General features: G+C 60.1%; 52 protein-coding genes and 1 other RNA gene (2 of these 53 running past the window's edge). 20 read left to right on the top strand and 33 right to left on the bottom strand.

Annotated features, from left to right (window positions below):
• From BTE54_RS06705 to BTE54_RS06615, 19 genes are all read right to left on the bottom strand, one after another.
• Window positions 1-441, bottom strand: partial view of a GGDEF domain-containing protein gene (locus tag BTE54_RS06705; protein ID WP_078051959.1) — the 5' portion only. The gene continues 369 nt to the left of window position 1, outside the view; the window shows 441 of its 810 coding nt (coding positions 1-441); the start codon lies at window positions 439-441; its stop codon lies beyond the left edge, outside the window.
• A gap of 182 nt (window positions 442-623) precedes the next feature.
• Complete coding sequence (gene murB / locus BTE54_RS06700; RefSeq protein ID WP_065655815.1) at window positions 624-1,589, bottom strand: UDP-N-acetylmuramate dehydrogenase; 966 nt, start codon at window positions 1,587-1,589, stop codon at window positions 624-626.
• Complete coding sequence (gene murC / locus BTE54_RS06695; RefSeq protein ID WP_065655814.1) at window positions 1,586-3,001, bottom strand: UDP-N-acetylmuramate--L-alanine ligase; 1,416 nt, start codon at window positions 2,999-3,001, stop codon at window positions 1,586-1,588. The genes murB and murC overlap by 4 nt, the downstream gene beginning before the upstream one ends.
• Window positions 2,998-4,134 carry an undecaprenyldiphospho-muramoylpentapeptide beta-N-acetylglucosaminyltransferase gene (gene murG, locus BTE54_RS06690; RefSeq protein ID WP_078051850.1) on the bottom strand — a complete coding sequence of 379 codons (1,137 nt, stop codon included), beginning with the start codon at window positions 4,132-4,134 and terminating at the stop codon, window positions 2,998-3,000. The genes murC and murG overlap by 4 nt, the downstream gene beginning before the upstream one ends.
• A 6-nt stretch (window positions 4,135-4,140) precedes the next feature.
• Window positions 4,141-5,295, bottom strand: a complete 1,155-nt coding sequence (gene ftsW, locus BTE54_RS06685) for a putative lipid II flippase FtsW (protein ID WP_065655812.1) — start codon at window positions 5,293-5,295, stop codon at window positions 4,141-4,143.
• 5 nt (window positions 5,296-5,300) lie between these two features.
• Window positions 5,301-6,710, bottom strand: coding sequence for a UDP-N-acetylmuramoyl-L-alanine--D-glutamate ligase (gene murD / locus BTE54_RS06680; RefSeq protein WP_078051849.1), 1,410 nt, complete (start codon window positions 6,708-6,710; stop codon window positions 5,301-5,303).
• Between the two features lie 3 nt (window positions 6,711-6,713).
• Window positions 6,714-7,814 (bottom strand): phospho-N-acetylmuramoyl-pentapeptide-transferase, encoded by a 1,101-nt coding sequence (gene mraY, locus BTE54_RS06675; RefSeq protein ID WP_003522196.1) that lies wholly within the window; start codon window positions 7,812-7,814, stop codon window positions 6,714-6,716.
• A 23-nt stretch (window positions 7,815-7,837) separates the two neighbouring features.
• Entirely contained in the window at window positions 7,838-9,271 is a 1,434-nt protein-coding gene (locus BTE54_RS06670) for a UDP-N-acetylmuramoylalanyl-D-glutamyl-2,6-diaminopimelate--D-alanyl-D-alanine ligase (protein WP_065655810.1), read from the bottom strand.
• A complete protein-coding gene (locus BTE54_RS06665; RefSeq protein ID WP_078051848.1) occupies window positions 9,268-10,737 on the bottom strand; it encodes a UDP-N-acetylmuramoyl-L-alanyl-D-glutamate--2,6-diaminopimelate ligase in 1,470 nt (489 codons plus the stop codon). The genes BTE54_RS06670 and BTE54_RS06665 overlap by 4 nt, the downstream gene beginning before the upstream one ends.
• Before the next feature lie 57 nt (window positions 10,738-10,794).
• Window positions 10,795-12,537: a penicillin-binding protein 2 gene (locus BTE54_RS06660; protein ID WP_003522193.1), complete on the bottom strand. Its 1,743-nt coding sequence runs from the start codon at window positions 12,535-12,537 to the stop codon at window positions 10,795-10,797.
• Window positions 12,537-13,091, bottom strand: a complete 555-nt coding sequence (locus BTE54_RS06655; protein ID WP_020811527.1) for a hypothetical protein — start codon at window positions 13,089-13,091, stop codon at window positions 12,537-12,539. Before BTE54_RS06655 ends, BTE54_RS06660 begins: the two co-directional genes overlap by 1 nt.
• A 1-nt stretch (window position 13,092) precedes the next feature.
• A complete protein-coding gene (gene rsmH / locus BTE54_RS06650; RefSeq protein WP_003522191.1) occupies window positions 13,093-14,118 on the bottom strand; it encodes a 16S rRNA (cytosine(1402)-N(4))-methyltransferase RsmH in 1,026 nt (341 codons plus the stop codon).
• Window positions 14,119-14,132: 14 nt separating this feature from the next.
• The gene (gene mraZ, locus BTE54_RS06645) at window positions 14,133-14,573 is read right to left on the bottom strand and encodes a division/cell wall cluster transcriptional repressor MraZ (RefSeq protein ID WP_003522190.1); all 441 of its coding nucleotides are present in this window, start codon (window positions 14,571-14,573) and stop codon (window positions 14,133-14,135) included.
• 402 nt (window positions 14,574-14,975) lie between these two features.
• An RNA gene (rnpB, locus tag BTE54_RS06640) (RNase P RNA component class A) lies at window positions 14,976-15,377 on the bottom strand.
• A gap of 56 nt (window positions 15,378-15,433) precedes the next feature.
• A complete protein-coding gene (locus tag BTE54_RS06635) occupies window positions 15,434-16,624 on the bottom strand; it encodes an FAD-dependent oxidoreductase (RefSeq protein ID WP_078051847.1) in 1,191 nt (396 codons plus the stop codon).
• A gap of 59 nt (window positions 16,625-16,683) precedes the next feature.
• Window positions 16,684-17,871, bottom strand: coding sequence for an FAD-dependent oxidoreductase (locus tag BTE54_RS06630; RefSeq protein ID WP_078051958.1), 1,188 nt, complete (start codon window positions 17,869-17,871; stop codon window positions 16,684-16,686).
• Between the two features lie 92 nt (window positions 17,872-17,963).
• Window positions 17,964-18,503: a lytic transglycosylase domain-containing protein gene (locus tag BTE54_RS06625; RefSeq protein WP_078051846.1), complete on the bottom strand. Its 540-nt coding sequence runs from the start codon at window positions 18,501-18,503 to the stop codon at window positions 17,964-17,966.
• A 247-nt stretch (window positions 18,504-18,750) separates the two neighbouring features.
• The gene (locus tag BTE54_RS06620) at window positions 18,751-19,530 is read right to left on the bottom strand and encodes an N-acetylmuramoyl-L-alanine amidase (protein ID WP_078051845.1); all 780 of its coding nucleotides are present in this window, start codon (window positions 19,528-19,530) and stop codon (window positions 18,751-18,753) included.
• Window positions 19,527-20,267 carry a DnaJ family molecular chaperone gene (locus BTE54_RS06615; RefSeq protein WP_003522185.1) on the bottom strand — a complete coding sequence of 247 codons (741 nt, stop codon included), beginning with the start codon at window positions 20,265-20,267 and terminating at the stop codon, window positions 19,527-19,529. Before BTE54_RS06615 ends, BTE54_RS06620 begins: the two co-directional genes overlap by 4 nt.
• Before the next feature lie 319 nt (window positions 20,268-20,586).
• On the opposite strand from BTE54_RS06615, the gene BTE54_RS06610 reads away from it, so the two are divergent.
• From BTE54_RS06610 to BTE54_RS06580, 7 genes are all read left to right on the top strand, one after another.
• A complete protein-coding gene (locus tag BTE54_RS06610) occupies window positions 20,587-21,798 on the top strand; it encodes a pyrophosphate--fructose-6-phosphate 1-phosphotransferase (RefSeq protein WP_065655955.1) in 1,212 nt (403 codons plus the stop codon).
• A gap of 52 nt (window positions 21,799-21,850) precedes the next feature.
• Window positions 21,851-22,486: a LysE family translocator gene (locus tag BTE54_RS06605; protein ID WP_065655804.1), complete on the top strand. Its 636-nt coding sequence runs from the start codon at window positions 21,851-21,853 to the stop codon at window positions 22,484-22,486.
• Window positions 22,487-22,622: 136 nt separating this feature from the next.
• A complete protein-coding gene (locus BTE54_RS06600; protein WP_078051844.1) occupies window positions 22,623-23,708 on the top strand; it encodes a lytic transglycosylase domain-containing protein in 1,086 nt (361 codons plus the stop codon).
• A gap of 199 nt (window positions 23,709-23,907) precedes the next feature.
• On the top strand, window positions 23,908-25,158 hold the full coding sequence (locus BTE54_RS06595; protein ID WP_078051843.1) for a DUF3419 family protein: 1,251 nt from the start codon (window positions 23,908-23,910) through the stop codon (window positions 25,156-25,158).
• Entirely contained in the window at window positions 25,155-25,874 is a 720-nt protein-coding gene (locus BTE54_RS06590) for a class I SAM-dependent methyltransferase (protein ID WP_065655801.1), read from the top strand. Before BTE54_RS06595 ends, BTE54_RS06590 begins: the two co-directional genes overlap by 4 nt.
• 235 nt (window positions 25,875-26,109) lie before the next feature.
• Window positions 26,110-26,889: a GH25 family lysozyme gene (locus BTE54_RS06585; RefSeq protein ID WP_065655954.1), complete on the top strand. Its 780-nt coding sequence runs from the start codon at window positions 26,110-26,112 to the stop codon at window positions 26,887-26,889.
• Window positions 26,890-27,011: 122 nt separating this feature from the next.
• Entirely contained in the window at window positions 27,012-28,238 is a 1,227-nt protein-coding gene (locus BTE54_RS06580) for a lytic murein transglycosylase (protein WP_003522178.1), read from the top strand.
• A 466-nt stretch (window positions 28,239-28,704) separates the two neighbouring features.
• On the opposite strand, the gene metF is transcribed toward BTE54_RS06580, so the two are convergent.
• Both metF and BTE54_RS06570 read right to left on the bottom strand, forming a co-directional pair.
• The gene (metF, locus tag BTE54_RS06575) at window positions 28,705-29,598 is read right to left on the bottom strand and encodes a methylenetetrahydrofolate reductase [NAD(P)H] (protein ID WP_198939091.1); all 894 of its coding nucleotides are present in this window, start codon (window positions 29,596-29,598) and stop codon (window positions 28,705-28,707) included.
• Window position 29,599: 1 nt separating this feature from the next.
• A complete protein-coding gene (locus BTE54_RS06570) occupies window positions 29,600-30,613 on the bottom strand; it encodes a metalloregulator ArsR/SmtB family transcription factor (RefSeq protein ID WP_003522176.1) in 1,014 nt (337 codons plus the stop codon).
• A 190-nt stretch (window positions 30,614-30,803) separates the two neighbouring features.
• Here BTE54_RS06570 and BTE54_RS06565 point away from each other — a divergent pair, with 190 nt between their 5' ends.
• Both BTE54_RS06565 and BTE54_RS06560 read left to right on the top strand, forming a co-directional pair.
• Window positions 30,804-31,448, top strand: a complete 645-nt coding sequence (locus BTE54_RS06565) for an MT-A70 family methyltransferase (protein WP_223215539.1) — start codon at window positions 30,804-30,806, stop codon at window positions 31,446-31,448.
• Window positions 31,445-32,041, top strand: a complete 597-nt coding sequence (locus tag BTE54_RS06560) for a BglII/BstYI family type II restriction endonuclease (RefSeq protein WP_078051841.1) — start codon at window positions 31,445-31,447, stop codon at window positions 32,039-32,041. Before BTE54_RS06565 ends, BTE54_RS06560 begins: the two co-directional genes overlap by 4 nt.
• 41 nt (window positions 32,042-32,082) lie before the next feature.
• Here BTE54_RS06560 and ettA read toward each other — a convergent pair whose 3' ends face one another.
• Window positions 32,083-33,732, bottom strand: coding sequence for an energy-dependent translational throttle protein EttA (gene ettA, locus BTE54_RS06555; protein WP_078051840.1), 1,650 nt, complete (start codon window positions 33,730-33,732; stop codon window positions 32,083-32,085).
• A 148-nt stretch (window positions 33,733-33,880) separates the two neighbouring features.
• On the opposite strand from ettA, the gene BTE54_RS06550 reads away from it, so the two are divergent.
• The 4 genes from BTE54_RS06550 to BTE54_RS06535 all read left to right on the top strand — a co-directional run bounded on the left by BTE54_RS06550 (window position 33,881) and on the right by BTE54_RS06535 (window position 38,811).
• Entirely contained in the window at window positions 33,881-34,861 is a 981-nt protein-coding gene (locus BTE54_RS06550) for an alpha/beta hydrolase (protein ID WP_245316566.1), read from the top strand.
• A 251-nt stretch (window positions 34,862-35,112) separates the two neighbouring features.
• On the top strand, window positions 35,113-36,315 hold the full coding sequence (locus BTE54_RS06545) for a CaiB/BaiF CoA-transferase family protein (RefSeq protein ID WP_065655797.1): 1,203 nt from the start codon (window positions 35,113-35,115) through the stop codon (window positions 36,313-36,315).
• The gene (locus BTE54_RS06540; protein ID WP_198939089.1) at window positions 36,312-37,979 is read left to right on the top strand and encodes a thiamine pyrophosphate-binding protein; all 1,668 of its coding nucleotides are present in this window, start codon (window positions 36,312-36,314) and stop codon (window positions 37,977-37,979) included. The genes BTE54_RS06545 and BTE54_RS06540 overlap by 4 nt, the downstream gene beginning before the upstream one ends.
• Window positions 37,980-38,046: 67 nt before the next feature.
• Window positions 38,047-38,811 (top strand): HugZ family protein, encoded by a 765-nt coding sequence (locus BTE54_RS06535; RefSeq protein ID WP_065655795.1) that lies wholly within the window; start codon window positions 38,047-38,049, stop codon window positions 38,809-38,811.
• Window positions 38,812-39,081: 270 nt separating this feature from the next.
• On the opposite strand, the gene BTE54_RS06530 is transcribed toward BTE54_RS06535, so the two are convergent.
• The 3 genes from BTE54_RS06530 to BTE54_RS06520 all read right to left on the bottom strand — a co-directional run bounded on the left by BTE54_RS06530 (window position 39,082) and on the right by BTE54_RS06520 (window position 40,761).
• On the bottom strand, window positions 39,082-39,423 hold the full coding sequence (locus tag BTE54_RS06530; protein WP_078051839.1) for a RidA family protein: 342 nt from the start codon (window positions 39,421-39,423) through the stop codon (window positions 39,082-39,084).
• A gap of 48 nt (window positions 39,424-39,471) precedes the next feature.
• The gene (locus tag BTE54_RS06525) at window positions 39,472-39,810 is read right to left on the bottom strand and encodes a TIGR01244 family sulfur transferase (RefSeq protein WP_003522797.1); all 339 of its coding nucleotides are present in this window, start codon (window positions 39,808-39,810) and stop codon (window positions 39,472-39,474) included.
• A 117-nt stretch (window positions 39,811-39,927) separates the two neighbouring features.
• Window positions 39,928-40,761 (bottom strand): aldose 1-epimerase family protein, encoded by an 834-nt coding sequence (locus tag BTE54_RS06520; RefSeq protein WP_078051838.1) that lies wholly within the window; start codon window positions 40,759-40,761, stop codon window positions 39,928-39,930.
• 156 nt (window positions 40,762-40,917) lie between these two features.
• On the opposite strand from BTE54_RS06520, the gene BTE54_RS06515 reads away from it, so the two are divergent.
• Window positions 40,918-42,306 (top strand): L,D-transpeptidase family protein, encoded by a 1,389-nt coding sequence (locus BTE54_RS06515; RefSeq protein WP_065655792.1) that lies wholly within the window; start codon window positions 40,918-40,920, stop codon window positions 42,304-42,306.
• Between the two features lie 68 nt (window positions 42,307-42,374).
• On the opposite strand, the gene BTE54_RS06510 is transcribed toward BTE54_RS06515, so the two are convergent.
• The 8 genes from BTE54_RS06510 to BTE54_RS06475 all read right to left on the bottom strand — a co-directional run bounded on the left by BTE54_RS06510 (window position 42,375) and on the right by BTE54_RS06475 (window position 52,017).
• Window positions 42,375-43,580, bottom strand: a complete 1,206-nt coding sequence (locus tag BTE54_RS06510; protein ID WP_198939088.1) for an MFS transporter — start codon at window positions 43,578-43,580, stop codon at window positions 42,375-42,377.
• Between the two features lie 46 nt (window positions 43,581-43,626).
• Entirely contained in the window at window positions 43,627-44,274 is a 648-nt protein-coding gene (locus BTE54_RS06505; RefSeq protein ID WP_078051952.1) for a TetR/AcrR family transcriptional regulator, read from the bottom strand.
• 145 nt (window positions 44,275-44,419) lie between these two features.
• Window positions 44,420-45,136, bottom strand: a complete 717-nt coding sequence (locus BTE54_RS06500; RefSeq protein WP_078051836.1) for a ParA family protein — start codon at window positions 45,134-45,136, stop codon at window positions 44,420-44,422.
• 385 nt (window positions 45,137-45,521) lie between these two features.
• Window positions 45,522-46,667: an iron-containing alcohol dehydrogenase gene (locus BTE54_RS06495; RefSeq protein WP_078051835.1), complete on the bottom strand. Its 1,146-nt coding sequence runs from the start codon at window positions 46,665-46,667 to the stop codon at window positions 45,522-45,524.
• Entirely contained in the window at window positions 46,664-48,052 is a 1,389-nt protein-coding gene (locus BTE54_RS06490) for an aldehyde dehydrogenase family protein (protein ID WP_078051834.1), read from the bottom strand. The genes BTE54_RS06495 and BTE54_RS06490 overlap by 4 nt, the downstream gene beginning before the upstream one ends.
• Before the next feature lie 18 nt (window positions 48,053-48,070).
• On the bottom strand, window positions 48,071-49,438 hold the full coding sequence (locus tag BTE54_RS06485) for a glutamine synthetase family protein (protein ID WP_078051833.1): 1,368 nt from the start codon (window positions 49,436-49,438) through the stop codon (window positions 48,071-48,073).
• 64 nt (window positions 49,439-49,502) lie between these two features.
• The gene (locus tag BTE54_RS06480; protein WP_065655788.1) at window positions 49,503-51,017 is read right to left on the bottom strand and encodes an amino acid permease; all 1,515 of its coding nucleotides are present in this window, start codon (window positions 51,015-51,017) and stop codon (window positions 49,503-49,505) included.
• Between the two features lie 226 nt (window positions 51,018-51,243).
• Window positions 51,244-52,017 (bottom strand): N-formylglutamate amidohydrolase, encoded by a 774-nt coding sequence (locus tag BTE54_RS06475; protein WP_078051832.1) that lies wholly within the window; start codon window positions 52,015-52,017, stop codon window positions 51,244-51,246.
• Between the two features lie 174 nt (window positions 52,018-52,191).
• On the opposite strand from BTE54_RS06475, the gene BTE54_RS06470 reads away from it, so the two are divergent.
• From BTE54_RS06470 to BTE54_RS06440, 6 genes are all read left to right on the top strand, one after another.
• The gene (locus BTE54_RS06470; RefSeq protein WP_078051831.1) at window positions 52,192-53,070 is read left to right on the top strand and encodes a MurR/RpiR family transcriptional regulator; all 879 of its coding nucleotides are present in this window, start codon (window positions 52,192-52,194) and stop codon (window positions 53,068-53,070) included.
• Between the two features lie 291 nt (window positions 53,071-53,361).
• Entirely contained in the window at window positions 53,362-54,468 is a 1,107-nt protein-coding gene (locus tag BTE54_RS06460; protein WP_078051830.1) for an ABC transporter substrate-binding protein, read from the top strand.
• Between the two features lie 99 nt (window positions 54,469-54,567).
• A complete protein-coding gene (locus BTE54_RS06455) occupies window positions 54,568-55,452 on the top strand; it encodes an ABC transporter permease subunit (RefSeq protein ID WP_078051829.1) in 885 nt (294 codons plus the stop codon).
• Complete coding sequence (locus BTE54_RS06450; protein WP_078051828.1) at window positions 55,449-56,231, top strand: ABC transporter permease; 783 nt, start codon at window positions 55,449-55,451, stop codon at window positions 56,229-56,231. Before BTE54_RS06455 ends, BTE54_RS06450 begins: the two co-directional genes overlap by 4 nt.
• Window positions 56,232-56,243: 12 nt before the next feature.
• A complete protein-coding gene (locus tag BTE54_RS06445; RefSeq protein ID WP_078051827.1) occupies window positions 56,244-57,302 on the top strand; it encodes an ABC transporter ATP-binding protein in 1,059 nt (352 codons plus the stop codon).
• A gap of 95 nt (window positions 57,303-57,397) precedes the next feature.
• On the top strand, window positions 57,398-57,671 hold the beginning of the coding sequence (locus BTE54_RS06440; RefSeq protein WP_078051826.1) for a zinc-dependent alcohol dehydrogenase family protein. It continues 770 nt past the right edge of the window; 274 of the gene's 1,044 nt are visible here — the first part of the coding sequence; its start codon is at window positions 57,398-57,400; its stop codon lies off the right edge, out of view.

Genomic DNA, 57,671 nt, shown 5'->3' with positions numbered 1-57,671 from the left:
GTCATTCACCTTCTTGAAATGATCGATATCAAGAAAGGCGACGCAATAGTCGCTGCCCAGTTCAGCGCATGCAGCATAAAGGCCGAGCCGGTTGCTGAGGCCGGTCAGGGCGTCCGTGTGGCTCAGATGCAGGAAGCGCTCGTGGGATTGCACGAGAATTTTCACTTCCCTGGAATTCAGCCAACAGACCAGCAATGTAATCGAAAACGCCACCGTCCCGCCGAGCGTCACACTCAACATGATGCCGTTGAAGAGATCGGTTACCAGCCCGAACCGCGCGAGAAGCGTCAGGCCACCTATGCACATCAGGATGACAATGATCGTCACGAGACAAGCGATACGAAGGGAGAACTCCAGTGGCTCGAGCCGCCTGCGGCCGTCCGACGTGGCGACCGAAAAACTTATCATTTCGATCGGTTTTTTCCAAAGACCCAACATCATGCTCAAAAGCGCCTAGATCACGTAATGCCGTTGGTATTTCCTGATAAAAAGTAATTTAATAGAAGGACGAGACGCCGCTTCGCCCCGATAATATGGCAAAAACTGTTGATTGACCGTTACGATACATGAAACGGCCAGATCAACAGCAGGTTTTTCTTGCAATTGGCAGCATTCGCCGAGGCTTAAGCCCCCAGGAACGGCTCCACTTCCCGGCCCGGCATGAACAGGCCAAGGCGCTTGATTTCCCATTCCAGCCGGATGCCCGACTTCTCGAACACCCGCTTGCGGATGGTCTCACCCAGATATTCCAGATCGTAACCGGTCGCATGGCCGGTATTGATCATGAAATTGCAATGCAGCGACGACATCTGCGCGCCGCCGATGACCAGACCGCGACCGCCCGCCTCGTCGATCAGTTCCCAGGCGGAATGACCTTCGGGATTCTTGAAGGTGGAACCGCCCGTCTGCTCGCGGATTGGCTGCACGGTTTCGCGGTGGTGGCGCACGGCGTCCATATCGGCCCGGATTTTCGCCTTGTCTTCGGGATAACCCTCAAACAGCGCGCCCGTAAAGATCAGACCTGCATCGGCACCGGAATGGCGATAGCTGTAGCCCATATCGGCATTGGAAAGCACATGCTGATTGCCCTGACGGTCGACCGCATAGACCTCCACGACACGCTCGCGCGTCTCGCCGCCATTGGCGCCCGCATTCATGCGCAGCGCACCGCCGATGGAGCCGGGAATGCCGTAATAGAAATGGAACCCGCCAATGCCATTATCCATGGCCATAGCGGCAATATGCTTGTCAGGGCAGATCGCGCCCGCCTTGATGCGGTTTTCACCGGCAAGCTCCACCTGGCCAAAGCCCTTGGCGGACAGACGGACGACAACGCCCGGAATGCCGCCATCGCGCACCAGAAGGTTCGAGCCGACGCCAACCACGGTCAACGGCACGTCTTCCGGCAGAATTTTCAGGAAGGCAATCAGATCGTCGGTATCGTGCGGCTGGAACATGACTTCCGCAAGACCGCCGGCTCTGAACCACGTCACGCGGTCCATGGGCGCATCCGGTGTCAGACGTCCCCGCAATTCATTTACCCCGTCGCCGAGCCTCCCCAGCAATTTAACCCCATCGACCTGTCTCATTCAGACTTTCCTGATATGCTCTTCAATTCCGAAGGCAGCGCCGCTGCCCATTGCGTGATATTTCCAGCCCCCAAGAGAACCACGAAATCACCCGGATTCGCAATGCCTGCAACCACTGAGGCGAGATCTTCCCGTTTCTCGAGAAAACGGGCGTCCCGGTGGCCGGCGGCCTTGATGGCCGAAACCAGCGCTTCCGAGCTTGCACCCTCGATCGGATCTTCGCCCGCGGCATAGACCGGAGCAAGGATAATCGTGTCGGCATCGTTAAAACAATGTGCGAAATCGTCGAACAGGCTGGAAAGGCGGCTGTAGCGGTGCGGCTGGTGCACGGCGATGATGCGGCCCTTGCAGGCCTCCCGCGCCGCCTTCAGCACGGCCTTGATCTCCACCGGATGGTGGCCATAGTCATCGAAAACCTGCACCCCATTGGCTTCGCCCGTCAGCGTGAAACGCCGCTTGACGCCGCCGAAGGAGGCAAGGCCCTTCTTGATGTCGGCTTCCGAAATGCCGAGACGATTGGCAACCGCAATCGCCGCCGTCGCATTCGAGACGTTGTGGCGGCCGGGCATCGGCAGGACGAGGTCCTTGAAGGAGAATATCTTGCCGGTGCGGCGACGGCGGATTTCCACGTCGAACACCGAGCGCGTGCCGTCGATGCGCACATTCGAAAAGCGCACATCGGCCTGCGGGTTCTCGCCATAGGTGATGACCTTGCGGTCCTCGATGCGGCCGACCAGTGCCTGCACTTCCGGATGATCGAGGCACATGACGCCGAAACCGTAGAAAGGCACATTCTCCACGAACTGGCGGAATGCGGCGCGGACGGCATCGAAATTTCCGTAGTGATCCAGATGCTCGGGATCGATATTGGTGATGACAGCCACATCGGCCGGCAGCTTCAGGAAGGTGCCGTCGGATTCGTCGGCCTCCACCACCATCCACTCGCCCTCACCCATGCGGGCATTGGTGCCGTAAGCATTGATGATGCCGCCGTTGATGACGGTCGGGTCAAGATTGCCGGCTTCCAGCAGGGTCGCGACCATGGAGGTGGTGGTGGTCTTGCCATGCGTGCCACCAATGGCGATGGCGTTACGGAAACGCATCAGCTCGGCCAGCATTTCGGCCCGGCGAACGATCGGCAGGTGCTTTTCACGCGCCGCGATGAGTTCGGGATTGTTCTTCTTGATGGCGGTGGAAACGACCACGACCTCGGCGTCGCCGATATTATCCGCCGTATGGCCGACAAAAACCTCGATGCCCTTGTCGCGCAGCCGCTGCACATTGGCGCTGTCGGCCTGATCCGACCCCTGAACGCGGTGGCCGAGATTGTGAAGCACTTCGGCAATGCCGCTCATGCCGATCCCGCCTATGCCGATGAAATGCACAAGGCCTATGGCTTTCGGCATCTTCATGCCCCAACTCCTTCATTCTTCTTCTTGAATTCCTGCACGGACCGGCCGGAGGCAATCGCCTCCACCAGATCGGCCAGCACATCCGCCGCATGCGGTTTGCCCGTCGCCTTTGCTGCCGCCGCCGTTGCCGAAAGACGATCCGGCTCCGAAAGCGCTGAGGACAGCAGGCCGGAAAGCTTCTGCGGCGACAGTTCCGCCTGCTTGATGACGCTTGCCCCGCCCGCCGCCGAAAGCGCTGCCGCATTGGCGGCCTGATCGTGATCGAGCGCATGCGGATACGGAACGAGGATAGATGGGCGGCCGATCACCGAAAGCTCCGATACGGTCGATGCGCCCGAGCGGCTGATGACCAGATCGGCTTCACCGATGCGCGAGGCCATGTCGCCAAAGAAGGGCGAAACATCCGCCTTCACGCCGAGCTTCTGATAGGAGGCGACCACGCTGTCCTTGTCTTCCGGCCGCGCCTGCTGGGTGACGACGATGCGCTTGCGCTGTTCATCCTTCAGCAGGCAGATCGCCGCAGGCACCGCGCTCGAGAAGAACTGCGCGCCCTGGCTGCCGCCGAAAACGACAAGCTGGAATGTCTCACCCGTCTGCGAGGGCGTATAGGGTATCTCCGACGCCGCCAGCACCGCCGGGCGCACGGGATTGCCGGTCGCCACCGTCTTGTCGGAGTATTGGCCGTTGGCGGGCGGCAGGAAACCGCCGGCAATCGCTTTCACCCGGCCTGCCAGCGCCTTGTTGGCGCGGCCCATCACCGCATTCTGCTCATGAATGATGGAGGGAACGCCAAGTCCGGTCGATGCCAGCAGCGGCGGCACAGTGGGATAACCGCCGAAACCGACAACTGCGACCGGCTTCAGCTTCGCCACCAGCCGGCGCGCGGCGCGCAGACCAACCCACAGCTTCCAGAGCGAACGCGCCACGGAAATCGGGTTTTTCGAGCCGATGGTGGCGGACGGCACGACATGAATTTCATCCGCCGGGAACTTGCCAGCATAACGCTCGGCGCGGCTGTCGGTAACGAGGTGCACCTGATAACCGCGCGCTTTCAGCGTGTGCGCGAGCGCTTCTGCCGGAAACACATGGCCGCCGGTTCCACCGGCGGCAAGAAGAACAATACCCTTGCTCATGATCGTTTACTCCGCGGGAACGCCGGAACCGACGCGGAAGAAACTCCGCTCCTGCGCCCGCTTTTCGGGTCTGTGACGTGTCAGCGCCAGAAGGAAGCCGGCGGTCACGCATATCGCCATCATTGACGAACCGCCATAGGAGATCAGCGGCAGCGTCATGCCCTTGGCGGGCATCAGCTCCAGATTGACGCCGATATTGATCATCGACTGCATGCCGATTTGAAGAACGAGACCCGCCACGGCAAAACGGCAGAAATCGTCCTTCTCCTTGAAGGCGTGCGACAGGCCGCGCAGCACGATGAAGGCGAAGATGGCAACAAGAAACATGCAGAAAACGATGCCGAATTCTTCCGCCGCCACCGAGAAGATGAAGTCGGTATGGCTATCGGGAATGATGCGCTTGACGATGCCCTCACCCGGTCCGCGACCGAACCAGTCACCGCGAATGATCGCTTCGCGCGCCGTATCCACCTGGAACGTATCGCCTTCGCCCGTCCAGAACCGGTCGATACGACCGGCCACATGCGGCAGCATCAGATAGGCGGAGATGATGCCGCCGACGCCGACGCCGCCGAGCATGATGATCCAGAACCACGGCACGCCGGCCATGAAGAACATGCCACCCCAGACCACGGAGGTCAGGATCGTCTGGCCGAAGTCCGGCTGGGCGATCAGGAGCGCCGCCACAATGCCGAAGGTGATGATGGCGAAGAGATTGCCGGGAATTTCAGGATGGCGCGCCCGTTCGGCAAACAGCCAGGCGCAGACGATGACGAAGGCGGGCTTCATGAATTCCGACGGCTGGATCGAGAAGGTGCCGATGGAAATCCAGCGCCGCGCACCCTTGACCTCGATGCCGAAAAACAGCGCGAAGATCATCATCAGCAGCGAAACGATAAGCATGATGACCGCTACGCGCCGCACTTGACGCGGCGACAGGAAGGACAGGCCGACCATGATCGCGAGCGACGGCACCATGAACATCGCCTGACGCTCGACGAAGAAGAAACTGTTGAGGCCGATGCGCTCGGCAACCGCAGGCGAGGCCGCAAAGGACAGCATCAGGCCGATGCCCATCAGCGCGATGAACGCCGCTAGAAAGAAACGGTCGATGGTCCAGAACCACTCTGCGACCGGACCGCGATCAACTCGGCTTACCATGGCCTTCAGCCCCCTTTTCCAGAGTCAACCAGCATCGTCATGCCATCGAGCGCCGCGACCTGCGCGACGAACGAATCACCTCTGATCTCAAAGTTCTTATATTGATCGAAGCTTGCGCAAGCCGGGGATAACATCACGATATTGCCGGCCGTCGCATCTTTTTCCGCATCCGCCGCCGCATGTTGCACGGCCTTGTCCAGCGTGCCGGATATTTCATAAGGCACGGCCTCGCCAAGTGTCGCCGCAAATTCGGCTGCCGCCTCGCCGATCAGATAGGCCTTGGCGATGCGGGGAAAAAGCGGCGAGAGGCTGGTGATGCCGCCCGCTTTCGGCAGACCGCCGGCGATCCAGTAGATACGGTCGAAACTTGAAAGCGCCGGTGCTGCAGCATCGGCATTGGTGGCCTTGCTGTCGTTGACGAAGGTGACATTGCCACGTCGGCCGACCGGCTGCATACGATGCTTGAGGCCGGGAAAAGACTTCAGGCCTGCGCGAACTTCCTCTTCGGAAACCCCGACCGCAAGGCAGGCGGCGATTGCCGCCGCCGCATTCTGCGCATTGTGGCTGCCGCGCAGGGTCTGGATACCGTCGAGATCGGTGAGCAGCGAAGAAGTGCCGTCATGCGCACGGAAAATGCGGCTGCCTTCGGCATAAAGACCTTCGGAAACCACATTGCGCTTGGAAATGCGCTCCACCTTGACACCGGCGCGTTCGATACGGTCGGCAATCAGCGTCGAATGGCTGTCATCGACACCGACGATTGCCGTTTGACTGCCCGCCACCAGCCGTTCCTTCACGTCGGCATAGTGCTGCATCGTGCCGTGCCGGTCGAGATGATCGGGCGTCAGGTTGAGAAGAATGCCAGCGGTCGGATTGATCGTCGGTGCGAGATCGATCTGGTAGGACGAGCACTCGACAACGTAGAAGCGTTGCGCCTTCGGCGGATCGAGGCTCAGCACCGCCGTACCGATATTGCCGCCAAGCTGCGTATCGCGACCCGAAGCCATGAGAATATGCGCGATCAGCGCCGTCGTTGTCGACTTGCCGTTGGTCCCGGTAATCGCGATGAAGGGGCAATCCGGCGCATGAGCGCGACGCTCGCGGATGAAAAGCTCGATATCGCCGATGATCTCGACGCCCGCCGCCTTCGCAAGGTCGACCGACCAATGCGGTTTCGGATGCGTCAGCGGCACGCCGGGCGCCAGAACGAAGGAAGAAAAGCTCGACCAGTCTATCGTTCGAAGGTCCGCCGTCTTGATGCCCTCGGCCTCAGCCTTCGCGACACTGTCGGTATTGTCGTCGAAAGCCACGACATCCGCCCCGCCAGCCACCAGCGCCCGGGCCGTGACGAGACCCGAACCGCCAAGCCCGAAAAGCGCGACCTTCTTGCCTTTGAACGACGTGACCGGGATCATCGCTCACCTCAGCTTCAGGGTGGCGAGGCCAAGCAGCGCGAGGCCAACGGAGATGATCCAGAAACGGATGACCACCTGGCTTTCCGTCCAGCCCTTTTTCTCAAAATGGTGATGGATCGGCGCCATCAGGAAGACGCGCCTGCCGGTGCGCTTGAACCAGAAGACCTGGATGATGACAGACAGTGTTTCCATGACGAACAGACCGCCGACGATGACCATGACGATCTCGTGCTTGGTCGCGACAGCGATGGAGCCGATCAGGCCTCCGAGCGCCAGCGAACCCGTATCGCCCATGAAGATGGCGGCGGGCGGCGCGTTGAACCACAGGAAGCCGAGGCCCGCGCCGATGACCGCGCCGACGATGACGGCAAGCTCACCCGTGCCGGGCACGAAGTTGATCTGCAGGTAATTGGCGAAAACCGCGTTACCGGCGAGATAGGCGATCACGCCGAAAGTGGCGGCGGCGATCATCACAGGCACGATGGCGAGACCATCGAGACCATCCGTCAGGTTCACGGCATTGCCCGCGCCAACGATGACGAAAGCACCGAACAGCACGAAGAAGTAGCCGAGATTGATCACGAATTCCTTGAAGAAGGGAAAGGCGATGGAGCTGCCGAGCGTGCCGCCATGCGGTGCGGAAGCGAGCGCCATCTTCATCATGAAGAACACGGCAATCGCCGCAATCAGGAATTCAATGCCGAGACGGGCCTTGCCGGAAAACCCCTTGTCGCTCTGTTTCGTGACCTTGAGATAATCGTCGTAGAAGCCGATGGCTCCGAAACCGAGCGTCACCATCAAAACGGCGACGACATAGACGTTCGACAGATCGCCCCAGAGCAGCGAACCGCCGAGAATGCCGGCAAGGATCATCAGGCCGCCCATGGTCGGCGTGCCGGCCTTCTTGAAATGCGTCTGCGGACCATCCGCGCGGATGGGCTGGCCCTTGCCCTGGCGCACGCGCAGCGAATTGATGATCGCCGGTCCGAACAGGAAGACGATCAACGCAGAGGTGAACATCGCAGCACCCGCCCGGAAGGTGATGTACCGGAACAGGTTGAAGATTTGAATTTTATCCGACAGTTCGACGAGCCAGATCAGCATAATTGCCCTTTCAAAAGGCTATTTCAGACTTGGCGTTCCGTCTCGGGGAATGCCGGATACTTGTCAAGCAGGGCGGCGACAATCTTGCCGAAACCGAGGCCAAGTGACGATTTTACCATCAGCGCGTCTCCCGGTTGCACCCATTGCAGGGCGAAATCGGTCAGTTCCGCCGTCGTCGGGAACCAGATGACGGTAACGCTGTCCGGCAACGCATCACGCAGCGCCGCCATCGCCTCACCCGCCAGCCAGACATGTTCGATACCGGCCGCAAGCAGTGGGCCGGCCAATTCTTCATGCAACTGCGCGGAAAACTCGCCCATCTCCAGCATGTCGCCGAGGACTGCGACGCGCCTTCCGTGACCCTGCGTCGGCGTTTCCGCCAGCACGGCGATCGCCGCGCGCATGGAGGCCGGATTGGCATTGTAGCTTTCATCGATCAGCAGGAAGGTGCCGCCGTTGATTGCCAGCTGATGGCGCTGGCCGCGCCCCTTTACCGCCTCAAGCGTTCCCAGCGCCTCGAAGGCGCGGTCGAGATTGGCGCCGGTGACGGCAACGGCGCCCAGCACGGCCATGGCGTTATCGGCAATGTGCCGGCCGGGAATATTGATGTGCAACTCGCTGGTTTCACCGTTCAGGATCGCCCAGATCGTCGAGCCCGTCGTCGTGCTCTCGAAATCCGCGAGGCGGAAATCCGCCTTGGCATGCTGCCCGAAGGTGAGGATATGTTCGATGCCCTGTTCCTGGGCCGCTTCTTCAAGCTGTTCGAATTGGGCGTTATCGCGGTTGAGGATGACGGAACCGCCCTCCTCCAGACCCTCGAAAATCTCCGCCTTGGCGCTAGCGATCTCTTCGATGTTCTTGAAATTGCCAAGATGGGCCGGCGCGATGGTCGTGATGATCGCCACATGCGGGCGCACCAGCTTCACCAGCGGCCGAATTTCGCCGGAATGGTTCATGCCGATTTCGAAAACACCGAATTCCGTGTCGGCAGGCATGCGCGCCAGCGTCAGCGGCACGCCCCAATGGTTGTTGAAGGAGGCTACCGCCGCATGCACCCGCCCTGAAGGGGCGAGCGCCTGCCGCAGCATTTCCTTGGTCGTGGTCTTGCCGACCGAACCGGTCACCGCAATGATGCGCGCCGACGTTCTTTCACGCGCCGCGATGGCGAGCTTGCCGAGTGCGGCAAGCACATCTTCCACCACGATCATCGGCACGGTCAGGCGGCCGAGCGCCGGCAGCTTGGCCTCGGCAACGACCAGAAGCCCCGCCCCGTTCGCAACGGCGAAGCTGGTGTAATCATGACCGTCCACCCGGTCGCCCTTGATGGCGAAGAACGCTTCGCCCGGCTTGACCGTCCGGCTGTCGATGGAAATGCCGGTGATTCCGGTCGGCAGGTTGCCCACGGGGCGTCCTGCCGTGATGGCGATCATGTCGGCGACTGTCCATAACCAGCTCAAATCTTCGATCCTTCCAGCCCTGCCAGTGCAGCGCGCACCTGTTCATGATCGGAAAACGGCAGCGTTACCGAACCGACGATCTGCCCCTCTTCATGCCCCTTGCCTGCAACGATCAGCGTATCGCCATGCGAAAGCAGCGACACCGCATGGCGGATAGCGTCCGCCCTGTCGCCGATTTCCAAAGCGCCGGGCGCTGCCGCCATGACTTCGGAACGGATCGTTGCAGCATCTTCCGAACGCGGATTGTCGTCGGTGACGATAACGATGTCGGAAAGCCGCGTCGCAACCTCGCCCATGATCGGGCGCTTGCCCTTGTCGCGGTCGCCGCCGCAGCCGAAGACGGTGATGATGCGGCCTGAGGTGAAGGGCCGGACCGAGGTGAGCACATTTTCCAGCGCATCCGGCTTGTGGGCATAATCCACATAGGCAAGCGCGCCGTTTTTCGTCTGGCCTACCAGTTCCAGACGGCCGGTAGCGCCGATCAGCTTTTCGAGCGCCTTCAGCGCGGTTGCTGCGGGAACGCCGGTGGACATGGCAAGACCGGCCGCGACGAGAGCGTTCGCAACCTGAAAATCACCCGCCAAGGGGATGTCGACTTCATAAATCTCGCCGCCATGATGCACTTCGATCATCTGCTTGTGACGGAAGTGCTCGACACGCTTCAGGGCCAGATATTCGCCTTTGCGACCGACCGTGCGCACATCGAGACCGGCTTCGCGCGCCGCCCGGATCGCCTTTTCCGACCACGGGTCGTCGGCGAAGATCACGGCGGGAGCGCCCTTTTCCATCAGCGTATCGAAGAGCCGCATCTTCGCGGCCATATAGTCCTCGACGGTCGGATGATAATCCATGTGGTCGCGGCCAAGATTGGTGAAGCCGGCGGCAGAAAGGTGGACGCCATCGAGGCGGCGCTGGTCAAGACCGTGGCTGGACGCCTCCATCGCCGCATGCGTCACGCCTTCAGCCGCAAGTTCGGCCAGAAGCGCATGCAGCGTCACCGGATCGGGCGTGGTGAGCGCGCCGTAATCCTCGCGGCCGGGTGCAATCACACCTGTCGTGCCGATCTGTGCAGCGGCATGGCCGGCGAAAGCCCAGATTTGCCGCACGAAGGAAGCAACGGACGTCTTTCCCGCAGTACCGGTGACGGCGACCATGGTTTCCGGCTGTTTTCCGTAAAAACGGGAAGCGGCAAGGGAGAGATAAAGGCGTGGATCGGTGACCGAAAGCACCGGCACATCGGCATCCAGCGCGTGTCCGGAAACGATGGCGACCGCGCCCTTGGCAACCGCGTCCTTCACATAGGCCGCGCCATCCGCCCTGGTGCCCGCAACCGCCACGAACAGGCTGCCCGGCGCAGCCTTGCGGCTGTCTGCGGTGATCCCCCCGATTTCGATCGCCCCGATCTCAGACAGGAGCAATTCTTTCAATTCCGGAAACGCATCTCCGGATATATCTCGCAAATTCATCGACTGTGTCCGTCTTGTCCCCCCGGCGCGAATCGCCGGAACATCATAAGCTAACAATCAATAAGACACGAGCAAGGCCGAGCCATCCTTGCCGAACTTCGGCTTCACGCCCAGCACCGCCGCCGTGCGGGTGATGATATCGCGCACCATCGGCGCTGCGGATGTGCCGGCGAGTGCCGCGCCATTGCCCTTGTCCGTCTTCGGCTCGTCGATGAAGGACAGCACGACATATTGCGGATCGTCCATTGGGAAGGCCGAGAGGAAGGCGTTGAAGTTCTTGTCGTGCACATAACGTCCGTTGACGACCTTGTCGGCCGTGCCGGTCTTGCCGCCGACGTTGAAGCCATCGACGCGCGCGTTGCGGCCGGAACCGTTGACACCGTTCCACTCGAACAGGAAACGCATGTCCTTGCTGGCGCCCGGTTTCAGAACCTGCTTGGCCACCTGATCGGCCTGTTCGCGCGTGCGCGGCAGGAAAGTCGGTTCGATCAGTTTGCCGCCATTGACGAGTGCAGCGCCGGCAACCGCCGTCTGCAACGGTGTCGTGGAAACGCCGTGGCCGAAGGAAATGGTAATCGAGTTGATCTTCTTCCATTCGCGCGGCTGCGACGGCAGCGCCACTTCCGGCAATTCGGTCTGCATGCGGGTCAAAAGGCCAAGCCGGGTGAGGAATTCCTTGTGGCCTTCCGTTCCCACCGTGTCGGCAATCTTGGCTGTACCGATATTGGAGGAATACTGGAAGATTTCCGGCACCGAAAGCATCCGGCCCTTGCCGTGGAAGTCCTTGATGGTGAAACCGCCGATGCGGATCGGATAACGCGCATCGAAGGTATCGCCGAGACGGACGCGGCCCGAATCGAGACCCATGGCGATGGTGAAGGACTTGAAGGTGGACCCCATTTCGAACGTGCCGTTCGACATGCGGTTGAGCCAGCCTTCCTTGGCGCCTTCGGCCGGATTGTTAGGATCGTAATCCGGCACGGAGGCCATGGCGAGGACTTCGCCGGTATGCACATCCAGAACCACCGCGCCGGCGCCGATTGCCTGGAACTTGGTGATGGCCGAGGTCACGACTTCGCGGACAATGGACTGTACGCGCAGATCGATGGAAAGCTTCACCGGCTCCAGCGGCTGGTCGCTGGTCATGCCGAGCGCGGTCAGATCGGCAAGGCCCTGGCTGTCGACGTAACGTTCCATGCCGGCAACGCCGCGATTGTCGATATTGACGTGACCGACGACATGCGCAGCGGTCGGCCCGCCGGGATAAAAGCGGCGCTTTTCCGGGCGGAAGCCGACGCCTGGAATGCCGAGCGCCAGAATCTGGCTCTGCTGCTTCGGCGTCAGCTGGCGGCGCAGCCACTGGAAGCGCGAATTGGAGGAAAGCTTCTGATAGGTGCTGCGCTGGTCGAGATCCGGCAGAACCGTCCGCAGCTTCTCGATAGCCTCATCGATATCGACGATGCGATGCGGTTCGGCGAAAAGCGAGACGGTGCGAATATCGGTGGCCAGAACCTCGCCATTGCGGTCGAGAAGATCGGGGCGCGACGCCATCAAGCGGTCGGCGGGTGCGATGCTCGATACCGTTTCCTGCTCGGCCATGCCATATTGCACGAGACGCCCGCCAACGACGGCGTAAAAGGCGACGAAACCGAAAATGATCAGGCCGACGCGGCTTTTCGCCTGGGCGGCGCGCTTCTTGCGGGCGCCCTCAAAGGCCGCATGATCGGTGTAGACGCCGGTGGTGCTGGCGGAAAAATGAGCCTTGCTCTTCAAAACCATGACGCGGGAGAGAAAAGACATTAGCGGTTCACCGATCCTGTTATCGTGTCATCCATGTCGTCGGTTTCATCGCCCGCGACGGCGGAGACGGCCGGAGCCGCTGTTGGACGGGAAACACGCGCCCGGGGTGTCGGAACCGGAGTGCCGTTGACGGCAATCTGGCCCGCCGGCGGTGATTTCTTTTTGGTGGCCGCACCAAGCGTCGCACCCGGCTTGGAGCCGTTGACGGCGGCGGCAATGACATCCTCGACGCTCATGCCTTCCGGTTCGGGCGGCTGCGGCAGTTGCGAGCGCAGCATGGGCAGCTCGCGCGGCTGCGCCAGCTGCGTCGGCAGCGTCGGCGAAAGGCCAAGCTCGTCCTGATAGGCATTCACGAGACGGTGCAGACGGTTCGGCTGCGTCAGGAGCGCCCAGTCGGCCCTCAAAAGATCGATCGTATCCTTCTCAAGCTTGATCTCGGCCTCCAGCTTGCGGACCTCCTCAAGCTTCAGATCGGCCTTGTGCTTGATCGAATAGGTCACGACGGCCGCGGCGACCATCACACCCATCAAGATGACATCGAAAGTGCGCAGCATATCAGCCTCCCATCTTTTCAAGGCTGGCGAGATCGGGAAGCTCGAAGATCGAATAATCCGCCGCGCGCGCCGGTGCGGTCGTGCGCAGACCGGCCCGCAGTTTGGCGGATCGGGCACGGGGATTGAGCTCCGCCTCTTCATCGCTGGCGGCGATCATCGGCTTGCCGATGTTATCGAAAATGGCGGGCTTGTCCTCCACCATCGGCAGGTGCCGGGAACCGGCGGCCTTGCCCGAACGGTCGGAAAAGAATTTCTTGACGATACGGTCTTCCAGCGAATGGAAGGTGACGACGACCAGCCGGCCGCCGGGTTTCAAAACCTGCTCGGCGGCAAAAAGCGCCTGCGCCAGCTCGCCCAGCTCGTCATTGACGAAAACGCGCAGCGCCTGAAACACCCGCGTTGCGGGATGAATCTTGTCTTTGGCCTTACGCGGCGTGACGATTTCGATGAGGCCGGCCAGATCGCGGGTGGTGCGGAACGGCTCTTCCGCCCTCTTCTTCTCTATGGCGCGGGCGATGCGGCCCGGCTGCTTTTCTTCACCGAGAAAACCGAAGATGCGGATCAGATCGCTGACCTTCGCACGATTGACGACATCGGCCGCCGAAACGCCGGAACCCGACATGCGCATGTCGAGAGGGCCATTTTTCTGGAAGGAAAAACCGCGCTCGGCCTCGTCGATCTGCATGGAGGAAACGCCGATATCCAGCACGACGCCATCGAGCCCGCCTTGCGGGGCATGTTTCGCGAGATCGGAGAATTGCGATTGGATGAGGCTCAACCGGCCGCCATTGGCGGCAACCATCGCCTGACCGCCGGCGATAGCGGTCGGATCGCGGTCGAGCGCGATGACGTCGGCGCCCTGATCGAGAATGGCCTGGGTGTAGCCGCCGGCGCCGAACGTGCCGTCGAGAATGATCTTGCCGGATGATGGCTCCAGCGCGGCAATGACTTCGCGAAGCAGGACCGGGATGTGACGCTGAGGTCCGCCATCGGCATCAGAAGATCGTCCGCCAGAATTCGCCGCCATTCCGTGTCCCCGTCCTAGGCGGGGCGAGCAGCCGAAAAACCGCGCCCCGCTCTTGCTTCCGCCTGCGCCGCCAAAAACGCATTCGGTTGCCAAAGCTGAAAATGATCCGCCCGTCCGACGAAGGTGACTTCGGTGGATATGCCGGTGAATTCCCGCACGAAATCCGTCACCATCAATCGACCTTCCTGGTCGAGCTTCATGAAAACGCCGCCGCCGTGAACCAGCAGCGACATCGCGTTCGCCTCGGGCGAGAAGGCATCCATCGACGCAATCTGCCGCTCGTAGCGCTCCAGCAAATCCGGACCGCCGACACTGATTGCCGGAAAGGCGAAATCCTGAAGACAATAAAGCTCCTGAATGCCGCGCCTGACCAGCACCGAACGAAACGGAGACGGAACCGAAACGCGCCCCTTGGCGTCGATCCTGTTCGTCACGTTCGATAAAAAGCGGTCCATTACTCAACTCGCCAAAACCGCATGCCGCAAAACGATTCATCCGCTCCGCAGCCGACACCGGTACGCACGACACATCGCCAAGCGCTAGGGCGACGTGCCCTGCAGCAGCCCCTCGTAGGCTCCTCACTCGTTTCAGCGATTGCGGGTCAAAAACACGACCCAATGTGGTGTGCATTTGGGATATCATGGGACACTATGGGCGTCAATGGGAGAAGCCGGCACGATACCGACTTCGCATCGGAAATTCATAAGCCGTTAAGTTTAACGAATGGTTTACCGAGCCACGCGACGATGCGCTTTCGCTGCGCGGAAATTCGCCGCAAAACAACCATTTCTCTTTTATGAAGCAACGGGATAACCAAATCCCACATGAGACCCGCAATTCAGGTTCGGAAAGGAAAATTTGCCAGTTGGCCTGTAAGCCGGGTTCTGTATGGCCCCGGTTTGACCCGGAACGTGGCAGCCATTCATCTGGGACGGCATTTGCATGCCGCCTCGCGCAACCCACCCGGATGACGGGCCCGGAAACCGGCTGTGAACGGGCTTTCGCCCGCCCCGTGTCATCCCTATTCGGTCTTGCTCCCGGTGGGGTTTACCTTGCCGCCGCTGTTACCAGAAGCGCGGTGGGCTCTTACCCCACCCTTTCACCCTTACCATGCGGTGCATGGCGGTTTGCTCTCTGTGGCACTTTCCCTGGGGTCGCCCCCGCCGGACGTTATCCGGCACCGTATTTCCGTGGAGCCCGGACTTTCCTCACCTTACCGTCTTTCGACATTGGTAAAGCGCGGCTGCCCGGCCAACTGGCATGGGCTGCATAACCATGTTCCGAGGCGAAAGCCACCGAAAAGCGCAGGCAAGGATCAAAGAAATGCCGGCTTGAAATCCGTCGAAAAGGCGCCATCGGCGATTTCTCCGTCCCGCAGCAGCAGAGCGCCGAGCCGTCCGATCTCATCGGAACTCTTGGCCGCCGTGCCGTTGCCGCCCGTCAGAACCGCAATCTTCGGCGAGGCGGTGAAGCCGATGGCCGGATAACCGCTTTGCGTTTTGGAGACGACGCAGGCGGCCATCGAGACACGCGAGAGATCGATGGAAGGCACCAGCGATCCGACGATCTCAGAGAGATGATCACGCACGCTTTCGCGTCCGCCGGAGCGGAACCATTCCCGGATTTCCGGGTCGCTGCCGAGCCTCTTGTCGTCGGGATCGCCGCCGATCTTCAGATAGAATTTGCCATCGGGATAACGTACCGGCGGCAGAAGATAGATATGTTTCGTCGTGTCGCGCGGCTCATAGATCAGCGACGGCATCTCCGCATATTGATCCAGATCGCCCTCATCTACCTCGAAGAAAGCGACGGTGCGTGCATAGACATCGAGGGCCACCGGCTGCGGCAGCAGATCTTTCGTGATCGAGAAGCCGCCGGCCGCCACCAGCACCCGGTCTGCGGTATAAACCGCGCCAGAGGCCGTCTCCACCCGCACGCGACCATCCTCTTCGCGCGTCGAGACGACGATATCGTCGACAAGCGTAACGCCCGCCATTTCCGCCAAAATGGCCTGCGCCTTCACCAGCCCACGTGGATTGACGTATCCGGCATTGTCCCTTTCGAACACGCCCTCGCAACCCGGCTCGAAGGAGAAATAGGGAAAGCGGCTTTCGAGGCCTTCCCCGTCAAGCAGTTCCGTCGAAACCCCGAGCCGCGCCGCCGCCTTGCGGACATCGTCGACAAAAGGATTATCGCCGCCCCGTTCGGGCCCCACCATGAGGCAACCGACCGGCGCATAAAATTCAACGCCGCTTCTTGCGGCGATATCGGCGTAACGCGCTATCGAGCGGTTGGCGAGCAGCGCCCAGTCGGCATCGCCGTCGATGGTGCGGGTAATCCGCGCCTCGTCATAATGGCTCGCAAAGACTCCCTGATGCGATTTGATGTCGGCAGGTTCGCCGGGGCCGATCAGCGCGACGCCATCCACCGTTTCAGCCAGATGGCGGGCGGCAGCGGCCCCCATCATGCCGCGACCCACAACGATGTATCTGAAATGTCCCGACATGCCGCCCTCTTCACCCGCTCATTTCCGTCGCAACCTTGTAGCTGCTTCGTCCCTGAATGTCAGACGAAAACCGGCGACATTTCGGCGGCGAATTCATCCTCGGTCAACTGGCCGTTCAAAAGCAGCATGGCGCCCAGCCGGCCGATTTCGTCCGAAGACTTGGCGGAGACGAAATTGCCGCCGGTCAGAACCGCGATATTGGAGGATTGCGTATAGCCAATATAGGGATAGCCGCTGCGGGTAATGGAGGCGACACAGGAGCCTGAGGTGACGGGGCAGCCCGCAAGCTCCGGCATCAAGGAGAGCGCCCGCTTTTTCAGAAACTCAACCTCACCCGGCGTGCCGTCCGAATGGAACCAGTCCACTGCGTCGGTGAGCGTTTCAAGCCTGCCCTTTTCGCTCTCGCCGCCGATCTTCAGATAGACCTTGCCATCGGGATAACGCACCGGCGGCAGGATATAGACGATGTCGTCCTCGGTCTCCGCCAGCACGATGGTGGAGGGCATCGCACCGAACAGCGCCTGCCGCGCCTCATCCAGCTCAAAAAAGACGATGGTGCGGCCCGTGGCCGCCATATCGACCGGAGAAGGCAGAAGCTCGGCCATGTTGGTGAAACCGCCGGCCGCTACGATAACCTTTTCAGCCGTATGAACCGCCCCTTCCCGAGTCGAAACCTCGACGCCATGGGAAGTATCGCGAATATACGCCGCCGTCTGGCGCACAAGCCGCGCGCCCTGCGCCATGGCAATCGTGCATTGCGCCTTCACCAGGGCGCGCGGATTGACGTGGCCGGCATATTGCGCCTCGAAATAACCGCTGTGATCGGCCGGCAGGGAGAACATCGGAAACCGATCAGCCAGCGCATCAGTGCCGAGTGTCTCCACACCGAGACCGAGGCGGTCGGCCGAGGCAAACGCGCGCGAGACATAATCTCCCGCAAGCCCCCTGCCGTTTCCGGTGAACAGGCAGCCCGCTTCCGTGAAAAAGCGGATGCCGCTTTTGGCCTCGATCTCCGCATAACGGCGGATGGAGCGCTGCGCGAGTTCCGCCCAGACCGGATCGCCATCAAAACCGCGGGTAATGCGCGCTTCGTCGTAATGGCTCGAAAACACACCCTGATGGGTCTTGCGATCGGTGGGCTCGTCCGGGCCGATCAGCGCCACGCCATCCGTTTGCACTGAGAGATGCCGCGCCGCAGCCGCTCCCATCATCCCGGCCCCGACGACGATATATTTGAAATCCGGCATGTCATGCTCCGTATCAGATTTGCTTCTGACTACAGCATGCCGGACCGAACCGGAATCGCTTTTCGCAATTTCGCAGACGATCAATGGCGGCCTCAGCCGGCCAGCAGCGCCTGCACCTTGCCGCAATAACGCTTGGAGACCGGGTTCATCCGGGTGGCGCCATGGCCTGCATTGTAACGCAGGATCGTGCTGCACACCTGGCCGCCGCCAAGCTGATGCGCCGTCGCCAGATATTGCATGCCCCAGCGAATATTGGTCTCGGGATCGTAGAGCGCCTTAGTCGTGCCGCGATAGCCCATCATCCGCGCCGTCGCCGGCTTGATCTGCATCAGCCCGACCTCGCCTGCGCTGCCGCGAGCCTCCGGATTGAACTTGCTTTCCACCGAAACCACGGCATGCGCCAGATTGGTGGGAACGCCGTAACGCTTGGCATATTTGACGATCAGATCGGAATAGTCGTTCCTGAGCGAGGAAGGCAGGCTCTTTTCGGGAATGGGATAACCGGGCTTGCGGAAGAAGGTCTCCAGCGTCACGGTTTTGGTCTTGACGTCCTCGTCTTTGGCAAAAGCAATCCCCGCCTGCGAAGCGAGCATAACAACGCCCGCCACGACAGCAACAACAACCCTGTTCATATGTAGAAAAAGTCTCCAGATCGGATGACAGAAACAATGAAGCGACACAATTAATCTGCGCCCGGAAAGTCGATCACGACCTTCCGCTGTCCGGTCTCCTTGATTGATATTGACGGCAGGTTCCCCTGAAGAACGACACCGCATGCAGTGACGTTCTTAAACTTCCTCAATGCGGATTAACTGTGGCACGGTAAAAAAAGCGACTTGAGCAGCAAGAAAACCGGGAACGTTTTTCCAGAATCCGCGTTCAGGCGGCCGAAAATCTCGGCAGGCTGGCGATCAGCCGATGCAACGTGTCGATGGTGGAGAAATCCGCGATGCCATCCACCAGAGCGGGACGGAAATGCCGCTGGAAGGCAGCCACGGCGCCTTCGGTTTTCTGGCAATAAGCGCCTGTAATTTCAACGCCATAACCATAGATGGACAGCATCGACTGTAGCGCTTCGACCGGTTGGCCATGATCGCCGCGCTGGAAAAAACGCCCGCCACGGATCGGCGCAGGCTCCACCCAATGGCCGACACCGTGCTGCGACAGGATGTCCCACGGGAATTTTTCACCCGGATCGACCTTGCGGATCGGCGCGACATCCGAGTGCGCCAGCACCCTTTCAGGGGCGATAGACCAGCGCTGGCCGCAATCGCGACACAATTCGATGACGGCTTCCACCTGTTTCTTCGGAAATTCCGGCAGGCCGCCGGGATGGCCCTGATTGGCGATCTCGATGCCGATGGAGCGGGAATTGATGTCCTCATCCCCCGCCCAGATGCTTTTGCCCGCGTGCCAGGCACGGCGGGTTTCAGGAACCATCTGGATGACGCGCCCGTCTTCGAAGACGAAATAATGGCTGGAAACCTGGCTTTCCGGATTGCAGAGCCACGACAGCGCGCCGTCGGCCGTCGTCATGCCGGTATAATGCAGCAGAATAATATCGGGGCCGGCCACACCCAGCCTTTCGCCATGGTTAGGCGAAGGCGCAACGGCTGCGCCCCCGAAATCCGGGGTAAAATCCGGCAGACATTCACTCATGCGACGCGGCGTTCTTTCTCGATGGCCGCATAGGCGGCGTTAAGAGCCGCCATACGCTCATTCGCGGCCGCATGCAATTCCATGGGAACGCCGCGTGCGATGAGCTTGTCAGGATGGTGTTCGGCAACCAGCGAACGATAACGCCGGCGAATATCGGAAAAATCGTCGGAAGGCGAAACGCCGAGCACGCGATAGGGGTCGCGTCCGTCCATATGGACATGCCGCGCCATGATCGTTTCGAAGTGATCTTCGGTGATACGGAAGATTTCCGCTATCCGGCCGAGGAAGGCCAGTTCCCGCTCATGGATCAGCCCATCGGCCTTGGCGATGTGGAACAGGCCGTCGATGACGCTTTCCAGCATCTCGCAATTGGCGTGCCCGGAGCCGCAAAGACCGGCAAGCCGCTCCGCATAGGCCTCGTAACCGGCAACGTCCTGACGGGCGAGATTATAAAGACGGGCAACGTTCTTGGCTTCTTCTTCCGGAAAATCGAAGATTTGCCGAAAGGCGCGCACTTCGGCATCGTTGACGACACCATCGGCCTTCGCCATCTTGGCGGAGAGCGCGATGATGGCCACGGAAAAGGAAACCTTGCGGCGGGTTTCCGGATCGCCCTCGAAAAGGGTGCGGATGGCTTCCACCACGCGCCCGAGCGCACCGCCTGCCGCGTCGCCGATTGCGCCGAGCAGCCGTTCCCACAGGGATGAAATTTGCAGACAGGCGAAATCGAACATCATGCGACAAGCATGACGGGATATTGCCGCGAATGCAATATGTCCAGCAGGCCGGCGGCATTAACTTTTATTCATCTTTGCGACAGTTTTGCTTCAGGAACAAGAGCGCGCCAGACGATGACGCCACAGTTTTCCACAGATGGCGGGAAGCCGGCCACCGGCTATGCCGATTGAAACGATTATATTCCGCCACTTTGCTCAAGCCGCTGAAAAACCGCGAGAAATCGGCGTTTTTCTTTATAAATTCACTTTACACCTACACGCGGCTGTCGCATCCCTTTGCCAGACATGTCTTTGGGTATATGTGAAAAGGAGAGCCATGATGGCCAAACAGAAAGTCGCAATGCTGACCGCGGGTGGCCTTGCGCCCTGTCTCTCTTCGGCCGTGGGCGGCCTGATCGAGCGTTACAGCGACATCGCGCCCGAGATCGACATCATCGCTTACCGCTCGGGTTATCAGGGCGTGCTTCTGGGTGACCGTATCGAGATCACCAGGGATATGCGGGAAAAGGCGCATCTGCTGCACCGATACGGCGGCTCGCCGATCGGCAACAGCCGCGTCAAGCTCACCAACGCAGCCGATTGCGCCAAACGCGGCTTGGTCAAGGAAGGCGACAATCCGCTTCGCGTCGCGGCTGACCGGCTGGCGGCTGACGGCATCACCATTCTCCACACCATCGGCGGTGACGACACCAACACGACGGCTGCGGACCTTGCCGCCTATCTCGGCGCCAACGGCTACAATCTCACCGTTGTCGGCCTGCCGAAGACGGTGGATAACGACGTGGTGCCGATCAAGCAGTCGCTCGGCGCCTGGACGGCCGCCGAAGTCGGCGCCTCATTCTTCGACAATGTCAGCAACGAACAGAGCGCGGCGCCGAAAACTTTCGTTATCCACGAAGTCATGGGCCGCCATTGCGGCTGGCTGACGGCCGCCACCGCCCGCGCCTATATCCAGAAGACCAGCGGCAATGAATATGTCGAAGGCCTGATGATGAACACGCAGATGAAGAACATCGACGGCATCTACCTGCCGGAAATGGCCTTCGACATCGAGGCGGAAGCCGAGCGCCTGAAGGAAATCATGGACAGGAACGGCTATGTCACGCTGTTCGTTTCCGAAGGTGCGGGCCTCGATTCCATCGTCGCCGAACGCGAAGCCTCCGGCGAGGCCGTCAAGCGCGACGCTTTCGGCCATGTGAAGATCGACACCATCAATGTCGGCGGCTGGTTCCAGAAGCAGTTCGCCAGCCTCATCGGTGCGGAACGCTCCATGGTGCAGAAATCGGGCTATTTCGCCCGCTCCGCCGCCGCCAATGGCGACGACCTGCGCCTCATTCAGGGCATGGTCGATCTCGCCGTCGAAAGCGCGCTCAACAAGGTCTCCGGCGTCACCGGCCATGACGAAGACCAGAATGGCAAATTGCGGACCATCGAGTTTCCGCGTATCAAGGGCGGAAAGCATTTCGACCTCTCTGCAAAATGGTTTACCGAAGTGATGGAACACGTCGGTCAGCCGTTCACAGCGGCCTGATTTTACGATAGGCTAAAATAATACGGCGACAGGGAGGGCAAGGAGGAAGAGAATGTCTGGACAGGCCTGGCTGATTTTTTGTGCAGCATGTGCCGTTGTGTTCGCACTCCCCTCTCCCCTTGTATTTTCTGTCGCCTCCTATGCCGCCATTCGGGGCAAAAAGACGGTCTTCGCCTCCGTCATCGGCGGCGCGCTCGGCATTGTCACGGCAATGACGATTTCCGCCATTCCGGTGGCCGGTCTCGCCTGGCTGCCGCAATCCTTCGTGGAAATCGTGCAATGGGCCGGCATCGGCTGGCTGATGCTGTTCCTCCTGTGGACCTTCGCCACGCCTGCCGCCCAGGCCGCCAATGCCGATAATGACAATCTGCCGGGCAAATCCTGGAGCGGTATTTTCCGCGATTGTTACGCCATTGCCGCCCTGCGCCCGCGCTACTTCGCTTTCTTTCTGGCGTTGTTGCCGCAATTCGTGTCCACCTCCGGCAATGCAATTGAAACGCTTGCCATGGCGCAGGCCGCCATCCTGCTTCTGGCGCTGGTGATTCTGACCGCGCAGGCGATGTTTGCCGGACCTACTCTCGCGATGGTGCGCCGCATGTCGGGCGATAAAAAAATCCGGCCGAAATACCGCACCCACTTCATTTCCGGCCGCGCCGTCAGCGCCGGATACAGGCGCATCGCGGCCTGAAAAACCGCCCGAAAGCCGGGGAGGAACGTCCCGGCTTGCCGCTATCCTTACAATAGGTTAATGAAGGCGCGACGGGACACTGCCTGCTTCGCTCGACGCGGGGGTATCGACAGACAGGCATAACGAAGGCGGCAACATGCGAAATTCGGGAAAATTCCGCGGAAGGAGTGCACTTCTTCTGTCTTCCACCGTGGGTCTGGCACTGGCATTGAGCGCATGCACCAGCGTCGAATATACCGCCAAGGAAGGGCCGAACGGCCCGAAGATCGCAACAGTCAATCCCGCGACCACTCCTGCGCAGACATCGGCGCAGCCGGCAACGGCCGAAGCAGCAGCGGGCGCGAACCTGGCAGCAGCAGCAACGGTGCAGACCGCCGAAACCGCAACCCCTTCCCAGCCTGCAGCACTTCCCACCGCAGTCGCCGTCAAGGGCGGACGCGTGGCGCTGCCGCCGGCTTCCGAAATTGCTGCAGCCGCAGCCATCGCCGCCCAGATGCAGCCGCAGCAGAACGAGGTCGCCCAAGCTGGTGTGGCGACATCTGCGCCGACCACGGCCACGGCGCTCGCACCGACAAGCGCCACTCCGGCGGCCGCAGCCATCGAAACGGCTGACGTGGCGGCAAAGCCGGCTGCCCATAATGCCGCCGCCGATCTGCCGCAGGTGGTTGCCGTCAAGGGCAGCTTCCCGCCCGCACCGCCGCCGCCCGGCTCGCCCTCCATCGGCACCGAACTGACGGCGGAACGCAAAGTCATTCCGCTGCCGAAGCCGGACAGCACGGTTCTGGCCTATGCCGCCGGCCCCACCAATGCCGCGCTGGCCGCCATCCGCCAGAACGAATCGATGACGGCGCCGCTCAATTCCGCGCCGGCCGGACGCGAAAAGCTGAGCGGCCTTATTACCAAATACGCCACCATGTATGATGTGCCGGAAGATCTGGTTCACCGCGTCGTGCAGCGCGAGAGCCGATATAATCCCGGCGCCTATAGCAGCGGCAATTTCGGCCTGATGCAGATCCGGCACGCCACGGCACGCTCCATGGGCTTCGATGGCCCCGCCTCCGGCCTTTTCGATGCCGAAACCAACCTCAAATACGCCGTCAAATATCTGCGCGGCGCATGGGTTGTGGCCGGCAACGACCGCGACAACGCGGTTCGGCTTTATGCGCGCGGCTATTATTACGACGCCAAGCGCAAGGGCATGCTGCACGTTTTGCGCAAGTGATGGCCTCAGGCTCCGTTATGCGAATGCAACCGCGCGGCTTTTCTTAAGCCGCCGGGTCTTTCCATTTCGTCATCCTGATTGGGCGGCGCAGGCTGGTTTTCCACCGACACCCCTATTCCCCGCCTTTGCCCACAGCCCCTGTCATCAAATTGTAGTGTCACGGCTGTAGACGCCTCTCAATCGACTGAGAGGTGAACATATGACGAGTGCGGCACCCAAGACCGGCTTCAGCAAGAACACGAAACTGAAGTCCGCATTGCTCCAGCACAAGGCACTCTCCAAAAGCGGTCTGTCCGAGCGCTTCTTCGGCGTCCTCTTTTCCGGCCTCGTCTATCCGCAGATATGGGAAGACCCGGAAATCGACATGGAAGCGATGGAGCTCGGCGAAGGTCACCGCATCGTCACCATCGGCTCGGGCGGCTGCAACATGCTGGCCTATCTCTCCCGCAATCCGGCCAGCATCGATGTCGTGGACCTCAACCCGCACCACATCGCGCTGAACAAGCTCAAGCTCGCCGCCTTCCGCCATCTGCCCGCCCATCAGGACGTGGTGCGCCACTTCGGCCGCGCCAATACGCGCAGCAACAGCCACGGTTACGACCGCTTCATCGCCGAGCATCTCGACGCCACGACCAAGGCTTACTGGTCGAAGCGCACCCTTTCCGGCCGCCGCCGCATCTCTGTCTTCGACAGGAATATCTATCGCACCGGCCTGCTCGGCCGCTTCATCGGCGCCGGCCATCTCATGGCCCGGCTGCACGGCGTAAAGCTCACCGAAATGGCCAAAACCCGAACGCTGGATGAACAGCGCCAGTTTTTCGACAGCAAGGTGGCGCCGTTGTTCGACAAGCCAGTGGTGCGCTGGCTGACGAAGCGCAAAAGCTCACTCTTCGGCCTCGGCATCCCGCCCCGGCAATATGACGAACTGGCCAGCCTTTCCGCCGATGGCACGGTCGCATCCGTGCTGAAGGAGCGGCTGGAAAAGCTCGCCTGCAACTTCCCGCTCAGCGACAATTATTTCGCCTGGCAGGCCTTTGCGCGCCGTTATCCCGAGCCGCATGAGGGTGCGCTGCCCGCCTATCTCAAGCCGGAATATTACGAGACGATCCGCAACAACACGGCCCGCGTCGCGGTTCACCACGCCACCTATACCGAGCTTCTCTCCAGAAAGCCGGCAAGCGCCGTCGACCGTTATATCCTCCTCGATGCGCAGGACTGGATGACGGACACGCAGCTCAACGAATTGTGGTCGCAGATCACCCGCACCGCCGCGCCCGGTGCGCGCGTCATCTTCCGCACCGCGGCCGAAAAGAGCGTCATCGAAGGCCGGCTTTCGCCCGATATCCGCAACCAGTGGGTCTATCTCGAAGAGCGCTCCAGCGAGCTCAACGCCATGGACCGCTCGGCTATCTACGGCGGCTTCCATATCTATCAGAGGGCTATGGCATGAAAACCATCGGCGAGAATGTGGGACTTGCAGATAGCGCGCATGCGAGCCTGATGGACCGCATGTATCGCCACCAGCGGCATATCTACGATATCACCCGCAAATATTACCTTCTCGGCCGTGACCGGACCATTTCCGGCCTCGACGTGCCGAAGGGCGGCACGCTCTTGGAAGTCGGCTGCGGCACCGGCCGCAACCTGCTGCTGGCCAGCCGCAAATTTCCGCAGGCAAGACTGTTCGGCCTAGACATTTCCGCCGAAATGCTTCTGACCGCAGCCGAAAATTTCGCCGGCAAGGCGGAACGCCCCATTCTGCGCGTGGCCGATGCCACTGCTTTTCGCGCCTCCGAATTCGGCCAGCCTGACGGCTTCGACCGCGTCATGATCCCCTATGCCCTGTCGATGATACCGGACTGGGAAAAGGCGATCGAACAGGCGCTCACGGCGCTGAAACCCGGCGGCTCGCTGCATATCGTCGATTTCGGCCAGCAGGAACAATTGCCGAAGTGGTTCCGCACCCTTCTGCAAGTCTGGCTCACCCGTTTCCACGTCACGCCCCGCGCCAATCTCCGCTATGTTCTGGCCAATATGGCCGGCCGTTTTGACGGTAATCTCGAATTCGAGGAAATCGCCCGGGGTTATGCCTGGCGGGCTGTCATCACGCTTCCGGTTGCCGAAGCGCAGCAGCCGAAAATCCACCGCATCCTTGCCGACGCCTGATTCCCGGCGGATTGCGAAACCCGCCTGCGCGCCTGTGGCGTTGCCGTCAAGGTTCCGCCCGGCAAGGTTTCAGCAGTAAAAATCGCAAATCGCTTCAAATCCAGCGGCTTGCGAGATGCAAAAAAGCATCTTGCCCCTTGCCATAACCGCTTGTTTACCATGTTATGCGTAAATCGGGAGATACGGCGCGCCGTTTTGCGGCCGCGGGATGGGCAACACTTTCATCAGGGTTTCAATGCGGCTGCGTTTATCGGCACTATTGTCGGCTTTGCTGTTAATCGGCGGCTGCACCTCCACCAGCTATGACCTGCTGGAAACCGCATCCGTTTCCAGGCCGAAATTTTCCGATACCGATCCGCAGGATTTCGGCGCGAACAACCCGCACCGCCATGAGGTGCACGGCATCGACGTGTCCAAATGGAATGGTGATGTCGACTGGCCGACCGTGCGCAAATCAGGCGTGTCCTTCGTCTTCATCAAGGCGACGGAGGGATCGGACCGTATCGATCCGAAATTCGGCGACCATTGGCGCAGCGCGGCGGCGGCAGATGTTCTGCACGCGCCCTACCACTTCTATTATTTCTGTTCGACAGCAGACGCCCAGGCCGACTGGTTCATTCGCAACGTGCCGAAGGAGGCCGTCACCCTGCCCCCGGTTCTCGACGTTGAATGGAACCCGGCCTCGCCCACCTGCAAGACGCGCCCGGCGCCCGGCATCGTTCGTGCCGAGATGCAGCGTTTCCTCGACCGCATCGAAGCCCACTATGGCAAGCGTCCGATCATCTATACCTCGGTCGACTTCCACCGCGACAACCTCGTCGGCCAGTTCAAGGATTACCATTTCTGGGTCCGCTCCGTCGCCGCCCATCCGGCCAAGATTTACGAAGACCGCAAATGGGCCTTCTGGCAATATACTGCAACCGGCGTCGTGCCCGGCGTGAAGGGTCCGACCGACATCAATGTCTTTGCCGGAACGGAGAAAAACTGGCGGAAATGGATTGCTTCCGCCAAATAACACGGCCAAGAAGCAACACTTTTGAAAAATCGGCGTTGTTCTGCAACGTCAGATCATTCGGTCCGTTTTTTTGTCGCAAACATATGGGTAAAGCGGGCTAACAACCTATCGAGGAAATTCCCATGCCCACGTTCCGGTCGCGCAGCATCGTTTTTGCCGCCGCTTTGTCGCTTCTTTCCACCGGCTCCGCCCTCGCCACACCGCCAGTGGCCGCGCCTGACGATCCCAAGCAGGTTGCCTGCGGCGGCGATCTCGGTGCATTTCTCGAAGGCGTGAAAGCCGACGCACTTGCCAAGGGCATTCCGGCCGATGCGATCCAGAAGGCGCTTGCCGGCGCGCAGATCGACCCGAAGGTGCTCTCGCGTGACCGTGCACAGGGCGTCTTCCGTCAGACCTTCCTGGAATTCTCCCAGCGCACCGTCAGCCAGGCCCGTCTGGATATCGGCCGCAAGAAACTTCAGGAACTCTCCTCCACCTTCGCCCGCGCCGAAAACGAATTCGGTGTTCCGGCCGGCGTCATCGCCGCCTTCTGGGCCATGGAGACGGATTTCGGCGCCGTTCAGGGCGATTTCAACACCCGCAACGCGCTTGTGACCCTCTCGCATGATTGCCGCCGCCCGGAACTCTTCCGCCCGCAACTGCTGGCGCTGATCGAAATGGTCCAGCACGGCGATCTCGATCCCGCCGCCAATACCGGCGCATGGGCCGGTGAAATCGGCCAGGTGCAGATGCTGCCCAAGGACATCATCGCCTTCGGCGTCGACGGCGATGGCGACGGCCACATCAACGTCAAGAGCAGCGCCCCTGATGCGATCCTGACGGCTGCGAAGTTCATCCAGCATCTCGGCTTCAAGAAGGGCGAACCCTGGATTCAGGAAGTCTCGCTGCCGGAAAACCTGCCCTGGGAAAAATCCGGCCTCGGCGGTCCGCTGACCGCGGGTGACTGGTTCGCACTGGGCGTGACCCCGCGCGACGGCAACCGAAACTTCGCCACCCTGCCCGCTGCCCTCATCATGCCGCAGGGACGCAAGGGACCGACCTTCATCACCTATCCGAACTTCAACATCTATCTGGAGTGGAACCAGTCGTTCATCTACACGACCTCGGCCGCCTATTTCGCCACCCGCCTCATGGGCTCTCCCGTCTACAACAAGGGCAACCCGGAGCCCGGTTTCGACGATGCGACCATGAAAGAGCTTCAGACCAAGCTTGAAGCGCGCGGACACAATGTCGGCAAGGTGGATGGCATTCTCGGTTCCGGCACCCGCGTCGCCATCCAGAAGGAGCAGCAGCGTCTCGGACTGCCCGCCGATGGCTGGCCTTCGACCGCACTTCTGCAGGCGCTTTAAGCAATCTTAACGGCGCCTTCCGGCCCTTAATCTGTCGGACGGAATAAAGGCATAAAGCGTTAATCTCGACCTGATGACTGGGGATAACACCCCGGTCATTTACTTTTTTTAAACATATGAAGCACTGCGTGATAAGAAAATAATCTTTTATTTTCAAATAATTACAGAAATTTCTTTTTTATGCCGTCTGAAGACGTGCTGCACTGCATCACAAAAACCGCTTTTCAACTGCCACAAAACGGTCATATTATCGAACCTGTCAACAAGAGGAGGCACCCATGGGACTTACAAAATCTCTCAATGCCTTGGCAGTCGGTTTGGCGTTTTTGTTCGTAGCGATGATGCTTTTCATCTGACGAGACGTGAAGACCAAACGCAGATAAGAACCGTAGATGACACGAGTTTAAAAAGCGCAGGCCCTGAGGGACCTGCGCTTTTTTCATGTCGGTAATCTGCTGTGGTAAAATCAGGCGGCGCTGCGGCGCAGACGCTCCAGCCCGAGATTTTCAAGCACCGCGTCAACCAGCGGCGCGCGGTTCATGGTGTAGAGATGGAATTCATTGACGCCACGCCGCTGCAGATCGGCGATTTGCTCGGCGGCAACCTCCGCGGCCACGCGGGCACGACCTTCCACATCGTCGTCATAACCTTCGAAACGCTCATCCAGAAAACCGGGAATGCTGGTGCCGCAACGGCCGGCGAAACGCTTGAGCTGGGTGAGGTTCTGGATCGGCATGATGCCCGGAACCACCGGAATGGTGATGCCCGCAGCCGTCACCCGCTCCATATAGCGTTCGAACACGTCATTATCGAAGAAGAACTGCGTCAGCGCCCGCGTCGCGCCATTATCCGCCTTGCGCTTCAACATCTCGATATCGACCGCTTCGCTTGCGCTTTCCGGGTGCTTTTCCGGATAGGCCGACACGGAAATCTCGAAATCGGCAATTTCACGCAACCCCTTCACCAGAGCGGCGGCGTTCTCATACCCTTCCGGATGCGGCTTATAGGCCGTGCCGATGCCCGTGGAGGGATCGCCGCGCAGCGCCACGAAATGACGAACGCCGGCGTTGCGAAACTCTTCGATGACCTGATGCACGTCCTCACGGCTGGCATCCACGCAGGTCAGATGCGCAGCGGTCGCCAGATGGCTGTCGCTGATCATGCGGCGCACCGCATCCAGCGTCGGCGCCTTGGTGGAACCGCCGGCGCCATAGGTGACGGACACGAAATCCGGGTTCCATTTCTTCAGCTCGGCAACCGTTTCCCAGAGCTGGGTTTCCATCTCGGGATTCTTGGGCGGGAAAAACTCGAAAGATAACCGGATATCGCCATCACGGCGCGCGGTTTCCGACCTCAACATATCATGCCCTCCCGGCAGCAAGTAAAACGGCCTCTTGCACCACATCGTCTGCCATCAGCAGCCGCTGGTCACGGGCAACCCAAATCGTAACATCCAGAGCTTCGTCGGACGCTTTTTCAGAATGAAGATCGACGGCACGCTCCAGAGAAAGCCCGGCCTTCTTCAGCCATTCTTCCATCAGCGGATGCGAGAAACCGAGCCGCACATGCGCATGCTCGTCGCGCAGATATTCGAAGGAATGCGGCGCAAGATCGATAACGATCAGCCGCCCGCCGGGGCGCAGCATGCGCGCGGCCTCGGAAAGCGCAATCTCCGGCTGGTCGAGAAAATGCAGGACCTGATGGATGACGATCAGATCGAAATCCTGGCCTTCCAGCGGCAGGTTGAGAATATCGCCATGGCGCACGGATGCATTGACCACGCCCGCCTTGTCGAGATTGGCACGCGCCACCGAGAGCATGTCACGGCTGGCATCCACACCGATTGCGCGGCGATAGATACCGCTCAGCAGCTGCAGAATGCGACCGGTGCCCGTACCGAGGTCGAGCAGCGAATCGACCGGCGTGGTGCCCACCAGCTTCAGGAGCGCGCCTTCCACCGCCTCGTCGCTGACATGCAGGCGGCGCAGCTCGTCCCAGGCGGAGGCGTTACGGCTGAAATAATCCTGCGCCCGCTCCGCCCGCACCCGCTTGACGGTGGCAAGCCGTTCGCTGTCGCGCTGAAGAACGGCGTCGGAGGGCGATGCGGCGCCAAGCAGCTGCCGGACGACGCCCGCAGGCTCACCATCCTGCCGCAAACGGAAATAGGCCCAGGCGCCTTCCTGATAACGCTCGATCAGTCCCTCTTCCGTCAAAAGCTTGAGATGACGGGAAATGCGCGGCTGCGACTGGCCGAGAATTTCGGTAAGATCGGTAACCGTCAGATCGCCGGCCGAAAGAAGCGCCAGCAAGCGAAAGCGCGTGGGCTCACCCGCCGCCTTCAGAAGATCCACCAATTTGTCCAGACCGAACGCCACTCTGCCGCGCCTCGCAAGCTAATCAAGATATAAAGATATCTTTATGTCTTCTGCGCGAATATTGCAACATTAATATCGAACTTTGTGGGTGAAGTTTTTCCGTACGAGACATGAGAAAGAGAATCGTGAACAATTGACATTGGAACAATTTGTTCTACTTTTGTTCTGAACTTCATAAAGGAATAAGTCTTTGAATGCTGAGCCGATAGATCCATCAATGGACCTGATGAGCAAGCTTGGAGGGAAGAAATTCCACACGATTCTTGCCGACCCGCCTTGGCGTTTCACTAATCGGACCGGAAAAGTCGCGCCGGAGCATCACCGTCTTTCTCGCTATGAGACGATGACGACCGCTGACATTTGCGCACTACCGGTAGCCTCTCTCGCAGCTGAACCTGCGCATCTTTATATGTGGGTGCCTAACGCCCTGCTCCCGGATGGTCTGAAAGTTCTGGCATCTTGGGGCTTTGAATATAAATCCAATATCGTTTGGCATAAAATACGCAAGGACGGTGGATCAGACGGTCGAGGCGTCGGTTTCTATTTCCGCAATGTTACAGAACTGCTTTTGTTCGGTGTCAGGGGTAAAAATGCCCGCACGCTTGGGCCTGGCCGCAGTCAGGTAAATTATCTCGCTACACGTAAACGCGAACATTCCCGTAAGCCCGATGAGCAATATGACCTCATTGAGGATTGCTCCCGTGGTCCCTATCTCGAGCTGTTTGCACGCGGAACCCGTCCGGGTTGGACCTACTGGGGCAATCAGGCCGATGAAAGTTACAAGCCGACGTGGAGCACCTACGCTTACAATTCGTCTGTGGAAGCTGCTGAATGAGCGCTGGATTACCTAAAATCGATCTGCTTCCAGGATGGGATTGTTATGATTGGCGAAATGCCAAAACAATCTTGCAATATGGTCACCCTCAAGAGTGGGCCGACATTGTCGATGTACTTGGCCATTTTTCGTTGGACAAGGAGGCTTTAGCCGCAAAAGGCGGAAGGAAAAGCCCGATATCTTCAGCCATTGATGGGCAGTTTTATTACAGAGATTGGAAAGAAACAAAGTTTGAGACGGCAGTCCTCGTGGATGGCCAACAGAGTGACTCGCCGACACACAAGGTTGATTGTTTCAAAGGAAAAATCGCCCTTGAAGTGGAGTGGAACAATAAGGACCCCTTTTACGATAGAGACTTAAACAACTTTCGACTTCTCTATGATCTTCGTGTCGCGGACGTCGGCGTTATTGTGACAAGATCGACTGCGTTGGTTAAGTGGATGGCAGCAGGCTACCTCGACTTGGGACGAGAAACTGCGGGCACAGGTTCTTCTACAACACATTTTGAAAAATTGGAGCCCCGAATACTGGGCGGAGGAGCAGGCGGGTGCCCCGTTCTGGTCTTCGCGATGACGCCCGCCCTAATAGTTTAATACGTCAATTGAGCGCTGCTCACGCGACGCTCAATGTTTACTTAGCGCGTCAGGCGCTTGTAGCTCACGCGGCCGGGCTTGATGCTTTCTGGGCCGAGGCGGCGGACCTTGTCCTTTTCGTAGTCTTCGAAGTTGCCTTCGAACCATTCCACATGGCTGTCACCCTCGAAAGCGAGGATGTGCGTGGCCAGACGGTCGAGGAACATGCGGTCGTGGCTGATGATAACGGCGCAACCGGCAAAGGCTTCCAGCGCTTCTTCAAGTGCTGCCAGCGTTTCCGTATCAAGGTCGTTGGTCGGTTCGTCGAGCAGCAGAACGTTGCCGCCGGCCTTCAGCATCTTGGCGAGGTGCACGCGGTTACGCTGACCGCCCGAGAGATTGCCGACCTTCTGCTGCTGATCGCCGCCCTTGAAGTTGAAGGCGCCGCAATAGGCGCGCGAGTTCACTTCGAACTTGCCGAGCTTGATGATGTCGTTGCCGCCGGAGATTTCTTCCCACACGGTCTTGTCACCCGCCAGCGCGTCACGGCTCTGGTCGACGTAACCGAGCTGAACGGTATCACCAACGGTCACGGAGCCACTATCAGGCTTTTCCTGGCCGGTAATCATCTTGAACAGCGTCGTCTTACCGGCGCCGTTCGGGCCGATGACGCCTACAATACCGCCGGGGGGCAGCTTGAAGGACAGGTTTTCGATCAGCACGCGGTCGCCATAGGACTTCGTCAGGTTGTCGGCTTCGATGACGACGCGACCGAGACGCTCGGCAACCGGAATGACGATCTGCGCATCGCCGGGACGGCGGTTTTCCGCTGCTTCCACCAGCTCGTCATAGGCCTTGATACGTGCCTTGGACTTCGTCTGGCGGGCCTTGGGGCTGGAGGCGATCCATTCCTGTTCGCGGCTGATGGCCTTCTGGCGCGAGGCGTCTTCGCGGGCTTCCTGCTGCATGCGCTTGGCTTTCGCCTGCAGGTAAGCGGAGTAATTGCCTTCGTAAGGAATGCCGCGACCCCGGTCGAGCTCGAGAATCCAGCCCGTGACGTTGTCGAGGAAGTAGCGGTCGTGGGTGATCATCATCACGGCGCCGGGATAATCGCGCAGGTGCTTTTCAAGCCACGCAATGGTTTCCGCATCGAGGTGGTTGGTCGGTTCGTCGAGCAGCAGCAGATCCGGCTGCGACAGCAGCAGACGGCAGAGCGCCACACGACGGCGTTCACCACCGGAAAGACCGGTTACAGCCGAGTCGCCGGGCGGGCAACGCAGCGCGTCCATGGCCATCTCGACCTGGTTTTCCAGGTCCCAGAGATTCTGGCTGTCGATGATGTCCTGAAGCTTTGCGCCCTCATCCGCCGTTTCGTCGGAATAGTTCATCATCAATTCGTTGTAGCGGTCGACGATCGCCGTCTTGCTCGCCACGCCTTCCATGACGTTTTCCATGACGGTCTTGTTTTCGTCGAGCTTCGGCTCCTGCTCGAGGTAACCGAGCGTAGCACCTTCGGCGAGCCAGGCTTCACCGGTATATTCCTTGTCTAGGCCGGCCATGATTTTCAGAACAGTCGACTTACCGGCGCCGTTCGGGCCGAGGATACCGATCTTGGCGTCGGGGTAGAAGGAGAGGTGCACATTCTCCAGAACCTTCTTCGCACCGTAGGCCTTGTTCAGCCCGGCCATGTGATAGATGAATTGACGTGCCATTGTAGCGAATGCTCCACATCGGATTTTTAAGAGTACGTATCGGGAAATTTGCCGCTATGTAGGGTAAATAGGGCCTTGGGGCAACCTCTGGCACGATTATGACCCCATGATTATGACAAGGGATGTTATGGCAGGGACAGGCGCGATCATGAATGAAACGACCGACGACTTGGCCTTCAGCCGTATTCAGAGGCTGGAAGCCCCCTCCGGCGCATCTATCGCCTTTCGCCACCAGCCCTCCGCTCTTGCCCCGGCGCGCGGCGTGCTGATGATCTGCCATGGGCTGGTTGACCACGCGGGCCGTTATCGCCGGCTCGCGGATGTGATGTCGAAGCAGGGTTTCGAAGTCTACGCCCACGACCATCGCGGCCATGGCCGCACGAGAGCGGCGGACGCGCCTCTCGGCCGTTTTGCCTGGAAGGACGGCGCGAAAAAGGTCGTTGCCGATGTCATGGCGATGCGCCGGATGGCCGTCGAAAGACATCCCGGCCTGCCGGTAATCCTGTTCGGCAATTCCATGGGCGGCCTCGTGGCGCTGAACACCGCCGTCAGCCATCCGGATGCCTTCGATGGCCTCTCGATCTGGAATTCCAATCTCAATCCCGGCCTCATGGGCCGTCTCGCGCAGCTCGTGTTGCGGCTCGAAAAGATGCTGAAGGGCTCGGATGTGCCGAGCGCCATTCTGCCGAAGGCGACCTTCCGCGTGTGGAATGCGAAAATGCCGGAAAGGCGCACCCATGCCGACTGGCTGAGCCACGACAGGGCGGCTGTGGACGCGTATGTGGAGGACCCGCTCTGCCAGTTCGAGGCGAGCGTTTCCCTGTGGCAGGATGTCTTCGAACTCTCCTATCACGCACCGAAACTCATCGAGCGCCTGCCAAAAACCTTACCGCTTCTGCTTGTCAGCGGCGATCAGGACAAAGCCACCAATGACGGCAAGGAAATCGTCTGGCTGGCGGAGCGTTTCCGCGAGGCAGGTTTCAGCCATGTTGAGCACACGATCTACAAGGGCATGCGGCACGAGACTTTGAACGAAATCGGCTGGCAGCCCGTCGCGGCGGATTTTGCCGCCTGGTGCGGCCGCGTCGTGGATGACAGTAAAACGCCCTCCCCGTCATTCCGGCCTTGAGCCGGAATCCAGCCGACGCGCGTCTGCGCGGCGAGAAGAGTCTTTTCAGCCCAATGACTTGGGCTGGCTGGATTCCGGCTCAAGGCCGGAATGACGGAATTAGGAGACTCTCAAAACACCGAATGTCGAAGCTGCCGTGTCAGCCCCAGTTTAGTGCCGTTCCAAAACGGAATAAGTCCATGAGATAAAATCACATGCGACGAGGCAAGCAGCGGTCTATAAACCGGAAGACACAAAATACCGGGGGACCGATGACCGACATGCCAAACAGGAAACCGCCGCTATCGGGCATCCGCGTCATCGAACTGGCGCGTGTTCTGGCCGGTCCCTGGGCAGGGCAGATGCTGGCCGATATGGGCGCTGATGTCATCAAGGTGGAAAACCCCGAGGGCGGCGACGATACCCGCGCATGGGGACCGCCTTTCGTCGAAAGCGACGATGGAGAAAACCTCTCCGCCGCCTATTACCACGCCACCAATCGCGGCAAACGCTCCATCGTCGCCGATCTGAAAACGCCCGAGGGCTGCGAGCTGGTGCGCCGGCTGGTGCGCACCGCCGATGTCGTCATCGAGAATTTCAAGCGCGGCGGGCTTGCCAAATATGGCCTCGACTACGAGAGCCTGAAGGCGCTCAATCCGAAGCTGATCTATTGCTCCATCACCGGCTTCGGCCAGACCGGGCCTTATGCCGATCTCGCCGGATATGACTATATCGTGCAGGGCATGTCCGGCTTCATGTCGATAACAGGTGAAGCGGATGGCCAGCCGATGAAGGCGGGTGTGGCGGTTGCCGATATCTTCACCGGCATCTATTCCGTCTCAGCCATTCAGGCGGCCCTGATCCACGCCATCCGCACCGGCGAAGGCCAGCATATCGACATGGCGCTTCTCGATGTGCAATCGGCTGTGCTCGCCAACCAGAACATGAATTACCTGATTTCCGGCAAGCCGCCCGTCCGGCTCGGCAACGCCCATCCGAATATTTCCCCCTATGAGGTGGTGCCGACGGCTGACGGTTTCCTGATCCTCGCGGTCGGTAATGACGGCCAGTTCCGCCGCCTCTGCACCATTCTCGGCATCGGTGCGATTGCCGATGACGAACGTTACGCGACGAACAAGGCCCGCGTGGCCCATAAAGCGGAAGTCCGGCAGATCGTTTCCACCGAAACGCTGAAATGGCAGAAGCGCGATCTTCTGACCGCCTGCGAAAAGAACGCCGTCCCCGCCGGACCGATCAATTCCATCGAGGAAATGTTCGCCGACCCGCAGGTGAAAGCCCGTGGCCTTCGCGTCGATCTGGAGGCGGAGGACGGCACCGTCATTCCCGGGGTCCGAACACCCATTATCATGTCGCAAACGCCGCTGCGCTATGAACGCCCGAGCCCGAAGCTCGGCGAACATCAGGCGCAGGTGCTGGCCGAACTGGAAAACATCGAAAGGACCACGACGCCATGACTGCAGCCGGAATGAAAAGAACAGGCGGGCAATTGATCGTCGAAGCGCTGAAGGCCAATGGCGTCTCCCGCGTTTCCTGCGTTCCGGGCGAAAGCTATCTCGCCGTACTGGATGCGCTTTATGAAAGCGGCATCGAAACCGTGGTCTGCCGCCAGGAAGGCGGCGCCGCCATGATGGCCGACACATGGGGCCGGCTGACGGGTGAACCCGGCATCTGCATGGTGACCCGCGGACCGGGCGCCACCAACGCCTCGGCCGGGCTGCACATCGCAAGGCAGGATTCCATTCCGATGATCCTCTTCATCGGTCAGGTTCAGCGCGAAGCGCGTGAGCGCGAGGCCTTTCAGGAAGTGGAATATCGCCGCGCCTTCACCGAATTCGCCAAATGGGTGGGTGAGATCGACGATGCGCGCCGCATCCCCGAATTCGTCACCCGCGCCTTTGCCGTCGCCACCTCCGGCCGCCCCGGCCCTGTGGTGCTGACGCTGCCCGAAGACATGCTGGTGGAAGAGGTCGAAGCGCCCGAAGCAAAGCCCTATACTCCGGTCGAAGCGCATCCCGGCTCGTCACAGATGGCCGCCTTCGCAAAAATGCTTGGCGAGGCGAAGCGCCCGGTCTTCATCATCGGCGGCACCCGCTGGTCCGAGGAAAGCGTCGCAGGCTTCAAGGCATTTGCGGAAAACAACAAGCTGCCCGTTGGCTGTTCCTTCCGCCGCCAGATGCTGTTCGATCATCTGAGCCCCTCCTATGCGGGCGATGTCGGCATCGGCATCAACCCGGCGCTGGCCAAGGAGATCAAGGAGGCCGATCTCGTGGTGCTGCTCGGCGGCCGCCTCTCCGAAATGCCGTCTTCCGGCTATACGCTGCTCGACATCCCCTACCCGTCGCAGAAACTCGTCCATATTTATCCGGAAGCCGAAGAGCTTGGCCGCGTTTACCGTCCCGATCTGGCGATCTGCGCCGCACCGGACGATTTTATAGCCGCCCTCTCCTCCATCACACTTTCCGGCAGTGCGGCATGGGCGGATCGCACCGCCGCCATGCATGCGGCCTATCTCAGCTGGTCGACCCCGCCGAAGACCGGCCCCGGCGCTGTGCAGATGGGTCCGATCATGGACTGGATCGAGGGCAATGTGCCCGAGGACGCGATCTTCACCAATGGCGCCGGCAACTATGCCACCTGGGTCCATCGCTTCCACCGTTTCCGTCGCTACAATACGCAATCGGCCCCGACATCAGGTTCGATGGGTTACGGCCTGCCGGCGGCGGTCGCGGCCAAGCATCTGTTCCCCGAGCGCGAGGTGATCTGCTTTGCCGGCGACGGCTGTTTCATGATGCATGGGCAGGAATTCATCACCGCCGTGCGTTACGGTCTGCCGATCATCACCGTACTGGTCAATAACGGCACCTACGGCACGATCCGCATGCATCAGGAGCGGGAATATCCCGGCCGCGTCAGCGGCACCGATCTTGTCAATCCGGATTTCAACGCCTTTGCCAAAGCCTATGGCGGCCACGGCGAAACGGTGGAAAGAACGCAAGACTTCGCCGCCGCTTTCGAACGGGCGCGGGCAAGCGGCAAGCCGGCCATTATCGAGGTAAAGCTGGATGCCGAAGCGATCACGCCGACGCGTACCCTGACGCAGATCAGGACCGGAAGCTGATATGACGCATGGACACGGCTCCGGCATGGTGTAAATCCTGACTGAAACTCACAGCTTAGGAAACGACATGCCGGATGCAGCCTCTCCCGTCATCACCCCGCGCGGCGCAAAGATCGAGTCCTCGGCCGGTGCGCCTTTCGAGGCCGTGCGCGTGGCCCGGGACGTCTTGCACACTTCCCGCGCGGCAGCGCTTGCGACCCTCGATCCGGTCAGCGGTTATCCCTATACGACCGCCACCAATATCGGCATCGAGCCGGACGGCACGCCGTTTTTCTTCGCGGCGGGGCTGACGCTGCACGCCCGCAACATGGAGGCGGACGCGCGCATCTCGCTGACGCTCGCCCCCTTCGGCAAGGGAGATGCGCTGACGCTGCCGCGGCTGACAATGGTGGGCAAGGCGGAACAAATCGGCCCGGATGAAGCGCCGCTCGCCATCGCGCGCTACATTGCCCGCTACCCCAAAGCGAAACTTTATCTCTCCCTTCCCGACACGCGGCTTTACCGGTTGCGGACGGAAGGTGTGCAGATCAATGGCGGCCCGGCCCGCAATGCCAGCAACATCACCCCGGCCGATCTGCGCACCAATCTCTCAGGCGCAGACGAACTGATGGCGGCGGCGGAAAGCGAAGCGACCCGCCTCAACGCCATCAAGGGCGAAGCGTCCCGGCTCGCCGTTCTGGCCGGCGCAAAAACTGGCCGCTGGACGATCACCTCCATCGACCCGGATGGCATCGATCTCGCCTCGGCGAGCGATCTGGCCAGGCTGTGGTTTGCGGAGCGGGTGACGACGTTGAAGCAGTTTGAGAAGGCGCTTGCTTCGCCGGTGAGGTGACGGACGCAAGCGATTCAAAAAACATGAAAATTACTTCTACTTGGGATTTTGTGGCCATGTCGCCACGCCGCGCCGTCACCCCGGACTAGATCCGGGGTCCAGCGCGATCAAGTCCTTGATCGCGAAAGACTCTCTTCACGGCGCAGACACGCCGTGGCTGGATGCCGGGTCAAGCCCGGCATGACGGGGAGAGTTTTTGACCCCATCCCATCAAAAAAGGCCGGGCCGCTTTCCGCGACCCGGCCTTTTCTTAAAAACTCAGACGGATGCTCAGAGAGCAGCGGTCACGATGAACTCAACCTTGTAGTCCGGCGTCGCCAATGGTGCGCCGCTGGTGGCGCGGGCCGGCGGGTTTGCCGGGTCGATCCAGCCTTCCCAGACGGCGTTCATTTCGCCGAAGGTGGACAGGTCGGAGAGATAGATGATGGTCTGCAGGATCTTCGACTTGTCCGAACCGGCAGCGGCCAGCAGGCGGTCGACTTCAGCGAGAGCAGACTTGCTCTGTTCCGTAACGCTCGTGCCTTCGCCAACCTGGCCGGCCAGATAAACGGTGTTGCCGTGAACGACGGCGCCGCTCATGCGCTTGCCCGGCTCGATACGCTTGATGGTCATGGAAAACTCCTGTTGATTGGCATTTAAAATCGAATGATGCGCGGAAAATCAGCCGCGCAGGTGATGGGTCTTTTCGTAAATCGCCGTCGAGCGCGCGCCGGAACGGCAATAGCCGAGCATCGGGCGCTGCAATTCGTCCAGCGCATCCACCATGCCGGCAACGGCATCGGCATCGACGCCGTAACGGCCAACCGGCACATGCATGATGGTGAGGCCAAGCTGCTCGGCACGCTCGGCAATATCGGCGAAAAGCGGCTGGCCGTCTTCTTCGCCGTCAGGGCGGTGGCAGACGATCGACTTGAAGCCGAGCGCCTTGATCTCGTCGAGATCGGCGACGCTGATCTGTCCCGTTACCGAATATTCGTCGTCTATGCGCCTGATATCCATGTCATGCCTCCGCTGAAACCGGCGTCCGCGCCGCTGGCTGTCACCCTTGAAATCCGCATCCGATGTAAGCGGTCAAACCCCCTGCGTCAATGACAGGGCATCTTCATTCGGTACGGCTCAGAGGATGGAAAAGCGCAGGCCAAAGGAACGGCTTTCGCCCGGCTGGAGAATATTGAACTCGCCGGCCGCCTCAAGCTCGCTCCGTCCCACCCAGCGATGCGATACCGGCTCGATGCCGAGCACATTGGCCGGCGCCTGCTGGTTGCGCCACATCTGCAGATAGGGCAGCGTTTGCGTGCGAAAACGCACCGTCAGCGTTTTCCCGCCGATGGCCGCAATGGGTCCGAGCGCGAGCGACGCCCACTCGTCATCACCGGCGGGAACGCAGAAAACATTGCCCGGCTCTTCGCCGAAACGCCAGCCGTGGCCGCCACCATCCAGCATCGCGCCCTCAAGCCGCACGGCATCGTCGAAGAGGCGCGCGCCGACATTCATATGATACATCAGGAACACCGGGATGGGCCGCTCGGACGTGTTGACGATCCGGTCATCGAGGCTGACCTCGCCGCTCTCCCCGTCGATACGCCATGTCCGTTCCAGAAGGGCCGTGCCGCCATCGGCAAGCTTCACGGGAACCTCGACGCGCGCCAATGCATTGGACTCTTGAACATCGAACGCAATGACCGTCGCGGGATGCGAGGAAAAGGACCCATGCAGCGGATATCGACGTCCCTCACCGTCGCCATCGATCGGCTCGGGATGGCGGATATGGTCGGGGCCGCAGGTGAACAGAAAGCCTTCCAGAGAGTGGTCGATGCGCGCATCGCCATCGTCAGGAATGGCGCGGCCGGGCGCGATGTCGATGCCGTCGACGACGCAGGAGCCGATATCGAAAACGGAGGTTTCATCGAGGAAAATGCGTGGCGATCTGCCAGCCTGAAACGAACGCAAGATAAACCTCCCTGTGACCTTGAAAACGCATGCTTCACGGAAACGCTACTAACCGTGACGGAAATTAAGATTGCATTAACCGCGAATTCACCTTTTTCACAATAGGGTCAAGATTGCGGTGTGTTTATCGGTGAACAAGTAAGGGATAGCAGAATCGTGAAACAGTTTCTTAACGCAGCTCTGGGTCTGACAGTCGCGCTGGCGGCAGCTATCGCCCCGCTACAGGCTGGCGCGCAGCAGCGTTATGGCGATCAGCAGACGATGCTGGTGACCCCTGATGGTCGTGTGCTCGACTTCATGCCGGAGCGCGGCGATATCGTCATCAGCCGCGATTCCATGGGACGCACGGTGTTTTACGACCAGTACGGCAATCTCCTCGCCACCGAAATGCCCTCCGGCTACCAGGAGCGGCAACAGGCACGCCAGCGCGACACCACCTATTACCCGCCCGCCCCCGGCGGCCAGTATCGTGAGCCGCAACGCGACTACGGCTATCAGGACAATGGCAGCGTGCGCGATTACCGCGAATATCGCGGCGACGGTTCCGACGAGAATTTCTATACCGGCTCCGTTCCCGCACCCGGTGCGGTGGAAAGCGGGCCGCTCGGCCAGCCGATGCCGGGCGAAAGCACCACGGCCGCCGTTCCGCAGCCGGACCACCTGATCGAGCGCCATACGCCGGTAACAACGCCGGTCAATCGCTCGCGCCAGGAAATCGTCGCGCTCCAGACATTCCTCGACCGTGAAGGCATCTCGCCCGGCGTTATCGACGGCAAGATGGGCGACAACGTCAACAAGGCGATTGCCGCCTGGCAGGATATGACCGGCGAGAAGCTCGACCCCAACAATTCCGATGACATTCTGGAGCGTCTGCGCGCATCCGGCGGCATGCCGATCGTCGACTACACCATTACCGCCGCCGACGCCGCCGGCCCCTATGTCGCCTCCATCCCGGACGACTATGCCGAGAAATCGCAGCTGCCTGCCCTCTCCTTCACCTCGACTTCGGAAGCGCTCGCCGAACGCTTCCACATGGATGAGAACTATCTGAAGGAACTGAACCCCGGCATCGATTTTTCCGTTCCCGGCACCATCATCAAGGTCGTCAATCCGGGCGAGACGAAAAAGGGACAGGTTGCCCGCATCGTCGCGCATAAGGGCATCAAGCAGGTCTTCGCCTATGGTCAGGACGGCAATCTGATCGCCGCCTATCCGGCCACCATCGGTTCAACGGATACGCCCTCGCCAAGCGGCACGCACACGGTGGAGCGCATCGCGCTCAATCCCGGCTACACCTATAATCCGAAGATCAACTTCAAGCAGGGCCAGAACGACAAAATCCTGCAGATTCCGCCGGGTCCGAACGGCCCGGTCGGCACGGTCTGGATTGCGCTGTCGAAGCCGACCTACGGCATTCACGGCACGCCGGAACCCTCGAAGATCGGCAAGACCAACAGCCACGGCTGTATCCGCCTGACCAACTGGGATGCGACCGAACTGGCGAAAATGGTCCGCCCCGGCGTGGTGGTCGAATTCGCGGAATAGGATCGACCGAAAGAAAAAGAAAAAGCCCGGCGGTTTGGTCCGCCGGGCTTTTTTCATTTAATGGCGTTTCAGTCGCGTTTTTCCGTGAGGAAATAAAGCAGGGCTGCCACCGGCAAGGCGAAGCCGATCCACGAGGCGGCTTGCCATTCGCCGACGGCATAGGCCCAGCCGCCAACGGCGGAACCGATTGCGCCGCCCATGAAGAATGTCGCCATATAGATGCCGTTCAGGCGGCTGCGGAATTCCGCTTCGAGCGTGAAGATGGCACGCTGGCCAAGCACCAGATTGGTGGTGACGCCGAAATCCAGAACGATGGCGGCGACCACCAGAATGGCGAGCGCGAGATGCGAGCCTTCGGGCGCAAGATGTGTGACGGCGAAGGAGAGCGCCACCGCCACCAGGGCAAAGAAGGTGGCCGCACGCGTCCAGCCACGGTCCGCCATCCGCCCGGCAATCGGCGCGGCCACGGTGCCGGCCGCACCGGCCAGCGCGAAAAGCGCGATCTCACCCTGGCTCAGATTGAAATGCGGTCCGCTCAGATAAAGCGGCGTCGTGGTCCAGAACAGGCTGAAGGCCGCAAACAGGAAGGCGTGATAGATCGCCCGCCGCCGCAGGATCGGCGTGTGCAGCGCCAGCCGGCCCATCGAAGCCATCAATGCGCCGTAGCTCAGCCGCGCATCGGGCATACGGGCGGGCAGAAGCCGGAAAAGCACCACGGCAAGAAGCGCCATGACGGCCGCCGAGGTCAGAAACACACCGCGCCAGGAGACCACTTCAGACAGCAGGCTGGAAACCGGGCGCGCCAGCATGATGCCGGCCATCAGCCCGCTCATGACATTGCCGACCACCCGGCCGCGAATGGCATGCGGCGCCATGTGGGCGGCATAGGGAACGATGACCTGCACCGCCACGGAACTGACGCCGACCAGAAAGGCCGCAATCAGAAACGGGGCCGCATGCGGCGCGAATGCCGCCGCCACGAGGGAAAGCACCGCCATCGCAACGGCGCTGACCACCAGCTTGCGGTTTTCAACGAGATCGCCGAGCGGCACGACAAACAGTAGACCGATACCGTAACCGATCTGGGTCAGGGTCACGATCAGCCCCGTCGCACCCGCAGAAAGACCAAGTTCCGCCCCGATGATACCGGCCAGCGGCTGGCCATAATAAAGATTGGCGGCAATCAGTCCGCAGGCTGTTGCCAAGAGGAACGTCAAGGCCGGGGAAATGGATGTTGCCTCGACATCATCCCCTTCAATTACACGCGTCGTCATCATTTTCTCCAATATGGAAACAATTGTTTCCTAAATAGTCACAAAATCACTCGGCAAGCTTCATGGCAATATCCACCACGGCCACCATGTCTTTGAGGCTGCGCCCCGTCTTTCCCACCACGCGCATGCCGTACATCATGCACAGCATCGCCCGGGCGAGATCATCGGGATCGGCCTTCGAACGCACGGAACCATCCTTCTGCCCTTCAGCAACGAGGCGGGCGACAATTCGCTCCCTCGCCTTCACCGCCCGCTCGACCACGATTGCAATATCGTCATCCAGAGCCGCCAGATCGGCAGCAGCACCAACCACCAGACATCCATCGGAACCGACACCGCCATGCGACCGTTCCGCATAGAACATCAGGCCTGCCCTAATGCGCTCATAACCGGTATCGAAACCAGCCACCGCAGCCTCGAAACGCTCGGTCTGCACGATCCTGTAGCGTTCCATCGTGGCGATGAAGATGGCTTTCTTGTCCTTGAAGGCCTTGTAAAGACTACCCTGTGCCAGTTCCATCGCATCGGTGAGATCACCGACGGAGGTGGCATGATAACCGCGTCTGGAAAAAACCCGGATCGCCCCATCGAGCGCGCGGTCGACGTCAAACTCGCGCGGCCTGCCGCGATGGCGCTGTTCCGGTGAATTGGTGTGGTTGATATTGCTCATGGCCGGAATATAGGAAACGATCATTTCCAAATCAAGCGAATAATGAAACCGGCGCGGAAAAACGTCGACCGATGCCCGAACAAGCTCAACGGCCGCCAATGGTCCAAGGCATCATCATCCGTCTGCGGTGATGAAGACCGCAGAAGGATAGAAGGCCGAAATCAATGTTTCAGGCGGCCTTGCGGGTGAAAAGGCGAGCCGGTTGCGTGCCGAGCCGCAAAAGACGTTTCGGCAGCAGGCCGACAACTTCGGTGGCGAAGGATTTCGCGTTCTCCACCGCCTTGTCGATATTGCTGACCTTGTCCTTATCGAGACGGAGGAGCGTACCACCATAATCGAAAATATCGCGATAGGCCGCTCTCTCGACAATCGGCGTATTGAGCACCGAGACGTTCTTTTCCGCCAGCAGCATTTTGACGAGCAGCAGGGAGCGCGTCGCCACCATGGCGTTGACCCGTGTCAGTACGATTGAATGGGCGATAGCCTTGCCCATCTTGCGGTTCAGGAATTCGATGTGATCCAGAACCTCGGCAGCGCCGCGCGCATCCATGGCTGAACCTTGAACCGGGATCAGCACATGATCGGAAATGCCGAGCGCCATGGTCAGAAGCGGGCTTTTCGCACCCGGCAGGTCGATGATGAAACAGTCGGTATTGGTTTTATTCTCGCGAATATGGCCTTCAAGCGAAGCCATCGTTACATGCGAAATCACCGAGAGATTTTCGATCTCGCCGGACAAGTCGTGCCAGCGGGAAATCCACAATTGCGGATCGGCGTCCAGAACGGTCACGCGGTGACCGCTGCGGGCCAGTTCGGTTGCCAGAAGCAGCACTGCTGTCGTTTTTCCGGCACCGCCCTTGGTATTGGCGAAAGTGATGACTGACATGACACCCCCTGTTGGTCAGAGCCGTTTCATGCTCATTCACGCACCGAAGCAATTCATGGTGCTTTCCATAACCTTAACGAACATAGTTAAGAAAAGGCTAAGAACCGTTATGCCGCGCAACGAAAAGCCCGCGACCGGGTCGTCGCGGGCTTCATGAATTAGAGATCGTACGTGGCTCGCTCCCCGTGCAGGGCACGACGTTGCCACTCGTTTCTTCTCCCCGCCGGGGAGAAGGTGGCCCGAAGGGTCGGATGAGGGGGCAACGTCAGCGAGAGACCGAGAGCTTGGCCCCTCATCCCGCTGCCGCGACCTTCTCCCCGGCGGGGAGAAGAAACAAGCGGCACCCTCTCAACCTCTCACAAACCTGACGAATAAAGGTCGCTCATCAAAAGCAGTCCTCGAACAACTTCTTCGTATTCTCCAGCGTCATCGGCACCGGATTACCGCCGCAGCTCGGATCCTTGATCGCTTCCGCCGCCAGTTCGTCGATACGATCCGGCTTGATGCCCATGGCGGTGAGATTCTCCGGCACGCCGAGTTCCCTGCGAAGCTCCAGCACATAGTCATAGAAGCCGTCGAAACCGCCGGAGATACCGAGATAGGCGGCCGCGCGGGCAATCTTGTCCTCGATGGCTGGACGGTTGAAGCGCAGCACCGCCGGCATGACGACGGCATTGGTCATGCCGTGATGGGTGTTGTAGACCGCGCCGATCGGATGCGAGAGCGAATGAATGGCGCCGAGACCCTTCTGGAAGGCAACCGCCCCCATCGCCGCCGCCGCCATCATGTTGGTGCGCGCTTCGATATCCGTGCCGTCCTTATAGGCGCGCGGAAGGAATTCCTTGACGAGCCGCAGCCCCTCCAGCGCCACACCGGCGCTCATAGGATGATAGAAGGGCGAGGAATAGGCCTCGAGGCAATGGGCAAAGGCGTCCATGCCCGTGCCCGCCGTGATGACCTTCGGCATGCCGACAGTCAGTTCCGGATCGCAGATGACGACGCCGGGCAGAAGCTTCGGATGGAAGATGATCTTCTTCACATGGGTCTGCGAATTGGTGATGACGCTGGCGCGGCCGACTTCCGAACCGGTGCCCGCCGTCGTCGGAACCGCGACGATGGGCGCGATCTTTGAAGCGTCCGCTCGGGTCCACCAGTCACCGATATCCTCGAAATCCCAGACCGGGCGCGTCTGCCCGGCCATGAAGGCGATGGTCTTGCCGAGATCGAGGCCAGAGCCGCCGCCGAAGGCGACGACGCCGTCATGGCCGCCATCGCGATAGGCCTTCACGCCGGCTTCCATGTTGATCTCGTTGGGATTCGGATCGACCTCGGCAAAGATCGCCCGGCCGAGACCCGCCTCTTCCAGCACGTCGAGCGCATGCGCTGTTATCGCCATATTGGCAAGGCCGCGATCCGTAACGAGCAGCGGCTTCTTGATGCCGAGCGTCTTGCAGGCTTCCGCCAGTTCCTTGATCCGGCCACGGCCAAGCTTGACGGCGGTGGGGTAGCTCCAGTTGGCGACGATATTCATTTCGTGACTTTCTTCAGATGGTAGGATTTCGGGCGGGTCAGGTTCTGGAAGCCGAGGACGGAGAGCGAACCGCCACGGCCCGTTTCCTTCACACCGGTCCAGCAAAGCGCCGGGTCGAGATAGTCCGCACGGTTCATGAACACGGTGCCGGTTTCGATCTCGCGGCCGATGCGCCCGGCGCGGGCGGCATCCTGCGTCCAGAGCGAGGCGGTCAGCCCGTATTTGCTGTCATTCATCAGCGCGATGGCTTCGTCATCGTTCTTGACCTTCATGATGCCGACCGCCGGGCCGAAGGTTTCTTCGGTCATGAACTCCATGGAGTGATCGACATTGACGAGGACTTGCGGCGCGACATAGGCGCTTTCGCCATCATCGGCAGGGAATAGCTTCGGATCGACCAGCGCTTTCGCGCCCTTGGCAATAGCATCCGCGATCTGCGCACGCACCACCTTGGCAAAACGTTTGTTGGCCATCGGCCCGAGCGTGGTTTCCTGCTCCAGCGGATTGCCGAGCTTGTAGTTCGAAACCCACGCCACGGACTTCTCGACGAATGCGTCATAGAGGTTTTCATTGACGTAGATGCGCTCGATGCCGCAGCAGCATTGCCCGGAATTATAGGTCGCGCCATCCATCAGCGTATCGACGGCGGCGTCGAGATCGGCATCCTCCATCACGTAACCGGGGTCCTTGCCGCCGAGTTCAAGCCCGAGACCGGTGAAGGTGCCGGCAGCGGCACGTTCGATGGCACGGCCGCCTTCCACCGAACCAGTGAAGTTGACGAAATTGAACAGTCCCTCGGAAATGAGCGCCGAGGTCGTGCCATGGTCGAGGAAGACATTGATGAAGACATCGTCAGGCACGCCGGCCTCAACGAAAGCCCGCACCATGCGCTCGCCCACCAGTAGCGTCTGCGCCGCATGTTTGATGACGACCGTATTGCCGGCCATCAAGGCGGGCGCGACGGTGTTGATCGCCGTCATGTAAGGATAATTCCACGGCGCGATGACGAAGACCACGCCATGCGCTTCGCGCTCGATGCGGCGTTCGAAATTGCCGCTTTCCTCGATGACGAGGGGTGCCAGCGCATCGGCGGCGATGGAGGCGACATAGTTGGAGCGTTCATTGAAGCCCTTGAATTCGCCGCCATAACGCACCGGACGACCCATCATATGGGCAAGTTCCGGCACGACCTCATCCACCATTTCGTTGAGGCGGGCGACACCCTTCAGAACCAGCTGAACGCGGTCCTCAAGCGGACGCCGCGCCCAGTCCTTTTGCGCCTTGCGCGCTTTCGAAACGGCGGCACGCGCCGCCTCCAGCGACATCGCCTCCCGCTCGGCATAAACCGAGCCGTCGATGGGCGAGATATTCTGGATCATGGTCATGATGTTTTCCCGTAATGATTAGGCTCGTTCGAAACCGCGCGCCACTTCCCAGTCGGTCACGCGGCGGTCGTATTCTTCCTGCTCCCATCGTCCGGCATGGACGTAATGATCGATCACATCGTCGCCAAAGGCGTCGCGCAGCATTTTCGATCCGTCCAGAAAGGCAGTGGCGTCACGCAGGGTCTTGGGTATCTCGCGCACGTCCTTGCCGCCATAGGCATCGCCGACAAAAGCGGGCTCAAGTTCGAGTTTATTTTCGATGCCGTCAATGCCTGCCGCAAGCAGGGCAGCCATGGCGAGATAGGGATTGAGATCGGAGCCGCCGACGCGGCATTCGATGCGGATGCCCTTGGTGCCTTCACCGCAGAGACGATATCCGGCCGTGCGGTTGTCGAGGCTCCAGATCGCCTTGGTGGGCGCAAAGGTGCCGGCCATGAACCGCTTGTAGGAGTTGATGTAGGGCGCCAGAAAATAGGTGATCTCGCTGGCATGGGCCAGAAGCCCGGCAACATAATGCCGCATCAGCTCCGACATGCCATGCTTGGCGTCCTTGTCCAGGAACGCCGGGGTCTTGCCGTCGAGGCTCCATAGCGACTGGTGGATGTGTGAAGAACTGCCGGCGGCATTGTAATTCCACTTGGCGAGGAAAGTCACCGCCTTGCCCTTGGACCAGGCGATTTCCTTGGTGGCGTTCTTGATGATGGCGTGCCGGTCGGCCATGGTCAGCGCCTCGGCATAACGCACATTGATTTCCGCCTGACCGGGAGACGCCTCGCCCTTGGAATTCTCGACCGGAATTCCCGCGCCCTGCAGGCCCTTGCGCAGCGCCCGCATGACGTCCTCTTCCTTGGTCGTCTGGAAGATATGGTAATCCTCGTTGTAACCGCTGGCGAGGTTCAGCCCCCTGTAGCCGCTGGCGCGCGCCGCATCGAAAGTCTGGTCGAACAGGAAAAATTCCAGCTCGGTCGCCATGAAGGCCTTCAGCCCCATGGCCTCCAGTCGCGCCACCTGCTTTTTCAAGAGCGCGCGCGGTGAATGCGGCACTTCTTCGTGGGTATGATGATCGAGCACATCGCACAGCACCAGCGCCGTGCCTTCCAGCCACGGCACACGCCGCAGCGTCGAAAGATCGGGTTTCAGCACATAGTCGCCATAACCCTTTTCCCAGCTGGAGGATTTGTAACCGGGAACGGTTTCCATCTCCATGTCGGTGGCAAGCACGTAATTGCAGCTATGGGTTTCCTCAAAGGCGCTTTCAACGAAGAACTCCGCCTGGAACCGTTTGCCCATCAGACGCCCCTGCATGTCGACAAGGCAGGCCAGAACCGTGTCGATGCGCCCCTCGGCGACATCCATCTTAAGCGCGTCGAATGTGTAGCTCGTCATTTTGTCCGTTCCCTTTATTGTCGTGGCCGGGCGGCCGGAATGCGGCCGCCCGTTTGTTTGAGCATCAGGCCTTTGCAGCCGCTGCGGCAACCGCAGCCTGCTTGTGCTCCAGCGCGAACTCCTCTTCCGGCGACAGGATGAGGCGGTGGCGGCCGATGAAGGCAAAGTAGGCGATTGCCACGGCAAACCAGACAGCAACCCAGAGCACGCCCTTGGTGAAATTCGGATCCTGGATCTGGTAAAGCAGCGTGACGATGGCGATGATGACCGTCAGCACCGCGCCCGGAATGCCGAAGGGCGAGCGGAACGGCCGCTCGATATGCGGCAGGTTCTTCCTGAGCAGAATGAAGGAAATCGCCTGCATGATGTAGGAGAACATCGCACCGAAGACGGCCATGTTCAAAAGCACGCTGCCGATGATGCTGCCGCCCTGTTCCGCACCCAGCGCGAACCAGATGACGAGCATGACCGCCAAGCCGACAATCGCGCCGGTGATGTTGGCAACGTATGGCGTGCGATACTTGGAATGGGTGATCGACAGCACGGTCGGGAAGTAACCCGCACGCGACAGCGAATAGATCTGCCGGCCCTGCGCGTAGAGGATCGTATGGAAGCTGGCGATCAGGCCGGTCAAGGCAACGAGACCCAGCACCACCACGCCGCCATCGCCATAGATCGCCTTGAAACCATCGAGCAGCGGCTCAAGCGAGGAGCTGAGATGGAAGGCGCCGACGCCCGGCAGGGACGGGTTGAGCAGCACGATCATGAAGGCCGAAACCATCAGCGTGACCATGCCGAGGATGATGCCCTTCGGCATGTCGCGCTTGGGATCGACCGATTCTTCCGCCGCCAGCGGCAGTTGCTCGATGGCGAGGAACAGCCAGACCGCGAAAGGCAGCGTGGCGAGAACGCCCGAGAACCCGAAGGGGAAGAAGGAGCCGCCGCCTTCCGGCAACTCCACCGCCTTGCCGTCAGGGCCGACACCGATGTTGAGCGCAAAACGCGAAAAATCGATGTTCGGGATGGCGCTGATCCAGAAGAACACCAGAACGGCAAGCGAAATCAGCGTGATGACCAGCGTAACCTTGAAGGAAAGCTCAAGCCCGAAGACATTGAGCGCAAGGAATATCGCGTAAAACGCTATCCACACGAAAGGTGAATAGGCGGGATCGAGACCGAGAATGGAGTTCACATAGGCCGTGATGAAGGTGACGACGACCGCCGGCGTCAACACATATTCAACATTCTCGCAAAGCCCGGTAATGAAGCCGCCCCATGGGCCCATGGCCGTGCGGGCGAAGGAATAGGCCGCACCGGTATGTGGCAAGGCCGGGCTCATTTCCGCAATCGAAAATGTCAGCCCGAGATACATGATGGCGATGATGATGCCCGCCACCAGCATGCCGCCCCAGCCGCCGGTGGAAAAGCCGAAATTCCATCCGGAAAAATGCCCGGAAATGACCGCGCCGACGCCGAGCGACCAGAGCGACCACACGCCCGCATAACGGGATAGTCCGCGTTTTTCGAAATAGGATGCATCAGCCTTCTTGTAGCTGACGCCTGACGATGAACTGTCCATGCCCTTCTCTCCCGAATAAGAAAAAAACAAGCCAGTCAGCCGTTATTGGCCGATTGTGCCCCAGTTTCCGGCTTCACCCGGGAGTCTCCCGCGATTGGCCGCACGCACTTGCTGTTCCCTTGCCGCTTCGTGTTTTTCCGGCTGCATGGCCGGTTTTTATAAAATGGCGGCAGTCTCACCTGGCAGCCGGCCTCGGTGTTTTCACCGTCGGCCGGCCATAGCTCCCTCACTCATCGATCGATGAGAGCGCTTTCCCCATAAGCTCGTGGAGAAACCCGGCGATTGCCGCCTGCTCTCCTTCATTGGTGATGAGATCGTTGCGGATCTCGATCATGACGTTCAAAAGCCCGTCCGGCAGCGCATGCAGCCGCAGCGTATGCGTCACGCCGTCTTCCGGGCCATAGGGATCGTTGCGATTGACCGTGAGCGTGGACCCTTCAGCGCCCGCCAGCATCGCATCCGCGAGGCGGCTGTCGGTATCGTGCAGGATGCCGATCTCAACCTTTCGGAACCGGCCGTGATAAACGGGTGTGAAACTGTGGATGGTCACCACCACCACGTTGCGGCCATCCGCCTGCCGCTCGGCGATGATCTCGCTCACCCGGTCATGAAACGGCACATAAAGTGCGGAGGTGCGGGCGAACCGCTCCGCTTCGCTGAGATCGAAATTGCCGGGAATATCGTAAATCTCGCTTTTCACCGGCATGGCGGAAGGCGATTCGGGCGGCCGGTTGCAATCATAGACGAGACGCGAAAATCGCTGATAGACGAGCGTGGCGTCAAGTTTTTCCGAAAGCAGCCGGGCAACGGCCAGAGCGCCCGGATCCCAGGCTGCATGGCTCGAAAGCACCTCCGGCAAAAGACCCAATGTGCCGAATTTCTGCGGAATGGTGGCAGAGGCATGTTCGCAGACGAGAAGGACGTCGCCCTTCGCCGCCGCATTCTCGATGCCGACGGCCTGCCCTTCTGCTTCTGTGAAAAACCGTGACCGCAGCGTCATGCACGAACCCCACCCGGAACCCCCGCGTTCCGTCAACGCCGAAAAGAATTCTTCACATTATTGCGAGTGTCAAATGGAATTTTGAAATTTTCTCTTCATTTTCCCATTGACTCGATAGCTGGCACAGATGTTTATTTTAGCCATGCACCGGCAGAAGACCGGAAGGGGAAAAATTTGCGCAGCACGACGGCGACCGTGTCGGATGTCATTCATGCCCATTACGACGCACTGACCCGTTCGGAAAAACGGCTGGCGGAGAGCCTGCTCGGCAACTACCCCGTCTCCGGCCTCGGCAGCATCACCACCATTGCGGAAAATGCCGGCGTTTCGACGCCGACGGTGGCGCGCATGGTGCAGAAGCTCGGCTACAAGGGCTATCCGGAATTTCAGGCGCATCTGCACCAGGAACTGGAAGCGACGATTTCCGGCCCCATCGCCAAACATGACCGCTGGGCAACCAATGCGCCCGGCCTGCATATTCTCAACCGCTTCGCCGATGCCATCACCGGCAATCTGCGCGATACGCTGAGCGATCTCGACACCGCCGTCTTCGACAATGCCGCGGCGCTGCTTTCCGACCGCAAGCGCGGCATCTATTTCGTCGGCGGGCGCATCACCGGCGCGATTGCCGAATACTTCTTCACACATATGCAGGTGATCCGGCCGAGGACGACGCTGATGTCGTCGAATTCCAGCGCCTGGCCGCAATATATGCTGAACATGAGCGCCGGCGACATACTGGTTATCTTCGACATTCGCCGCTACGAGCACGACATGACGACGCTGGCTGAAGTGGCCAAGGCCAACGGCGTGCAGATCATTCTCTTCACCGATCAATGGACATCGCCGGTGGCGCGCCATGCGCTGCACACGTTCCGCGTCAGGATCGAAGCGCCCTCGGCATGGGATTCCTCGGTCGTTACGCTGTTCGTGGTCGAAGCGCTGATCGAAGCGGTGCAGAACGGCACCTGGGATGAAACCAGGGAACGCATGAACGCGCTTGAAGGCCTGTTCGAACAGACGCGGCTGTTCCGCAGACCGGACAGAACATGAAACTACATAGCCGGGCAACTTGCTTGACGCGGATGCCGCACGCTGATTGGATACCTGTCATCGCTACCAGCACGATAAAACAGGATAAGAAACCAAGCTGGGGAACATATCTGGCCACCACGGATCATGAGGGAATCTCCCGCAATTGCAGGCAAAAAAGCCGGGTGATGGCGGAAAACGGGCGTAAAGTGACGGAATCCGGATAAATAAATTGCAATCCAGCCGTCACATTAGCTTCATCGAGAATCCGTATCAGCGTCCGCAATATGAGAACACGAAGAGGAGAAAAAAGTGATCTCTCACTGCCGCCGACTGCTTGCTACGACCACTGCAATGGTCATCGCCTCCACCGCAATTGCCGCCGCTGAACCGAGCGCCGAGCTGATCGCGGCCGCCAAGAAGGAAGGCATGCTGACCACCGTCGCCCTGCCGCACGACTGGTGCGGCTACGGCGACGTCATCGCCGCTTTCAAGGCGAAGTACCCGGAAATCACCGTCAACGAACTGAACCCGGACGCCGGCTCTGCCGACGAAGTCGAAGCCATCAAGGCGAACAAGGACAACAAGGGCCCGCAGGCTCCTGACGTCGTTGACGTAGGTCTCGCTTTCGGCCCGCAGATGAAGGCCGAAGGCCTGCTGCAGCCTTACAAGGTCTCGACCTGGGACGAAATTCCTGACAACGTCAAGGATCCGGAAGGTTACTGGTACGGCGACTATTACGGCGTCATGTCGTTCTTTGTGAACAAGGACCTCGTGAAGAACACGCCGAAGGACTGGGCCGACCTGCTGAAGCCGGAATATTCCGGTCAGGTCGCACTTGCCGGCCCCCCGCTGACATCTAACCAGGCAATTCTCGGCGTTCTCGCCGCCGGTCTTGGCCAGGGCGCAAAGTCCGGCAAGGAAGCCGGTGAAGCAGGTCTGAAGTATTTCGCCGACCTCAACAAGGCAGGCAACTTCGTTCCGACCGTCGGCAAGGCCGGTACGCTCGCACAGGGTTCGACACCAATCATCATCGCCTGGGACTACAACGCGCTGTCCTGGAAAAAGACGCTGAACGACAACCCGCCGACAGAAGTCGTCGTGCCTGAAAAGGGTGTTTTGGCCGGCGTTTACGTGCAGGGCATTTCTGCCTATGCACCGCATCCGAACGCAGCGAAGCTCTGGATGGAGCATCTCTATTCCGACGACGGTCAGCTCGGCTGGCTGAAGGGCTATTGCCACCCGATCCGCTTCAACGCAATGGTCAAGGCCGGCAAGGTTCCGCAGGAACTGATCGACAGCCTGCCGCCGGCAGCGGCCTACGAAAAGGCTATCTTCCCGACGCTCGAGGAAGTTGACGCCAACAAGGCTGCCGTTACCGGTGGCTGGGACAAGACAGTCGGCGCGAACGTCAAGTAAGTTGTTGAAAACGCACCCCGGCTGAAGAAAGGCCGGGGTGTTTCTTTCGTGATAACCGCAATATATAGACCGTTTTAAAACGGCGTGTGGGGACAAGGCATGCCATCAACCAACACCGGCGGACCATCCGACGCGGGCAGAAAGCTGCCGCTTCACTGGATAGGTGTGCTGCCATTTGTCGTATTTGTTGCGATGTTTCTGATCATGCCGACGATGAAGATCGTCATCGGTGCATTTCAGGATCCGAGCGGCAGTTTCACCCTCGCCAATATTGCTGGGCTTTTCACGCCGGCGATCATGGGCGCTTTTACGATATCGATAAAAATCAGCCTCGCGTCGTCATTGCTGGGGTGTTTGATCGGTTTTTCCGTTGCAGCCGCCGTCATACTTGGCGGCCTTCCCAATGCGTTGCGCGGGCCACTGATGACCTTTTCCGGGGTCGCGTCGCAATTTGCCGGCGTTCCGCTGGCCTTCGCATTTCTCGCCACGCTCGGCCCGGTCGGCATATTGACGGTGTTCCTGAAATCCCAGCTGGGGATAGACCTCAGATTGATGGGCTTCAACCTCATCTCCTTCTGGGGGCTGACAATCACCTATCTCTTCTTCCAAATTCCGCTCATGATACTGATCATCGCTCCTGCCCTGGATGGGTTGAAGCGCGAATGGCGTGAGGCGGCGGAAGTTCTTGGCGCGACGGGAACGCAATATTGGCGATTTATCGCATTTCCCATCCTGCTGCCGTCACTGCTTGGCACATTCGCGCTCCTGTTCGCCAATGCTTTCGGTGCTGTTGCAACAGCAATAGCGCTGACCGGCTCTTCGCTTAACATTGCGCCCATTCTGCTTTTCGCCCAGATACGCGGCGACGTGCTCGGCGATCCCCATCTCGGTTACGCGCTTGCCTTCGGTATGATCGTCGTTACCGGTGTCGCCAACACACTTTATATCTGGCTGCGCGCCCGCAGCGAAAGGTGGCTGAAATGAAGCGTTTCTTCGCCTGGGGCGCGCTGATTTTCGGCCTGCTCTATTTCGCCCTGCCGCTGATCGGCATGACCAACTTCTCGCTGAAAATGCGGCGCGGCGAATACTCATTCGACGCCTATGGCAAGGTGCTGACCGATCCGCGTTTTCAGGAGACCTTCAGCTATTCTGTGGTGATGGCGCTGTTTACCATCGTTTTCGGCGTTCTGCTGGTGGTGCCCACCGCCTATTGGGTGCGCCTGAAACTGCCGGGTCTGCGGCCCTATATCGAATTCGTCACGCTCTTGCCGCTGGTCATCCCGGCCATCGTCATCGTCTTCGGTTATATCCGGCTTTACAACACCTCGAGCTGGCTGCCACTGACCGGCACGAGCTTCGGCACCAACCTGCTTTTGATGTTCGGTTATGCCACGCTGGCCTTGCCCTATATGTACCGCGCCGTCGATACCGGTCTCAGAACCATCGACGTGGCGACGCTGACGGAAGCAGCCCAAAGTCTCGGGGCGGGCTGGACGACCATCCTGTCGCGCATCATCCTTCCCAACGTTCTGGTCGCGGTGCTGTCCGGTGCGTTTTTGACCTTCGCCATCGTCATCGGTGAATTCACCATGGCGGCCCTTTTGAACCGCCCGGCCTTCGGCCCCTACATGCAGCTGCTCGGCGCCAACCGCGCCTATGAACCGGCCGCACTTGCCGTGATTTCCTTCGGCATCACCTGGGGTTGCCTGGGTCTGATCCAACTCGTTTCACGCTACCAGAAGGGCGCGCCTCCCAAGGCCTGAGGACAATATTTCATGAGCTTTTTGACACTTAGCAACATCAAGAAATCCTTCGGCTCCGTGCAGGTCGTCCATGATTTCAACATGGCCATCGAAAAGGGCGAATTCGTCTCCTTCCTCGGGCCATCGGGCTGCGGCAAGACCACCGTGCTGCGCATGATCGCCGGCTTCGAAACCCCGAGTGGCGGATCGATCGTCATCAACGGCAAGGACCAGACGGCGCTCAGACCGAACCAGCGCAATATCGGCATGGTGTTTCAGGCCTATGCGCTGTTCCCCAACATGAATGTCTATGAAAACGTCGCCTTCGGGCTCAAAGTCGCCGGCAAGCCGAAAGCCGAGATCGACGCCCGCGTGAAGGAAATGCTCCAGCTTATCCATCTGGAGCATCTGGCGGACCGTTACCCCTACCAGATGTCCGGCGGCCAGCAGCAGCGCGTGGCGCTTGCCCGCGCGCTCGCGCCGAAGCCGGAAGTACTTTTGCTGGACGAACCGCTCTCCGCGCTTGATGCGAAGATTCGCGTGTCGCTACGCGAAGAAATCCGCCAGATTCAGCAGAAACTCGGCATCACCACCATTTTCGTGACCCACGATCAGGAAGAGGCCCTGTCGATTTCTGACCGCATCGTCGTCATGAATGGCGGTCGCGCCGACCAGATCGGCTCCCCGTTCGATATCTACAACAAGCCCGCGACCCGCTTCGTCGCCTCTTTCGTCGGCACGCTGAACCTCATCGACGCCACTGTGGTCGATTCCTCATCCAACACCATCCGTGTCGGAGAGCAGCAGATCACCCTGCCGAAGCCGGTCGATGCAGCCACCGGCGAAAAAATCACGCTGGCGCTTCGCCCGGAGGCAGGCTCCCTGGGCAGCGATGCGAAAGGCGATGTCGCCATTTCCGGCCTCGTCACCTCCAGCCAGTTCCTCGGCTCCGTGATCCGCACCCGCCTCGATCTCGGCGGCTCGACCCTGTCTTTCGACATGTTCAACGATCCCGGCACAGCACCGCCCGCGGTCGGCGAGCAGGTGACGCTGAAATTCGCAGCCGGCGACCTGATGGTCATCAAGGACTAAAGCGCTTTTCCAGACGTGAAACCGCTTCGCCCATTTGCGGGACATGGTAGAGCAGGTATGACTTCGAACCTGCATACCAAACATGTGAGGCCATAATGCGCGCGCTTTTTTACGAACTGTTCGGCGAAACCCCGGTTGTTGCGTCGCTGCCCGATCCGGAACCGACCGATGGCGGCGTGGTCATCGAGGTAAAGGCGACCGGCCTCTGCCGCAGCGACTGGCACGGATGGATGGGTCATGACCCGGATATCCGCCTGCCGCATGTTCCCGGCCACGAATTCGCAGGCGTGGTCGCCGCCGTCGGCAAAAACGTCACCCGCTTCAAGACCGGCGACCGCGTCACCGTGCCCTTCGTCTCCGGCTGCGGTC

Source organism: Agrobacterium sp. YIC 4121 (assembly GCF_002008205.1).
Classification (GTDB): Bacteria; Pseudomonadota; Alphaproteobacteria; order Rhizobiales; family Rhizobiaceae; genus Agrobacterium; species Agrobacterium leguminum.
This window is presented reverse-complemented; position numbering and strand designations above follow the sequence as displayed.

Coding starts and splice junctions, on each gene's coding strand:
- murG (WP_078051850.1), bottom strand. CDS start 4,134: ATGAGCAAGGGTATTGTTCTTCTTGCCGCCGGTGGAACCGGCGGCCAT.
- ettA (WP_078051840.1), bottom strand. CDS start 33,732: ATGGCACGTCAATTCATCTATCACATGGCCGGGCTGAACAAGGCCTAC.
- BTE54_RS06510 (WP_198939088.1), bottom strand. CDS start 43,580: ATGACGACGCGTGTAATTGAAGGGGATGATGTCGAGGCAACATCCATT.
- BTE54_RS06600 (WP_078051844.1), top strand. CDS start 22,623: ATGCGAAATTCGGGAAAATTCCGCGGAAGGAGTGCACTTCTTCTGTCT.
- BTE54_RS06540 (WP_198939089.1), top strand. CDS start 36,312: ATGACTGCAGCCGGAATGAAAAGAACAGGCGGGCAATTGATCGTCGAA.
- BTE54_RS06620 (WP_078051845.1), bottom strand. CDS start 19,530: ATGAGTGAATGTCTGCCGGATTTTACCCCGGATTTCGGGGGCGCAGCC.
- BTE54_RS06545 (WP_065655797.1), top strand. CDS start 35,113: ATGACCGACATGCCAAACAGGAAACCGCCGCTATCGGGCATCCGCGTC.
- BTE54_RS06500 (WP_078051836.1), bottom strand. CDS start 45,136: ATGTCAGTCATCACTTTCGCCAATACCAAGGGCGGTGCCGGAAAAACG.
- BTE54_RS06530 (WP_078051839.1), bottom strand. CDS start 39,423: ATGACCATCAAGCGTATCGAGCCGGGCAAGCGCATGAGCGGCGCCGTC.
- murC (WP_065655814.1), bottom strand. CDS start 3,001: ATGAAGATGCCGAAAGCCATAGGCCTTGTGCATTTCATCGGCATAGGC.
- BTE54_RS06495 (WP_078051835.1), bottom strand. CDS start 46,667: ATGAATATCGTCGCCAACTGGAGCTACCCCACCGCCGTCAAGCTTGGC.
- rsmH (WP_003522191.1), bottom strand. CDS start 14,118: ATGGCGGCGAATTCTGGCGGACGATCTTCTGATGCCGATGGCGGACCT.
- BTE54_RS06480 (WP_065655788.1), bottom strand. CDS start 51,017: ATGGACAGTTCATCGTCAGGCGTCAGCTACAAGAAGGCTGATGCATCC.
- BTE54_RS06490 (WP_078051834.1), bottom strand. CDS start 48,052: ATGACCATGATCCAGAATATCTCGCCCATCGACGGCTCGGTTTATGCC.
- BTE54_RS06485 (WP_078051833.1), bottom strand. CDS start 49,438: ATGACGAGCTACACATTCGACGCGCTTAAGATGGATGTCGCCGAGGGG.
- BTE54_RS06445 (WP_078051827.1), top strand. CDS start 56,244: ATGAGCTTTTTGACACTTAGCAACATCAAGAAATCCTTCGGCTCCGTG.
- BTE54_RS06665 (WP_078051848.1), bottom strand. CDS start 10,737: ATGAATTTGCGAGATATATCCGGAGATGCGTTTCCGGAATTGAAAGAA.
- BTE54_RS06580 (WP_003522178.1), top strand. CDS start 27,012: ATGCCCACGTTCCGGTCGCGCAGCATCGTTTTTGCCGCCGCTTTGTCG.
- mraZ (WP_003522190.1), bottom strand. CDS start 14,573: ATGGACCGCTTTTTATCGAACGTGACGAACAGGATCGACGCCAAGGGG.
- mraY (WP_003522196.1), bottom strand. CDS start 7,814: ATGCTGATCTGGCTCGTCGAACTGTCGGATAAAATTCAAATCTTCAAC.
- murD (WP_078051849.1), bottom strand. CDS start 6,710: ATGATCCCGGTCACGTCGTTCAAAGGCAAGAAGGTCGCGCTTTTCGGG.
- BTE54_RS06610 (WP_065655955.1), top strand. CDS start 20,587: ATGGCCAAACAGAAAGTCGCAATGCTGACCGCGGGTGGCCTTGCGCCC.
- BTE54_RS06595 (WP_078051843.1), top strand. CDS start 23,908: ATGACGAGTGCGGCACCCAAGACCGGCTTCAGCAAGAACACGAAACTG.
- metF (WP_198939091.1), bottom strand. CDS start 29,598: ATGTTGAGGTCGGAAACCGCGCGCCGTGATGGCGATATCCGGTTATCT.
- BTE54_RS06535 (WP_065655795.1), top strand. CDS start 38,047: ATGCCGGATGCAGCCTCTCCCGTCATCACCCCGCGCGGCGCAAAGATC.
- ftsW (WP_065655812.1), bottom strand. CDS start 5,295: ATGGTAAGCCGAGTTGATCGCGGTCCGGTCGCAGAGTGGTTCTGGACC.
- BTE54_RS06450 (WP_078051828.1), top strand. CDS start 55,449: ATGAAGCGTTTCTTCGCCTGGGGCGCGCTGATTTTCGGCCTGCTCTAT.
- BTE54_RS06550 (WP_245316566.1), top strand. CDS start 33,881: ATGAATGAAACGACCGACGACTTGGCCTTCAGCCGTATTCAGAGGCTG.
- BTE54_RS06625 (WP_078051846.1), bottom strand. CDS start 18,503: ATGAACAGGGTTGTTGTTGCTGTCGTGGCGGGCGTTGTTATGCTCGCT.
- BTE54_RS06615 (WP_003522185.1), bottom strand. CDS start 20,267: ATGATGTTCGATTTCGCCTGTCTGCAAATTTCATCCCTGTGGGAACGG.
- BTE54_RS06525 (WP_003522797.1), bottom strand. CDS start 39,810: ATGGATATCAGGCGCATAGACGACGAATATTCGGTAACGGGACAGATC.
- BTE54_RS06630 (WP_078051958.1), bottom strand. CDS start 17,871: ATGCCGGATTTCAAATATATCGTCGTCGGGGCCGGGATGATGGGAGCG.
- BTE54_RS06605 (WP_065655804.1), top strand. CDS start 21,851: ATGTCTGGACAGGCCTGGCTGATTTTTTGTGCAGCATGTGCCGTTGTG.
- BTE54_RS06505 (WP_078051952.1), bottom strand. CDS start 44,274: ATGATCGTTTCCTATATTCCGGCCATGAGCAATATCAACCACACCAAT.
- BTE54_RS06655 (WP_020811527.1), bottom strand. CDS start 13,091: ATGCTGCGCACTTTCGATGTCATCTTGATGGGTGTGATGGTCGCCGCG.
- BTE54_RS06590 (WP_065655801.1), top strand. CDS start 25,155: ATGAAAACCATCGGCGAGAATGTGGGACTTGCAGATAGCGCGCATGCG.
- BTE54_RS06635 (WP_078051847.1), bottom strand. CDS start 16,624: ATGTCGGGACATTTCAGATACATCGTTGTGGGTCGCGGCATGATGGGG.
- BTE54_RS06585 (WP_065655954.1), top strand. CDS start 26,110: ATGCGGCTGCGTTTATCGGCACTATTGTCGGCTTTGCTGTTAATCGGC.
- BTE54_RS06660 (WP_003522193.1), bottom strand. CDS start 12,537: ATGTCTTTTCTCTCCCGCGTCATGGTTTTGAAGAGCAAGGCTCATTTT.
- murB (WP_065655815.1), bottom strand. CDS start 1,589: ATGAGACAGGTCGATGGGGTTAAATTGCTGGGGAGGCTCGGCGACGGG.
- BTE54_RS06455 (WP_078051829.1), top strand. CDS start 54,568: ATGCCATCAACCAACACCGGCGGACCATCCGACGCGGGCAGAAAGCTG.
- BTE54_RS06560 (WP_078051841.1), top strand. CDS start 31,445: ATGAGCGCTGGATTACCTAAAATCGATCTGCTTCCAGGATGGGATTGT.
- BTE54_RS06475 (WP_078051832.1), bottom strand. CDS start 52,017: ATGACGCTGCGGTCACGGTTTTTCACAGAAGCAGAAGGGCAGGCCGTC.